General features: G+C 58.7%; 54 protein-coding genes and 4 tRNA genes (2 of these 58 only partly in view). 41 read left to right on the forward strand and 17 right to left on the reverse strand.

Annotation, left to right across the window (positions count from 1 at the left end; all coding sequences use genetic code 11):
* A protein-coding gene (locus JOE56_RS10085) for a DEAD/DEAH box helicase (protein WP_204516131.1) crosses the window boundary here: on the reverse strand, positions 1-1,156 show its 5' portion. It extends 611 nt beyond the left edge of the window; only the first 1,156 of its 1,767 coding nucleotides appear in the window; it begins with the start codon at positions 1,154-1,156; its stop codon lies beyond the left edge, outside the window.
* A 244-nt stretch (positions 1,157-1,400) separates the two neighbouring features.
* On the opposite strand from JOE56_RS10085, the gene JOE56_RS10090 reads away from it, so the two are divergent.
* From JOE56_RS10090 to JOE56_RS10115, 6 genes are all read left to right on the forward strand, one after another.
* Positions 1,401-2,777 (forward strand): glycine--tRNA ligase, encoded by a 1,377-nt coding sequence (locus JOE56_RS10090; RefSeq protein WP_204515856.1) that lies wholly within the window; start codon positions 1,401-1,403, stop codon positions 2,775-2,777.
* Positions 2,778-2,791: 14 nt separating this feature from the next.
* Positions 2,792-3,904: a YibE/F family protein gene (locus JOE56_RS10095; RefSeq protein ID WP_204515857.1), complete on the forward strand. Its 1,113-nt coding sequence runs from the start codon at positions 2,792-2,794 to the stop codon at positions 3,902-3,904.
* A gap of 89 nt (positions 3,905-3,993) precedes the next feature.
* Positions 3,994-4,746, forward strand: coding sequence for an amino acid ABC transporter ATP-binding protein (locus JOE56_RS10100; RefSeq protein ID WP_102238183.1), 753 nt, complete (start codon positions 3,994-3,996; stop codon positions 4,744-4,746).
* Between the two features lie 10 nt (positions 4,747-4,756).
* Entirely contained in the window at positions 4,757-5,644 is an 888-nt protein-coding gene (locus JOE56_RS10105; protein WP_204515858.1) for a glutamate ABC transporter substrate-binding protein, read from the forward strand.
* A 54-nt stretch (positions 5,645-5,698) separates the two neighbouring features.
* Positions 5,699-6,361, forward strand: a complete 663-nt coding sequence (locus tag JOE56_RS10110) for an ABC transporter permease subunit (protein WP_204515859.1) — start codon at positions 5,699-5,701, stop codon at positions 6,359-6,361.
* Entirely contained in the window at positions 6,358-7,188 is an 831-nt protein-coding gene (locus tag JOE56_RS10115; RefSeq protein WP_204515860.1) for an amino acid ABC transporter permease, read from the forward strand. Before JOE56_RS10110 ends, JOE56_RS10115 begins: the two co-directional genes overlap by 4 nt.
* Before the next feature lie 3 nt (positions 7,189-7,191).
* Here JOE56_RS10115 and JOE56_RS11680 read toward each other — a convergent pair whose 3' ends face one another.
* The gene (locus JOE56_RS11680) at positions 7,192-8,520 is read right to left on the reverse strand and encodes an L-lactate permease (protein WP_204515861.1); all 1,329 of its coding nucleotides are present in this window, start codon (positions 8,518-8,520) and stop codon (positions 7,192-7,194) included.
* A 110-nt stretch (positions 8,521-8,630) separates the two neighbouring features.
* Between JOE56_RS11680 and JOE56_RS10125 the strand changes: the two genes are divergently transcribed.
* From JOE56_RS10125 to dnaG, 7 genes are read left to right on the forward strand one after another with little or no spacing between them, the layout of a single operon-like run.
* Positions 8,631-9,563, forward strand: a complete 933-nt coding sequence (locus JOE56_RS10125; RefSeq protein ID WP_204515862.1) for an ABC transporter ATP-binding protein — start codon at positions 8,631-8,633, stop codon at positions 9,561-9,563.
* Positions 9,560-10,336 carry an ABC transporter permease gene (locus tag JOE56_RS10130; RefSeq protein ID WP_204515863.1) on the forward strand — a complete coding sequence of 259 codons (777 nt, stop codon included), beginning with the start codon at positions 9,560-9,562 and terminating at the stop codon, positions 10,334-10,336. The genes JOE56_RS10125 and JOE56_RS10130 overlap by 4 nt, the downstream gene beginning before the upstream one ends.
* Before the next feature lie 10 nt (positions 10,337-10,346).
* The gene (locus tag JOE56_RS10135) at positions 10,347-11,405 is read left to right on the forward strand and encodes a sensor histidine kinase (protein ID WP_204515864.1); all 1,059 of its coding nucleotides are present in this window, start codon (positions 10,347-10,349) and stop codon (positions 11,403-11,405) included.
* Positions 11,402-12,010 carry a response regulator transcription factor gene (locus JOE56_RS10140; RefSeq protein WP_204515865.1) on the forward strand — a complete coding sequence of 203 codons (609 nt, stop codon included), beginning with the start codon at positions 11,402-11,404 and terminating at the stop codon, positions 12,008-12,010. The genes JOE56_RS10135 and JOE56_RS10140 overlap by 4 nt, the downstream gene beginning before the upstream one ends.
* Before the next feature lie 42 nt (positions 12,011-12,052).
* Complete coding sequence (gene dusB / locus JOE56_RS10145) at positions 12,053-13,228, forward strand: tRNA dihydrouridine synthase DusB (protein ID WP_338028664.1); 1,176 nt, start codon at positions 12,053-12,055, stop codon at positions 13,226-13,228.
* Complete coding sequence (locus tag JOE56_RS10150; protein ID WP_204515866.1) at positions 13,229-14,509, forward strand: deoxyguanosinetriphosphate triphosphohydrolase; 1,281 nt, start codon at positions 13,229-13,231, stop codon at positions 14,507-14,509. It begins immediately after the preceding gene.
* A gap of 14 nt (positions 14,510-14,523) precedes the next feature.
* A complete protein-coding gene (dnaG, locus tag JOE56_RS10155) occupies positions 14,524-16,401 on the forward strand; it encodes a DNA primase (RefSeq protein ID WP_204515867.1) in 1,878 nt (625 codons plus the stop codon).
* Between the two features lies 1 nt (position 16,402).
* Here the strand turns inward: dnaG and JOE56_RS10160 are convergent, their stop codons facing one another.
* The 7 genes from JOE56_RS10160 to JOE56_RS10190 all read right to left on the reverse strand — a co-directional run bounded on the left by JOE56_RS10160 (position 16,403) and on the right by JOE56_RS10190 (position 25,165).
* Positions 16,403-17,017 carry a response regulator transcription factor gene (locus JOE56_RS10160; RefSeq protein WP_204515868.1) on the reverse strand — a complete coding sequence of 205 codons (615 nt, stop codon included), beginning with the start codon at positions 17,015-17,017 and terminating at the stop codon, positions 16,403-16,405.
* The gene (locus tag JOE56_RS10165) at positions 17,014-18,198 is read right to left on the reverse strand and encodes a sensor histidine kinase (RefSeq protein ID WP_204515869.1); all 1,185 of its coding nucleotides are present in this window, start codon (positions 18,196-18,198) and stop codon (positions 17,014-17,016) included. The genes JOE56_RS10160 and JOE56_RS10165 overlap by 4 nt, the downstream gene beginning before the upstream one ends.
* Before the next feature lies 1 nt (position 18,199).
* On the reverse strand, positions 18,200-19,675 hold the full coding sequence (gene glpK / locus JOE56_RS10170) for a glycerol kinase GlpK (RefSeq protein WP_204515870.1): 1,476 nt from the start codon (positions 19,673-19,675) through the stop codon (positions 18,200-18,202).
* A gap of 2 nt (positions 19,676-19,677) precedes the next feature.
* Complete coding sequence (locus JOE56_RS10175; RefSeq protein ID WP_204515871.1) at positions 19,678-21,111, reverse strand: glyceraldehyde-3-phosphate dehydrogenase; 1,434 nt, start codon at positions 21,109-21,111, stop codon at positions 19,678-19,680.
* Positions 21,112-21,198: 87 nt separating this feature from the next.
* Positions 21,199-22,239 carry a YhjD/YihY/BrkB family envelope integrity protein gene (locus JOE56_RS10180; RefSeq protein WP_204515872.1) on the reverse strand — a complete coding sequence of 347 codons (1,041 nt, stop codon included), beginning with the start codon at positions 22,237-22,239 and terminating at the stop codon, positions 21,199-21,201.
* Positions 22,240-22,249: 10 nt separating this feature from the next.
* Complete coding sequence (ppk2, locus tag JOE56_RS10185; protein WP_204515873.1) at positions 22,250-23,278, reverse strand: polyphosphate kinase 2; 1,029 nt, start codon at positions 23,276-23,278, stop codon at positions 22,250-22,252.
* A gap of 72 nt (positions 23,279-23,350) precedes the next feature.
* Complete coding sequence (locus JOE56_RS10190; protein ID WP_204516133.1) at positions 23,351-25,165, reverse strand: AMP-dependent synthetase/ligase; 1,815 nt, start codon at positions 25,163-25,165, stop codon at positions 23,351-23,353.
* Positions 25,166-25,351: 186 nt separating this feature from the next.
* On the opposite strand from JOE56_RS10190, the gene leuS reads away from it, so the two are divergent.
* On the forward strand, positions 25,352-28,180 hold the full coding sequence (leuS, locus tag JOE56_RS10195; RefSeq protein WP_204515874.1) for a leucine--tRNA ligase: 2,829 nt from the start codon (positions 25,352-25,354) through the stop codon (positions 28,178-28,180).
* 90 nt (positions 28,181-28,270) lie between these two features.
* Positions 28,271-29,098, forward strand: coding sequence for an ammonia-dependent NAD(+) synthetase (nadE, locus tag JOE56_RS10200; RefSeq protein ID WP_204515875.1), 828 nt, complete (start codon positions 28,271-28,273; stop codon positions 29,096-29,098).
* On the opposite strand, the gene JOE56_RS10205 is transcribed toward nadE, so the two are convergent.
* Genes JOE56_RS10205 through JOE56_RS10215 form a run of 3 tightly spaced genes read right to left on the reverse strand, consistent with a single transcriptional unit; the run spans position 29,095 to position 30,505 of the window.
* The gene (locus JOE56_RS10205) at positions 29,095-29,490 is read right to left on the reverse strand and encodes a CrcB family protein (protein WP_204515876.1); all 396 of its coding nucleotides are present in this window, start codon (positions 29,488-29,490) and stop codon (positions 29,095-29,097) included. The genes nadE and JOE56_RS10205 overlap by 4 nt on opposite strands.
* The gene (locus JOE56_RS10210) at positions 29,442-29,816 is read right to left on the reverse strand and encodes a CrcB family protein (RefSeq protein WP_204515877.1); all 375 of its coding nucleotides are present in this window, start codon (positions 29,814-29,816) and stop codon (positions 29,442-29,444) included. Before JOE56_RS10210 ends, JOE56_RS10205 begins: the two co-directional genes overlap by 49 nt.
* Positions 29,816-30,505, reverse strand: coding sequence for a hypothetical protein (locus tag JOE56_RS10215; RefSeq protein WP_204515878.1), 690 nt, complete (start codon positions 30,503-30,505; stop codon positions 29,816-29,818). The genes JOE56_RS10210 and JOE56_RS10215 overlap by 1 nt, the downstream gene beginning before the upstream one ends.
* Before the next feature lie 116 nt (positions 30,506-30,621).
* On the opposite strand from JOE56_RS10215, the gene JOE56_RS10220 reads away from it, so the two are divergent.
* The 7 genes from JOE56_RS10220 (at position 30,622) to JOE56_RS10250 (ending at position 37,737) form a co-directional block, all read left to right on the forward strand.
* Positions 30,622-31,932 (forward strand): UDP-glucose dehydrogenase family protein, encoded by a 1,311-nt coding sequence (locus JOE56_RS10220; RefSeq protein ID WP_102238165.1) that lies wholly within the window; start codon positions 30,622-30,624, stop codon positions 31,930-31,932.
* The gene (locus JOE56_RS10225; RefSeq protein ID WP_204515879.1) at positions 31,929-32,825 is read left to right on the forward strand and encodes a DegV family protein; all 897 of its coding nucleotides are present in this window, start codon (positions 31,929-31,931) and stop codon (positions 32,823-32,825) included. The genes JOE56_RS10220 and JOE56_RS10225 overlap by 4 nt, the downstream gene beginning before the upstream one ends.
* Before the next feature lie 102 nt (positions 32,826-32,927).
* A complete protein-coding gene (locus JOE56_RS10230) occupies positions 32,928-33,683 on the forward strand; it encodes a helix-hairpin-helix domain-containing protein (protein WP_204515880.1) in 756 nt (251 codons plus the stop codon).
* Between the two features lies 1 nt (position 33,684).
* Positions 33,685-35,874: a ComEC/Rec2 family competence protein gene (locus JOE56_RS10235; RefSeq protein WP_204515881.1), complete on the forward strand. Its 2,190-nt coding sequence runs from the start codon at positions 33,685-33,687 to the stop codon at positions 35,872-35,874.
* Positions 35,875-35,919: 45 nt separating this feature from the next.
* Positions 35,920-36,897, forward strand: coding sequence for a DNA polymerase III subunit delta (gene holA / locus JOE56_RS10240; RefSeq protein ID WP_204515882.1), 978 nt, complete (start codon positions 35,920-35,922; stop codon positions 36,895-36,897).
* A 94-nt stretch (positions 36,898-36,991) separates the two neighbouring features.
* Positions 36,992-37,423: a hypothetical protein gene (locus tag JOE56_RS10245; RefSeq protein WP_204515883.1), complete on the forward strand. Its 432-nt coding sequence runs from the start codon at positions 36,992-36,994 to the stop codon at positions 37,421-37,423.
* Entirely contained in the window at positions 37,423-37,737 is a 315-nt protein-coding gene (locus JOE56_RS10250; protein WP_204515884.1) for a winged helix-turn-helix domain-containing protein, read from the forward strand. The genes JOE56_RS10245 and JOE56_RS10250 overlap by 1 nt, the downstream gene beginning before the upstream one ends.
* Before the next feature lie 67 nt (positions 37,738-37,804).
* Here the strand turns inward: JOE56_RS10250 and rpsT are convergent, their stop codons facing one another.
* Positions 37,805-38,065, reverse strand: coding sequence for a 30S ribosomal protein S20 (gene rpsT / locus JOE56_RS10255; protein ID WP_102238159.1), 261 nt, complete (start codon positions 38,063-38,065; stop codon positions 37,805-37,807).
* A gap of 161 nt (positions 38,066-38,226) precedes the next feature.
* Entirely contained in the window at positions 38,227-38,898 is a 672-nt protein-coding gene (locus JOE56_RS10260) for a type II toxin-antitoxin system PemK/MazF family toxin (RefSeq protein ID WP_204515885.1), read from the reverse strand.
* A gap of 115 nt (positions 38,899-39,013) precedes the next feature.
* On the opposite strand from JOE56_RS10260, the gene lepA reads away from it, so the two are divergent.
* Together lepA and hemW are read left to right on the forward strand one after the other, a co-directional pair.
* Complete coding sequence (gene lepA, locus JOE56_RS10265) at positions 39,014-40,870, forward strand: translation elongation factor 4 (protein WP_204515886.1); 1,857 nt, start codon at positions 39,014-39,016, stop codon at positions 40,868-40,870.
* The gene (hemW, locus tag JOE56_RS10270) at positions 40,871-42,079 is read left to right on the forward strand and encodes a radical SAM family heme chaperone HemW (protein ID WP_204515887.1); all 1,209 of its coding nucleotides are present in this window, start codon (positions 40,871-40,873) and stop codon (positions 42,077-42,079) included.
* 54 nt (positions 42,080-42,133) lie between these two features.
* Here the strand turns inward: hemW and JOE56_RS10275 are convergent, their stop codons facing one another.
* Positions 42,134-42,820 carry a DUF4870 domain-containing protein gene (locus JOE56_RS10275; protein ID WP_204515888.1) on the reverse strand — a complete coding sequence of 229 codons (687 nt, stop codon included), beginning with the start codon at positions 42,818-42,820 and terminating at the stop codon, positions 42,134-42,136.
* Between the two features lie 111 nt (positions 42,821-42,931).
* A complete protein-coding gene (locus tag JOE56_RS10280) occupies positions 42,932-43,774 on the reverse strand; it encodes a DUF3097 domain-containing protein (protein WP_204515889.1) in 843 nt (280 codons plus the stop codon).
* A 91-nt stretch (positions 43,775-43,865) separates the two neighbouring features.
* On the opposite strand from JOE56_RS10280, the gene hrcA reads away from it, so the two are divergent.
* Genes hrcA through JOE56_RS10325 form a run of 9 tightly spaced genes read left to right on the forward strand, consistent with a single transcriptional unit; the run spans position 43,866 to position 52,425 of the window.
* Complete coding sequence (gene hrcA, locus JOE56_RS10285; protein ID WP_204515890.1) at positions 43,866-44,867, forward strand: heat-inducible transcriptional repressor HrcA; 1,002 nt, start codon at positions 43,866-43,868, stop codon at positions 44,865-44,867.
* Between the two features lie 32 nt (positions 44,868-44,899).
* Positions 44,900-46,006, forward strand: a complete 1,107-nt coding sequence (dnaJ, locus tag JOE56_RS10290) for a molecular chaperone DnaJ (protein WP_204515891.1) — start codon at positions 44,900-44,902, stop codon at positions 46,004-46,006.
* Entirely contained in the window at positions 46,003-46,767 is a 765-nt protein-coding gene (locus tag JOE56_RS10295; protein ID WP_204515892.1) for a 16S rRNA (uracil(1498)-N(3))-methyltransferase, read from the forward strand. The genes dnaJ and JOE56_RS10295 overlap by 4 nt, the downstream gene beginning before the upstream one ends.
* Before the next feature lie 58 nt (positions 46,768-46,825).
* Entirely contained in the window at positions 46,826-47,764 is a 939-nt protein-coding gene (locus JOE56_RS10300; RefSeq protein WP_102238150.1) for a PhoH family protein, read from the forward strand.
* Positions 47,761-48,240 carry an rRNA maturation RNase YbeY gene (ybeY, locus tag JOE56_RS10305; RefSeq protein WP_204515893.1) on the forward strand — a complete coding sequence of 160 codons (480 nt, stop codon included), beginning with the start codon at positions 47,761-47,763 and terminating at the stop codon, positions 48,238-48,240. The genes JOE56_RS10300 and ybeY overlap by 4 nt, the downstream gene beginning before the upstream one ends.
* 3 nt (positions 48,241-48,243) lie before the next feature.
* On the forward strand, positions 48,244-49,521 hold the full coding sequence (locus tag JOE56_RS10310) for a CNNM domain-containing protein (RefSeq protein ID WP_204515894.1): 1,278 nt from the start codon (positions 48,244-48,246) through the stop codon (positions 49,519-49,521).
* Positions 49,505-50,440, forward strand: a complete 936-nt coding sequence (gene era, locus JOE56_RS10315) for a GTPase Era (RefSeq protein ID WP_102238147.1) — start codon at positions 49,505-49,507, stop codon at positions 50,438-50,440. The genes JOE56_RS10310 and era overlap by 17 nt, the downstream gene beginning before the upstream one ends.
* 21 nt (positions 50,441-50,461) lie before the next feature.
* Positions 50,462-51,469 (forward strand): cell division protein ZapE, encoded by a 1,008-nt coding sequence (gene zapE / locus JOE56_RS10320; RefSeq protein WP_204515895.1) that lies wholly within the window; start codon positions 50,462-50,464, stop codon positions 51,467-51,469.
* Complete coding sequence (locus JOE56_RS10325) at positions 51,466-52,425, forward strand: PPK2 family polyphosphate kinase (RefSeq protein ID WP_204515896.1); 960 nt, start codon at positions 51,466-51,468, stop codon at positions 52,423-52,425. Before zapE ends, JOE56_RS10325 begins: the two co-directional genes overlap by 4 nt.
* Here JOE56_RS10325 and JOE56_RS10330 read toward each other — a convergent pair.
* A complete protein-coding gene (locus JOE56_RS10330; RefSeq protein ID WP_204515897.1) occupies positions 52,378-52,824 on the reverse strand; it encodes a PGPGW domain-containing protein in 447 nt (148 codons plus the stop codon). The genes JOE56_RS10325 and JOE56_RS10330 overlap by 48 nt on opposite strands.
* A 141-nt stretch (positions 52,825-52,965) precedes the next feature.
* Here JOE56_RS10330 and JOE56_RS10335 point away from each other — a divergent pair.
* The 8 genes from JOE56_RS10335 to pgsA all read left to right on the forward strand — a co-directional run.
* Positions 52,966-53,038, forward strand: a tRNA-Gly gene (locus tag JOE56_RS10335).
* 43 nt (positions 53,039-53,081) lie between these two features.
* Positions 53,082-53,152, forward strand: a tRNA-Cys gene (locus tag JOE56_RS10340).
* Positions 53,153-53,158: 6 nt separating this feature from the next.
* A tRNA-Val gene (locus JOE56_RS10345) sits at positions 53,159-53,230 on the forward strand.
* Positions 53,231-53,277: 47 nt separating this feature from the next.
* A tRNA-Val gene (locus JOE56_RS10350) sits at positions 53,278-53,349 on the forward strand.
* A 151-nt stretch (positions 53,350-53,500) separates the two neighbouring features.
* Positions 53,501-54,577, forward strand: a complete 1,077-nt coding sequence (locus JOE56_RS10355; RefSeq protein ID WP_204515898.1) for a DUF4190 domain-containing protein — start codon at positions 53,501-53,503, stop codon at positions 54,575-54,577.
* A gap of 166 nt (positions 54,578-54,743) precedes the next feature.
* Positions 54,744-56,696: a threonine--tRNA ligase gene (gene thrS / locus JOE56_RS10360; RefSeq protein WP_239530843.1), complete on the forward strand. Its 1,953-nt coding sequence runs from the start codon at positions 54,744-54,746 to the stop codon at positions 56,694-56,696.
* A 3-nt stretch (positions 56,697-56,699) separates the two neighbouring features.
* Entirely contained in the window at positions 56,700-57,254 is a 555-nt protein-coding gene (locus JOE56_RS10365; RefSeq protein ID WP_204515900.1) for an HIT family protein, read from the forward strand.
* Positions 57,255-57,305: 51 nt separating this feature from the next.
* A protein-coding gene (gene pgsA, locus JOE56_RS10370; protein ID WP_102238139.1) for a phosphatidylinositol phosphate synthase crosses the window boundary here: on the forward strand, positions 57,306-57,671 show its 5' portion. Its footprint extends 252 nt past the window's final position; the window shows 366 of its 618 coding nt (coding positions 1-366); it begins with the start codon at positions 57,306-57,308; the stop codon falls past the right edge of the window.

The raw sequence follows: 57,671 nt of genomic DNA on the forward strand, positions 1-57,671 counted from the left end.
CCGTGGGCATCACCAGGGGTTCGACCTTCTGGCGTGTCGCCTTTTCGATGGCCTTGAGAAGGCGGTTTTCCCGAGGTGTCACAAACAGGATCGCTTCACCCGTGCGCCCGGCGCGGCCCGTGCGGCCAATCCGGTGGACGTACGATTCGGTGTCGTGTGGAATGTCGAAGTTGACTACCAAGCTGATGCGTTCGACGTCGAGCCCGCGGGCTGCGACATCGGTGGCGACCAGAATGTCGATGGACCCGGATCGCAGTGCTTCAACCGTGCGTTCACGGACGACCTGCGGAATGTCACCGTTGATGGCGGCAGCGGAAAAACCGCGCGCTTTGAGTTTATCGGCGAGCTCTTCCGTTTCTTGTTTGGTGCGCACAAACATGATGATGCCGTCGTACTCTTCCACCTCGAGAATGCGGGTGAGGGCGTCGAGCTTGTGCGAGTGCATGACGGTGAGGTACCGCTGGCGAATGTTCGCGCTGGTCGTGGTTTTCGCCTGAATGCGAACTTCGGCCGGGTCGTTGAGGTATTGACCGGTGATCCGGTGGATCGAGGCTGGCATGGTGGCCGAAAACAGAGCCACCTGGCGGTCAGGGTTGGTCTTCGCGAAGATCTCTTCGATGTCTTCTTGGAAGCCCATCTTGAGCATTTCGTCGGCTTCGTCGAGAACCAAATGTTCAACATGGCTTAAATCAAGCGTGCCACGCTTCATGTGGTCGATAACGCGACCGGGCGTTCCCACGACCACGTGCGCGCCGCGTTTCAGACCGGAGATCTGTGGAGTGTAGGACTGTCCGCCATAGATGGGGAGAACGGAGAAGTCGCCGAGGTGGGTGGCATAGCTGGTGAGAGCCTCGGCTACCTGGATTGCGAGTTCGCGCGTGGGAGCAAGGATGAGCGCCAGCGGGGTCCGTGGGCGTTCCCGCCCGGCAATGCTACTCAAAAGAGGAAGCGCGAAAGCCGCGGTTTTACCCGTTCCCGTCTGAGCCAAACCAATGACGTCGCGACCGTCGAGGAGAAGCGGAATCGTTTGGGCCTGAATGGGGGAGGGGGACTCATATCCCAGATCTGCGACTGCGCGTGCGACACGTCCATCGAGATCGAAGTCGGAAAAACGAATGTCAGTGTTGTCGGAAGCCTGTTCGTTGGCGTTACCCATGGATATCTCTTTCTTGATTGAACACACTTGACCGCAGATGACTGTTTGGCGGTCTACCGAGGCTCGCGTGTGCAACCCGAAAGCACGAGGAGCCATGAGATGGTTTGGGTGCTGTTCAAGTGTACCCGTTGGTTGGCAGGGGGCGAATATGAGCCGGCATGTGATCTTGGGTACGCTTGTCACTGTGCGCACGTGCACATAGGCCCGGCAGCCAGCCGGTTGCAATTCACTAAAGGAGAGATTCGTGGCATCGACACTAGATTCCGTCATCACCCTGGCTAAACGACGTGGCTTCGTTTTTCAAGCCGGTGACATTTACGGCGGGTCTCGTTCGGCATGGGACTACGGCCCGTTGGGCGTGGAACTGAAGGAAAACATCAAGCGACTGTGGTGGCAGGAATTTGTCCGAGGTCGTGAAGACATGGTGGGGCTGGACTCGTCGATCATTCTTCCGCGTCAGGTGTGGGAAGCATCGGGCCACGTTGAAACCTTCGTAGACCCATTGGTCGAGTCCCTGCACACGCACAAGCGCTACCGCGCCGACCACCTCATTGAAGCGTATGTGGCAAAGCACGGAAAAGAACCGGAAAACGGTTTGGCCGACATCAACGACCCAGAAACCGGACAGCCTGGCAAGTGGACCGAGCCACAGCAGTTCTCGGGTCTGATGAAAACTTTCTTGGGCGCCGTTGACGACGGCCAGGGCCTGCACTACCTGCGCCCGGAAACCGCGCAGGGTATCTTCGTGAACTTCAACAACGTTGTTACGGCCGCCCGTCGTAAGCCACCGTTCGGTATCGGCCAGGTGGGTAAGGCATTCCGCAACGAAATTACTCCCGGAAACTTCATCTTCCGCACCCGCGAATTCGAGCAGATGGAGATCGAGTACTTCATCCACCCAGATGACGCGCAAAAGTACTTTGACGAATGGGTCGACGCGTGCTGGAACTGGTTCGTTGACCTGGGTGTCAACCCGGACAACATGCGCAAATACGATGTGCCAGCAGATGAACGCGCGCACTATTCGGACGCCACGATTGACCTGGAGTACAAGTTCGGATTCCAGGGCAACCCGTGGGGAGAGCTCATGGGTGTGGCAAACCGCACGGACTTCGACCTGTCCAACCACACCGACGCCTCGGGTGCCAAACTTCAGTACTTCGACCAGGCGACAGGAGACAGGTACACCCCATATGTCATCGAACCGTCGTTCGGTCTGACCCGTTCCATGATGGCATTCCTCGTCGACGCATACTGCGAAGACGAAGCGCCCAACACAAAGGGTGGAACCGACAAGCGCATTGTGCTCAAACTCGACCCTCGTCTGGCACCGGTGAAGGCTGCGGTACTTCCGTTGTCACGCAACGAAAAACTGTCACCACAGGCGCGCGCTTTGGCAGCGAACCTGCGCAAGCGTTGGAACATCGACTTCGACGACGCAGGTGCGATCGGTCGCCGTTACCGCCGCCAGGACGAAGTCGGTACCCCGTTCTGCATCACGTTCGACTTCGACTCGCTCGATGATAACGCGGTGACCGTGCGTAAGCGCGACGACATGAGCCAGGAACGCATCGCTATCGACGATGTCGAAAACTACCTGGCACAGGGCCTGGGCTGCTAGGAGAATAACGGCGCGTGCACGTCATTCCCCAGCGCCAGCCCAGCGCGTCAAAATACGTGTGGGCGCTCATGCTTGTAGCGCTCGCACCTTTCGCGCTACTCACGGTTGTAGGCGTGATCGCCTACTGGCCACACCATGTCAAAAACACTGACGACCGCGACATCTACACGGTCACGGTCACGGCTGTTGACGCGGGTGCGTGCCAGGAAGCGGTCACGCCTTCGTGCGTGACGGTGAAAGCCGGCGACAATGTGGTGAAGCTTCCCAAAGAAGCGTCCATTCCCGAGGTGTCAGACAGTGTGCGCGTCGTGGACGGCCACGCTGGGGGAGAAGTGGTCTTCATTGATTATGACCGGCGTGTTCCCCTGGGCGTGTTGAGCGCGATCTATGTGGTTGCGATTCTGGTGGTCGCAGGGTTGCGGGGCGCGCGTGCGCTCATAGGGCTCAGTATCGCGATGGTGGTCATTGTGGGCTTCATGCTCCCATCGATTCTGAGTGGTCATTCAGCGATCGGCGTGGGCTTGACATCATCGACTGCGATTCTCTTTTCGGTCCTGTATCTAGCCCACGGCTTTAACGCCAGAACGACCGCGGCGCTCATCGGGACGTTGGCAGGTGTCGCAATCTCCGGAGTTCTTGCGGTGATCTGGACGCGCTGGGCACATCTGGGCGGGCTGTATACGGACGCACTGTACATTCTGAACACGTACTACGGACTTTCAGCATCTGACATTGTGATTTGTGGTGTGTTGATCTCCGGTATTGGTGTTCTTAACGATGTCGCTATTACACAGGTAGCAACTGTGTGGGAGCTTGCACGAACCGCACCGGGTTCCTCTGTGCGATCTCTTTTCACCTCGGCCATGCGGATCGGTAGAGACCACATCGCCTCGACTGTCTATACCGTGGTTTTTGCATTCGCAGGTAGCTCACTTGCGGTTCTCTTGGTGACTCTGACAAGTGGAGCCAATCTGTTCACTCAACTCACCTTGGGTGAAATGGCGGGCCATGTTGTGCTCACTCTCGTGACGTCCATTGGGCTGGTATGCGCCATTCCACTTTCGACGCTCATCGCTGCTTTTGTCGTCACAAGCGATGATGAGGCGCGAGTGAAAGCGTCTGATTAGGTCAAGAAACGGTTACAAAATGCGGTTTTTGACCGCCTACTGGTGTTCCGAATTGTGACGTAGATCAATAAATCATTAGAGTTCACCATATGACCGAACAGACTTCGACTCCGCTGGTGGAGCTTGCAGGCGTGGAAAAGTACTATGGCGACTTCCACGCTCTGAAAAACGTCAACCTCACTGTCGACCGAGGCGAGGTTGTTGTCGTCATTGGGCCTTCCGGTTCCGGTAAGTCCACGTTGTGCCGCACCATTAACCGCTTGGAAACCATCAGTGAAGGTTCCATCAAGATCGATGGCAAGAACCTTCCGCAGGAAGGCGCGGAGCTGGCAGCTCTGCGTTCAGATGTGGGAATGGTGTTCCAGTCTTTCAACCTGTTTGCGCACAAGACCATTTTGGAAAACGTCACGCTTGGCCCCATCAAGGTTCGCAAAATGTCAAAGAAGGACGCTGACGAACTCGCAATGAAACTGCTTAAGCGTGTGGGCGTGGACCACCAGGCACACAAGTACCCGGCCCAACTGTCCGGTGGTCAGCAACAGCGTGTGGCGATTGCCCGGTCCTTGGCAATGAAACCCAAACTCATGCTGTTTGACGAGCCCACCTCGGCTCTGGACCCGGAAATGATCAACGAGGTGCTGGACACCATGGTCACCTTGGCCAAGGACGGCATGACCATGGTGGTGGTGACCCACGAAATGGGGTTCGCTCGAAAAGCAGCCAACCGCGTGGTGTTCATGGCCGACGGCGAAATTGTGGAAGTCGCCGAACCAGAAGAGTTCTTTACCAACCCCCAATCGGATCGTGCAAAAGACTTCTTGTCTAAGATCCTGACTCACTGAGGAGAAACCAATGAAGAAAGTAACGACACTCGTTGCGGGATTGGCTGTGGGCATTCTCGCGTTGACCGGTTGCGGTAAAGAAGGCGCACCTGGTGAACAGGGATCCGGTGGCGAAGCACCTGAGTACAAGGTTGCTGAAGACGTCGATCTGGCAGACAGCCCCACATGGAAAAAAGCCAAGGACGCTGGCAAGATCAAGGTGGGCGTGAAGTACGACCAGCCTGGTCTGGGTAACATCAGCGCCGGTGCCGACAAGCCTGAAGGCTTCGACATCGAAATCGCCAAGATGGTGTCTGCAAGCTTGGGATTCAAGGACGACGAAATCGAGTTCGTCGAAACGGTGTCGGCTAACCGCGAACCGTTCCTGCAGCAGGGCAACGTCGACATGATCGTGGCAACCTACACCATCAACGACAAGCGTAAAGAGGTCGTCGACTTCGCTGGTCCGTACTACGTGGCTGGTCAGGATCTTCTGGTGAAGGCCGACTCCGACATCACCGGCCCTGACAGCATCGCTGGGAAGAAAGTGTGTTCGGTAGACGGTTCGACTCCTGCACAGAACATCCAGGAGAAGTACAAAGACGCTGAACTGGTCACCTACGACGCATACTCCAAGTGTGTGACTGACCTTCAGAGCGGAAACGTTGACGCCGTCACCACTGACGACGCGATTCTGCGTGGATACGCCGCTCAGTACAAGGACGAATTCAAGGTGGTTGGCGAACCATTCACGGAAGAACCTTATGGAATTGGTCTGCCAAAGGACGACAAGGCTCTGCGTGACGCAGTGAACGACGCTCTCGAAGCATCCAAGGATAGCGGGGACTGGAAGAAGGCGTTCGAGTACACACTGGGTGACTCCAGCGGTGTTGAACAGCCTCAACCTGACCGTTACTAATGTTGATGTGGTCGCCGGGTCATCCCGGCGACCACCAGTCTGAGAAGGATCCTCGTGGATTTCGCTGATCTTCTGATGCTGTTCCTCAGCGGTGTATGGGGAACGGTCAAGCTTTTTGGTGTCACCTTGGTGGGGTGCCTGGTTTTGGGTTCGATCCTCGCCGCGATGCGCGTGTCACCAACCCCGGTGTTGCGTGCCGCCGCCTCGGTGTACATCACCACGGTTCGAAACACACCACTGACGCTCGTCATGTTCTTCTGCGTGTTCGGGCTGCCGTTCCTGGACATTCGCGCAAGCCACGATTCGGCAATCAACTCGTTCGTGCTCGCGTGCGTCGCCCTGATCGCTTACACCAGCTGTTTCGTTGCAGAGGTTCTGCGTTCGGGTATTTCAACGATCCCGGTAGGGCAGGCGGAAGCAGCCCGTGCGATCGGTCTGAACTTCGGCCAGACCCTGAGGTACATCATCATGCCTCAAGCGTTTCGCACGGTGATCCCGCCTCTGGGAAGCGTCATCATTGCGATGTTGAAGAACACGTCAATCGCATCAGCGTTTAACAACCGAGAGATCATTTCTGCGATGCGCAACGCGATCGAGGTGCGCGGTGACATCACGCTTCTGGTCATTGCCGGAGCGGCCGTGTCGTATCTTGTTCTGGCGCTGATTCTTGGCCGGGTATTCACGATTCTGGAAAACAAGTGGGTGATTCACCGATGAGCGCGTCTACTCAAGTGCTATTCGATGAGCCAGGCCCTAAAGGCAAGCGCAATAATGTGATCCTGTCGATCGCATCGGGTGTTCTGCTCGTAGGAGTTGTTGCGTTTGTCGTGTGGAAGTTCTCTTCTGCCGGCCAGCTCGATGCAGCTAAGTGGGAACCGTTCGCATACGCGACGATCCAGAAGGCACTGTTTAAGGGCCTCCTCGCCACTCTGAAGGTTGCGGTTGTTGCGTCTGTTCTGGCGCTCATCCTGGGGGTCGTGTTTGCGCTTCTGCGCTTGTCGTCCAAGAAGTGGATCTCTGTCCCTGCGACTTTGGTTCTGGAGTTCTTCCGTGGGCTCCCGGTTCTGTTGTTGATCTTCGCAACGTACCTGCTGTTTGGAAAGACCATTGGGTCGTTCTGGCCGGTGGTCATTGGTCTGACGCTGTATAACGGTATGGTGATCGCCGAGGTCGTTCGCGCCGGGATTTTGGCAGTGCCCCGGGGGCAGCGTGAAGCAGCACAGTCGATCGGGCTGTCCGATTCCCAGACGATGAGTCTGGTACTGATGCCACAGGCGTTCAGGGCCATGATGCCCACGCTGATCGCTCAGATCGTGGTTCTTCTTAAGGACTCGGCCCTGGGCTATATGGTGACGTACCAAGACCTTCTCCACCAGGTCAACGTCATTGGTCGCCAGTACGGTAACTTGCTCCCCACGTTCATCGTGGGCGCGGTGATCTACATTGCGATTAACTTGGTCGTCGCCGGAATTGCGCGGTGGCTCGAATCTCGCATGCAGCGCAAGACCTCGGCTACCACGGGAACGTCGAAGGGCGAAGACTAAAAACTACAGCCAGATCGCCAGCGCTACCGCACCTACGAGTGGGGGAGCGCTGGCGATTGCTATTGCGCGCAAGAGCGTGCGGCCGTAGGACTCGCGGTCGCCAGCCAACGTGACGGCCATGAGAACACGCGGTGGGGCCGCCAAGATCATAAACGAACCAGCCACATTCGCCGCGGCGACAACGCTTAAGCTTCCAGTTGCCGAGAGCGTGGCAATGGTAGGGGCGAACATCGCGTTTGACGCGGTATTTGAACCGGTCAGGATCGACCCCACGGCACCCAAGAGGGGACCTGGCCACGCGCCTGCCGGACTCAAGGCCTCCCCAATTGCGGTACTCATATCGGTAGCCGCCATGACCCATCCCAGGATCATAAACAGACCCGTACTCACGCCAATGGGAACCCATGAGCGTAAGGCGTCTGGCACCTCGGCGATCATCCCTGACTGCCCGGGCAACACCCGGTACGCAACAACACACGCGACAGCCAACCACACGGGCGGGAGTGCCAACCACTCCAGGGCAGGAACCAGCATGGCAACCACACTGGCGCACAACAGACCGCCTGCTAACACCGCATAAGGGACGAGTTCGCGAGCCGGAGGGGCCGGGATGCGGGCCCCACCCATGCGGTACACCACCAAGGACAGCCCCATGAGCAACGCGGAGCCGATCACGCCGGCAAGTGGTGTTCCAATGAGCATGTTTGTCACAAGGATTGAACCCCACAGGAAGCCGGCTGAGGCGAACGTGGGTAGGGCGGCTCGCGCAAACCCTGTTCCCCACGCAACTGTAAGCGCAACGACCACGAGCACCACCGAGTTGTACCACCCTGACATTACTCCCAGGGTGGTGAAATCGAAACCGGTCAGCGAGCTCGCAACGGCGGTGCCCGGAGCCAATGCGCCCCACGGAACTGCGCACAAACCCAGAAGGCCAAACAGCGCCGCTTTGGCCGGTTTATGGCCCAAAGTTATCAGGATCGGAACGCCCACGGTCACGCCGATTCCAAATCCGGTGACGCATTCGACGAACGGCACGACCCCAAACACCACGAACGCGGTTCCAGCGCCGATTCCGGGAGTGGCGTTAGAGACCCAGTTGCCGATGGAGCGCATCGCGCCACTGATCTGCATGAGTCTGGCCAGGATCATGCCGTTGAGAAGGATGAAGAGAACCTCGGCGGTGATGCCCAAATACTCCGGCAGGCTGGGCCAGTCGATGGGAACGCCGGTGAGCAGGACCACCAGCACGGCTGCTCCCACCGCGCTGACGCCGGCAACAGTTGGCGAAAGTCGGCACGCCAACAGCACGCACGGAAGCACGAGGGGCACAGACGCGAGTAACGGATTCACTTCTCTGTTCTATCAGCATGACATTTGTCATGGCTAGATCATGATGTCTGCCTCATGTGTTGAAACGCTTGGTCCTTAAAGATAAAAATATGAACGATAACAGCTCGCTCACAGGCAGTGGTGCGGATACCCCCGCACTGGAAATCAGACACGTCGTTAAATCCTTCCGGGGGCCAAAGGGTAAGCGAGTACGCGCGGTCAACGACCTTTCGCTCACAGTTGGCAAAGGCGAGATCGTGGCCCTTTTAGGCCCCAACGGGGCAGGGAAAACCGTGACCCTTGACATGGTGTTAGGGCTGTCGCAACCAGACAGCGGATCGCTGAGCGTACTAGGCGTGCGTCCCAAAGAAGCAGTGCGTTTAGGGCACGTGTCGGCAATCCTTCAAACGGGTGCCCTGTTAGGAGACCTCACGGTCAAGGAGACCGTACAGATGATCGCTTCCACGCATACCAATCACATTGGTGTCGATGAAGCTATTAGTCGGGCCGGCATTGAATCGCTTGTACACCGCAGGGTGTCCAAGTGTTCTGGCGGTGAGCAGCAGAGGCTCCGCTTTGCTTTGGCGTTGCTTCCGGACCCCCGTTTGCTGATTCTTGACGAACCCACCACGGGGATGGATGTCAACGCTCGTACCGCGTTCTGGGAAACGATGCGCGCAGAAGCTACCGAAGGACGCACCGTCATCTTCGCGTCGCACTACCTGAAGGAAGTCGAGGACTTCGCACAGCGGACGGTGCTCATGGCACACGGGCAGATTATTGCCGACGGCTCGACGAGTAAGGTGCGCGCTCGTCTAGGAGGCAAAACAATCACCGCGCATCTGGATGCTGATGTTGATATCAGCAAGCTACCGGGGGTGACGGACGTGCAGCGGTCCGGAGACCGCGTTGAGCTCACGTGTGACGATGCGGACTCCGTTGCACGCTATCTGCTCACCGAAACCACAGCGCGTGATCTAGAGATCCACACTGCCAGCCTTGACAGCGTTTTCGCTCACCTCACAACCAAGGAGAACTCATGAGCACGATTCTGAACACGGGATACATGTGGATTGACCTCAAGCGCAATCTACGACAGTACGTGGGGCTTTTCTTCGCAGTCTTCTTGCCGGTTTTTATGTTTGTCATTTTCGGAACTATGGCTGACGTCTCGAACAATGAACTTGGTAGCGGTCGGGGGAATGTCACTGCGAGCATTATGGTGAATATGGGCGCCTACGCCGCGATTACGGCAACGACAGGACTCGCCGGGGCCGCGGCGGTCGAACTTCAGCAGGGTTGGGGTCGGCAAATAGGTATTACTCCATTTCCCTCGGCTGGGTTCATTGCAAGCAAAGTTGTCGTTGCACTCGCATATTCGGTCCTCGCGGTGGGAGCGGTGTATGTTGCAGGGCTGTTTGTTGGTACGCGTATGGACGCGTGGGTGTGGCTTGCGACGTTCGGTTTGCTGATTGTAGGCGCAGTGACGTTTGCTCTCTATGGCCTAGCATTCGGACTGCTGTTCCGCAGTGAAGCAGCAGTGAGCGCTGCCAGCGGGCTCGTTGTTGTCATGATGTTTTTGGGTAACGGGTTTATGCCTTTGTCAGGAATCTTGCTCAAACTGTCGGTGTTTGTCCCTGTGTGGGGCATCACACGGTTGGCGGCGTACCCACTTGCTCAAGGAGAAGGCTTCGACGGAGAAACAGGTGTGGTTCAGTACGAACTGTGGCAGATCCTTCTCAATGTGGTGGCGTGGTCGATTGTTTTCGCGGTACTTTGTGTCTTAGGCGCTCGTCGCGGAACGGGGCGCAAATAGGAAGTAGGGCATGAACGCGCGGAGTATGTACGGGTTGATATGGCTCGTTTTTCTGGTCATCCCGTTGGTGCTCGTGTGGACGTTGCACCCGGTAGCACTCGGGTGGAAGATCCTGGGGAGCTGCGGAACGGTTCTCTTCGGTGTGGTCTACTGCTGGATTGCGGTGAGTGGGCAGAAGCCATTTAACAGGGACGAACCGCTGCAGGTAAGACACGTGGTTGCCGCGGCGGGTCTTCTGCTCATTCCGGTGTGTTTGACGATTCCCTCCTTGGGTGTGGCGGTGACGTCCTTTGCTCCGTATTTTGCGTCTCTGGGTGTCTTTGGACTGCCAGCGGTAGCGGATCTGTACTGGTCAGGATTCGTCCTCCTGCTTACGGTTTTGGTACCGCTGATTTTCAGCCCGCACAGTTTTTTCGTGTCCGTAACAGCGCCATTTCTCGGAACTTTGTGTTTGACGTTGGTGAGGTTTGTCGAAGCTCGCGAAGATGCTGAGCACAGGATGAAAAACGAGCTCGACCTTGTTAAGGAGCGTGAAGCTATTTCACGCGACGTCCACGACATGCTGGGGCACACGCTCACAGTCGTGTCCCTGAAAACTCAACTTGCGCTCACAACTGTGCACACCGACCCAGAACGGTGCGAATCTGAACTGACTGAACTCATGACTCTGAACAAGCGAGCGCTTGAGGATGTGCGAACAACCGTAGGACGCCTCCGGACACCGGATCTTGCAACCCAAGTGGATGAAGCAGAAAACGCCATGCGTGCCGCCGGTATTCACGTTACTCGCCACGGAGACTGGGCGGCGTGGGCTCCGGAACGCCGAGCGGTCGTGGCATGGGCCGTACGCGAAGCCAGTACCAACGTCATCCGTCACGCCGGCGCGACATCATGCACACTCGCATTTGATGACAACGGGGTCACCGTGACGGACAACGGAAACGGCCTAGAAGGAAGCCGTGAAGGCCACGGCCTTACCGGGCTACGTCGCCGAGTAGAAGAAGCAGGCGGCACCGTGACGTTGAGCGACACGGGAGACGGAACCGAGCTACGTGTGGAGTTTGCATGACCATCAACATTGCTATCGCAGACGATCAGGCACTTGTCCGGGGTGCCCTCTCAGCACTCCTCGGACTGGAACCCGATATTACTGTTGTGGGCGAAGCAGCATCGGGAACCGACGCTGTCGACATGTGCCTCAACAACAATGTCGACGTCGCACTTTTCGACATCGAAATGCCGGGACTCAACGGTATCGAGGCGACACGTGAACTACACGACAAGGGGTGCGATACCAAGGTCCTCATTGTCACCACATTTGGTCGTCCCGGATATCTGCAACGGGCACTTGTCGCTGGTGCCAAAGGTTTTGTCGTGAAAGACGCTCCCGCGGAGGAACTTGCGGAAGCCATCCGAAAAGTTCACCGCGGAGAACAAGCCGTCGACCCGGCGTTAGCAATCGAGTCGATTTCCTTGGGCCCGTCACCGCTGACAGAACGCGAACGCGAAGTGCTCGCGGTTGCCCACACCGGGGCGAGTGTCCGTACAATCGCAGACTCACTGTTCCTATCCGAGGGCACAGTCCGCAATCACTTGTCATCAGCCATCAGCAAGCTCGGGGTCGACAACCGCGCAACGGCAGCAATAGAAGCTGCCAAACGCGGATGGTTGTAACTCTAGCTTCACCCAATTTGACTACCACGAGACAATAGAAGGGTGACTGTTGTAATCGAACGACCCAATGTGCCTGCCACTCCGCCGGCGCTCTCAATCGGTCCCATTGAATTGGACTCCCCGGTTGTGTTGGCACCCATGGCTGGGATCACCAACACGGCCTTCCGCCGTCTGTGCCGCGAATACGGCGCTGGCCTCTACGTCACCGAAATGGTGACCACCCGCGCACTGGTCGAACGCAGCCCCAAAAGCATGCGGATCATCCACCACGAACCCTATGAAACACCTCGGTCGGTTCAACTCTACGGAGTGGACCCGGTGACCGTAGGGCAGGCGGTACAGATGCTGGTCGAAGAAGACCGGGCCGACCACATCGACCTCAACTTCGGTTGCCCAGTGCCCAAAGTGACTCGAAAAGGCGGGGGATCGGCACTTCCATGGAAGATCGATCTTTTCACGGCAATCGTTACCACCGCAGTCCGCGAAGCCGGCGACATTCCCGTGACCGTGAAAATGCGCAAGGGTATCGACGCGGACCACTTGACGTACCTCGACGCCGGACAGATCGCAGCCCGTGCCGGAGTCGCAGCCATGACGCTACACGGTCGCACGACCGCCGACCTCTATTCCGGAACCGCCGACTGGGACGCAATCGCCAGGCTCAAAGACACGATCGGTGACGCCGTGCCAGTGCTGGGCAACGGCGATATTTTCAGCGCCGAGGATGCCCAAGCCATGATGGCGAAAACTGGTTGCGACGGAGTCGTGATTGGCCGAGGTTGTCAGGGCCGACCGTGGCTGTTTGGTGATCTGCAGGCGGCTTTGAACGGATCCGATGAACGCATTCGCCCCAACCTAGGTGAAGTCGCCCAAACCGTGTACACCCACGGTGTGTACCTGGCCGAATACTATGACGACGAGTTCTATGGCGTGCGTGACCTGCGCAAACACATCGCATGGTACTTCAAGGGCTACCCCGTGGGCGGAGACCTCCGCAAGCGCCTGGCACATGTGTCCTCGCTGGAAGAACTGCGCGCACTGTTAGACGAACTCGACCACACCGCACCGTACCCCGGTGAGGCGGCAGAAGGGTCCCGAGGTCGCACCACCCGGGCGAAGCGTCCGCACCTTCCCGACGGGTGGCTGTCATCGCGTACCTTCAGCGAAGATCTGCGCGAAGAGTTGTCCCTTGCTGAACTCGACGTGTCAGGCGGATAAGTGTTGGTAAGTCAGACAGGCGAATACAGCGACACCGACCGCGAACGGTGGGTCGAAGAAGCCGCAAAGAACCCGCGCCGTTCAGCGTTTCAACGCGACCGAGGTCGTGTCCTGCACTCCTCGGGACTGCGCCGTCTCGCGGCAAAAACCCAGGTCGTCTCACCCGGAACGGACGACTTCGTTCGCAACCGCCTCACCCACTCACTCGAAGTGGCCCAGGTGGGGCGTGAACTCGGTCGGTACCTAGGCGCGGACCCAGACATTGTCGAAACAGCGTGCCTGAGCCACGACCTCGGGCACCCTCCCTTTGGGCACAACGGCGAAACCGTCCTCGACGAAGTGACTAAAGACATTGGCGGGTTTGAAGGGAACGCGCAGACACTGAGAGTCTTAAGCCGTTTGGAACCCAAAGTCTTGCTGGAAGACGGCCGGTCTGCTGGCCTCAACCTCACGCGCGCAACCCTGGACGCGTGCATCAAATACCCGTGGAGCCGAGACGAAGCTCCTGCGCCCAAGAACGCGTCGGGGTCGATCCGGAAGTTCGGCGTATATGACGACGACCGCGACGTCTACGACTTCGTGCGCGACGGCCGTGACAGCGGAACCAGGTGTATCGAAGCCCAGATCATGGACGTGTCCGACGACATCTCCTACTGCGTTCACGACGTCGAAGACGCAGTGAACTCCGGCCACTTGAACCTGTTCGCGTACACGCACGACGAAGCGCTCGCGGGTCTGATCGACGTGACCCGATCGTGGTACATGCCAGGGGCACGCGATGACGACATCGTGGCGGCGTTCGACCGTCTGCAAGCCGCCAAATACTGGCCCAAGGAACCCTACGACGGGTCCCGTCGGGCACAGGCCGCGCTTAAACACATGACGAGCCAACTCATCGGACGGTTCACCTCAGCCACCGAAGCTGCAACGCGCGAAGAATACGGGTGGGAACCCCTCACCCGGTACGCGGGTAACGTGGTTGTACCGGCGACCACGCGCCACGAAATCGCGGTTCTCAAGGGACTCGCCACGGTCACGGTCATGGTGGCCGAAGACCGCGTGCGCCTCCAACGCATCCAAGCCGGGGTGCTACGCGATCTGTGCGACTACTACATGACCCATCCGGAGTCCATGGACACCATGTTCTGGTGCGACTACCGAGACGCCGAAGACAACAGTGCACAAGTGCGCATCGTCGTCGACCAGGTGGCTTCGCTCACCGACCACTCAGCCTGGGCGGAATACCACAAGATGCAAGCGAACACCGCGACCCTGTTGTAGGCAGCGTAGGCACCATGGCGGGACTCATTGGCAGGGAGGACATCGACGAGGTTCGGTCGCGCTCGCGGATCGACGAAATCGTAGGCGAATACGTGTCGCTCAAGAGCGCGGGAGTCGACTCGATGAAGGGCCTGTGCCCCTTCCACGACGAACGCACCCCCAGTTTCCACGTTCGGCCGTCTATGGGGCGCTATCACTGTTTTGGGTGCGGGGAATCCGGCGACGTTTTCGAGTTCCTCATGAAAATGGACGGCGTCACCTTCGTCGAAGCCGTTCAACGCCTGGCCGAACGCGCCGGCGTCCAACTGTCCTATACCGGCGCACCCAGCGGCGACTCGGGCTCCGTACGTCAAAACATTCTGGAAATGCACCAGGTGGCAGCCGACTTCTACCGTGAACAGTTCGCGTCACCTGCCGCGTCGGTTGCGCGGGAATATATGGCGGGCCGAGGTTTCGAACAGCAGACGCTGGACACCTTTGGTGTGGGTTTCTCCCCACAGGGCTGGGATGGTTTGCTGTCGCACTTACGCGGGCGCGGTTTCCGAGTTGAGGACATCGAAAAAGGTGGCCTCGCCATTGCGGGCAGGCGCGGTCACTATGACCGTTTCCGAGGTCGTCTCATGTGGCCCATCAGGGATGTCACCGGGCGTGTGATTGGGTTCGGGGCTCGCAAACTGTTTGACGACGACCAGGGCCCCAAATACCTCAACACCCCAGAAACTCCCGTGTATCACAAGAATAAAGTGCTTTACGGGCTCGACCTTGCGAAACGTCCTATCGCTAAGACGAAGCGCGCGGTTGTTGTCGAAGGTTATACCGACGTCATGGCCGCCCACATCAGCGGTGTCACGCAAGCCGTAGCCACGTGTGGAACGGCTTTTGGGGCCGAACACGTGAGCATTCTTCGGCGCATGATGAACGACGACGCGACCGCCGAAGTGATCTTCACCTTCGACGGCGACGAAGCCGGACAGAAAGCCGCCCTGAAAGCGTTCGGTGACGATCAGCGGTTCTTGGCACAGACCTCGGTCGTGGTCGAACCGGGAGGATTGGACCCCGCCGACCTGTGGCGGGCAAAAGGCGAAGGCGCTGTGCGTGACCTCATCGAATCCAGGCGGCCGCTTTTCGAGTTCGTCATCGACACGACGGTCGCACAGTTCGACGCCTCAACTGTCGAAGGCCAAGTGGCAGCGATCAGAGCGGCCGCACCGGTGATCGCAGGAATCAAAGACGTGGCGCTGCGTCCCGGATATGAACGCTACGTGGCCGGCCTCGTAGGAGTCGACACCGACCAAGTGGTGCGCGCGGTCCGGGGGTACCAACGCCACCAGAGCCAACGCAACCAACCAAACCAGCCTCAGCCCAACCAACCTCAACCACAGTTTCACCAGCCGCGGCCGGCTCAGCCAAGTGGGCCAGACCCCAGCCAGTCGGCCGGGTACCGGGTGGAACGCGGGGCGCTCATGGTGGCGCTGCAATATCCGCAGTACGTCAACGCGAAACTTTTTGACGCGCTCAACGGCAAGGTGTTCGATGACCCTCGCCACCGTGCGATTCACGAAGCGATGAAACGCGCTGGGGGAGTGCGCCGCGGTGCTGAAGATACCGCAGGGTGGGCCGACGCTGTCCGCGAAGCTACCCCGGACGAACTCGTTCCCCTGGTGAGCGAGCTGACTATGTCCTCGCTTCCTGCCAGCAACGCCCAGGGTATCGAGCGCTATAGCCGAGGAATCGTCGCCCGCCTGTTCGACAAAGACATGGTGCGGATCAGCGGGCTTCTCCACGCCCGCCTGCGACGCACGGACCCCAGTGACACCGCAACGACCTCGGAACTCTTACAACAACTCACACTGCTGGAACAGCAACGCGTTCACCTACGGCAGTTTATGTAGGTCAGTCGATCAGTTGCTGTTCGCGTGCTTTCGCAACGGCGCTGGTGCGGTTATCGACGCCTAGCTTGTCGAAAATATGCACCAAGTGTGTCTTCACCGTGGCCTGGGAGATGAACAGCTCTTGGGCAATTTCCTTGTTCGTGTGCCCGGTGGCAACGGCCTCGAGAATTTCGAGCTCACGGGCAGATAAGGACGTGCGCGGCTGTGTGAGCCTGCGCGTCAGCGCCACCGTCACCTGATCCGACATGACGGGCCTGCCCTCGTTGACTGCTCGGACGGCACGCGCGAGTTCCTCGGGAGGAGCGTCTTTGAGAAGATACCCTTGCGCACCTGCGTTCATGGCAGCCACAATGAGGTTCTCCGTGTCGAACGTGGTGAGAATCAGCACCGGAGGGCCACCGATCTTTCCTAACTCAGCAGTGAGCTCCACCCCGTCCATCTGGGGCATTTGAATATCGCTCACAACGACATCGACCTGAGTGGACGCCAGAACCTCGAGCGCTTCGCGTCCCGTTCCGGCCTGTGCCACCACGTCAATGTCGTCGCCTGTGTTGAGAACTGCGCTCAGGCCCGCGCGCACAACCGGGTGGTCATCGACTAAGAGAACTCGGATCATGTTTTCTCCACGGGAATCACAATGTGAACCGAACAGCCTTCGCCCACGGCAGTTTCGACACTGAGCTGTCCACGTACGCCAGCCACGCGTTCCTTCAGGGCGCGCAAGCCGTAACCGTAGGCTCCTGCAAAACCAACTCCATTATCGACGACGTCCAAGCTCACATGCGTATCCCAATACGCCAATGTCACTTTTGCACGTGTACACAGTGAATGGAATGTCACATTGGACAGCAGGCTTTGCGTGGCCCGGACCAAGGTCTGTTCGACCTCTGGTGACAGTGGGTACGCGTCCCCGGTCACTTCGAACTGGCACTGGATTGTGGCACCCACCGCGGTACTGGCCCGCTCAACCGCCCGGCATTCGGCGCTCAAGGTGGGATGCAAGTCCGAGGTGCCAAGAGGGGACCCGTGTAAGAATTCGCGGGCCTGTTGCAGGTTGCTCTGGGCGGTATCTTCAATCAGATTGAGCGTCTCACGGCCAGCTGGGTCCACGTGCTGTTCAAGGGAACGGCTCAACAAGAGAATCGATGTGAAGCCTTGCGACAGAGTATCGTGTACGTCTGCTGCGAGTTTTTCACGTTCAGCGAGACGACCGGCCCGGTGTTGGCTCAGGGAAATCTGCGTCTGAGCGCGTTGCAGTTCTTGGTACGCGTTACCCATGGATTCGGCTTCCTTGCGCAACTCTTGGTACAGAACACTCACAACGGTTGCGACGCACGCCCCGATCGTGGGGCCCAGCAGGAATCCCGCGTTGAACTCTCCGTGGCGATACGAACTGGCAAGAATTGTGAACACCATGACTAGGATGACCGGTCCGGCAATATACGGGCGGTACGCGTGGAGAACAATAAAGAACAGCGGGAAGCTCACCCACGCGAAACTCATGGACGACAGCATGAGCCCAGCCCACAGAATTAAGATCGCTGCCAACCACCACGACTTCAGGGGTACCGGGTTGAAGCGCTCTGGGTGTTTGGAGTACTGCATTTCTGCGACCGTACCCACCAGGTACAGTCCCGCCAGCATGAAGGCTAAGATCAGGATCATCACGAGCACGGCCGGGTGCTGATCAAACGTGACGATAAAGCGCACGATTCCCACACCCAGCATGACGGCAAACGCGACATGCAAAGTCACCCGCATGGCACGCAAAATCTGTGGCAATTGACTGTGCGACATACTACTTTTCCCAGTTGAGGCTACGTTCTACCGCCTCGTTCCACCGCGCACGCAAGTTTTCGCGTGTGCGCGCATCCATCTGCGGGTTGAAATCCCGGTCTTTTCTCCACAACGACGCGACGTCGTCATGCGCATACAAACCAGCACCCACTCCGGCGGCAAAGCACGCGCCTACAGCCGTGGACTCGGTTTCTGTTGGACGCACAAGAGGAGTGTTGAGGATATCGGACTGGAACTGCAAGAACGCATCGTTGACACTCATCCCGCCGTCAACTCGGATCGTCCCCATATCCGTGCCCACATCCGAGACCAACGCATCAACGACCTCGGCGGCCTGAAAAGCCGTAGAATCCAAAGCCGCGCGGGCAATGTGCGCGGCCGTGGTAAAGCCCGTCATGCCAACAATGGTGCCACGCGCATCCGGGCGCCACCGCGGTGCAAACAGCCCAGCGAAAGCGGGCACAAAGAACACGCCACCGGAATCTTCCACGGAAGCGGCCAGCTTTTCGACCTCGTTCGACGACGAAATAATGCCCAGGTTGTCACGCAACCACTGAACCAAAGAACCGGCAACCGCAATCGAGCCTTCCAGCGCATACTGGAGGGGTTCATCCGCGATCTGATACGCCACAGTGGACACCAGGCCGTGATCCGACCGAACAATCTGGGTACCCGTGTTGGTCAGCAAGAAGCACCCAGTACCAAACGTGACCTTGGTATCGCCGTGGCCGAAACACACCTGGCCAAACGCCGCCGACTGCTGATCACCCAGAACCCCTGTTACTGCGGTGCCGCTCAAAAGCTGGTTGGAACGCACGGTACCCAACTCACCGACCGACGGGCAGATGCGGGGGAGAAGCTGCTCGGGGATCCCCGTGAGCTCCAACATGCGCTGCGACCACTGGCCGGTCCGAATGTCCATAAGCATGGTACGAGAGGCGTTCGTGACCTCGGTGACGTGCTCACCCGTGAGGTTAAACAAGAGCCACGCGTCGATCGTGCCGAACCGTAGCTCGCCTTTTTCGGCGCGTGCGCGGGCACCCTCCACGTGGTCCAGGATCCACATGAGTTTAATCGCCGAAAAGTACGTGTTGACGGGTAGGCCCGTGATGGTGGCGATGTCGTGGGCGTCCTCGCTCAACCGCTCCACATACTCAATTCCACGCGTGTCTTGCCACACGATCGCAGGGTAGATGGGCCGGCCAGTAGACGCTTCCCACACCACCGTGGTTTCGCGCTGATTTGTCACTCCCACACATGCGATATCGGCTCCCGTGAGCTGGGCCTTACCCAAAGCCGAGCCAATGACTTGACGGCTAGTGCGCCAAATTTCCAGAGGGTCGTGTTCGACCCAACCGCCACGCGGAAAGCGTTGTGTGAACTCTTGTGAGGACTGAGCAACAGTGCGGCCATCTTCGGTGAAGATGACCGCACGTGTTGACGTCGTTCCTTCGTCGAGTGAAAGAACGTAACCCATCTTTAGGCGCGCTTAGGCAGAGCTGGGAAGTCGACTCCAGCCATGTCGGCCAAGCAACGTACCACCTGGCACGAGTAGCCGTACTCGTTGTCGTACCACACGTACACAACTACGCGGTCGCCGTCGACGATGGTTGCCAGACCGTCGACAACACCGGCACGCTTCGAGCCCACAAAGTCGGTGGAAACGACCTCGGGGGAGTGGATGTAGTCGATCTGGTTGCGCAGGTTCGAGTGCAACGAGGTGTTACGCAGGAACGTGTTGAGTTCGTCAACCGTGGTTTCGCGTTCCAGGTTGAGGTTCAGAATCGCCATGGACACGTTAGGCGTGGGGACGCGAATCGCGTTACCCGACAGCTTGCCCTTGAGCTCAGGGAGAGCCTTAGCGACGGCCTTCGCCGCACCGGTTTCGGTGAGCACCATGTTGAGGCCGGCTGCACGTCCACGGCGGGCGCCCTTGTGGAAGTTGTCGATGAGGTTCTGGTCGTTGGTGAACGAGTGAACCGTTTCCACGTGACCGTTCTTAACACCGAATTCGTCGTTGATCACCTTGAGAACTGGGGTGATCGCGTTGGTGGTACACGACGCTGCCGACAGGATCGTGTCGCTGTCTTCAATAGCGGAGTTGTTGACACCGTACACAATGTTCTTGATGTCGCCCTTACCTGGAGCGGTGAGGATGACCTTGCCAACGCCCTTGGACTTCAGGTGCTGGCCCAAGCCTTCTTCGTCGCGCCAACGACCGGTGTTGTCAACAACAATGGCGTCGTTGATGCCGTATTCGGTGTAGTCCACGGTCGATGGGTCGGACGAGTAGATGACTTTGATGAGGACACCGTTTGCCAGGATGGTGTTGTTCTCCTGGTCGACCGTGATCGAGCCGTCGAACTTACCGTGTACCGAGTCGCGGCGCAGGAGCGATGCACGCTTGATGATGTCGTTTTCGCCATTCTTCCGGACCACGATTGCGCGCAGACGCATTCCGGTTCCACCGTTGCGGTCAATGAGAATGCGCGCAACCAGACGTCCAATGCGTCCAAAGCCGTAGAGCACAACGTCGCGTGGCTCTGGGGTTTCGGCTCCGTTGGTGACGTCGGAAAGTTCGTTCTTGAGGTATTCGCCGAGGTCGCCGCCGGCTTCGCGGTATCCGGCAGCCAGACGTCCAAGGTCAAGGCGGGCACCGGACAGGTTGAGTTTCTGGAGCTCGTTGACGATTGCGAGGGTTTCGTTGAGGTCCAGGTCTTGTCCGTCAAAGTGGCGTGCGTAGCGGTGTGCCTTGACGATGCCGATTGTGGACTTGTTCAGCAGTGAACGTCCGTAGATGGTGAGCAGAACGTCGTTGTTGCGGAACAGACGCCCAACTCCAGGCAGGATCTGTTCGGCAAGTTCGGACTTGGTGTTCCACTCTTGCAGTTTGGTGTTAGCCACTTCGCTCACAGCGACTCCTTCGTGTTTGTGTGCACGTATAGTGCCGGTTTATCTTGCTCGCAGGGTTGCTGCGTTGAAAATTGTTGTGGTGATTGGTTAATCACGTTCCTCGAACCGTTTGAGTCCAAACAGTGTCAAGAAGATGAGACCGATTGCTGTCAGCACTGCAAGCAAAGAACTGGTGAGGTCGATGTCGTCGTCCTTCTGCTGAGCTTGCAGTGGTTTGCCTTGGGGAACCGTGTTGAAAACTCGGTCGTCGTGGCTGGTACCCATCCACGCGGCCACCATGAGCAGAATCCTGATGAACAGGTTCATGGACAGCATGATCGCGATCACTGGCCCGAACAGCGCTGCTGTGGGTGAACCAGAAAACACGCTGATGAGCACGGTTGCCAAGTTCAACAGGACGGTCAGGGCCAAAGCACCTGTCAAGGATCCGATCGCACGAGTGCGCATAGGGATCTTCTTGTCCGGGATCGTGGTGAAGATGAACATGAACAGCAACCAGTTCATGGCAACCGCAAGCGCAATCGTGAGGATATTAAACACGATCGCAAACCAGCCGGGGAGGTTCAGCCAGTTCGCGATTGCGCTTTGCAAACCGGTACCCAACACGGTTGCTGTCAGCGTGAGGAAAATGAGAACCAGAATTCCAAGAAGCGTGTACACATTGTTGATAGTGCGCGCAACAAACGGCTCTTTAGGAATGTTGTCCATGTCGTCGGTGAGCTGCGCTCGAATCGCGTCCTTGAGGTTCCCGATGAACCCTTGAGCGGTGAACAGGGCAGACAAGATACCCACGATTCCTACAGCTTCCCAGTTGTCCAGGAAGTTTTGGAGCATGGAGACAAGTTCGTCCTGGCCAGGAGCCGTTTCGGTAATCCAGTCGTTGACAACCCCAACCCACTCGGGCTTCACCACGTCCAGCGTGAAGCCCAGGATTGCGAACGCAAACATGAGGATGGGGATGATCGCAAGAACGAGGAAGTACGTGATTGCCGCACCAAACTGGTTACCCAACCTGGCGCCAAACCGCGCAACCGTGTCCTTGAGGTGAACGACAAACGGCTTGTTGAGCAGTTTCTGCGAACGCGCCAGAGCCGACGAACGCTTAGTCAGAAGAGCTACGTGTGACATTCAATCCTCGTCAGATCTCTAGAGCGTTAAAGTCCGTGGGGCCCTCGCCCTGATCGTAGATATCTTTGGGGCTCCCCACCAACAGGTGATCGGGTCGGTGGGCCACACGGCGGTCCTTGTTGGGGTAGTCGAACTGTGCGAGCACGTAGCGCATCGCTTCGAGGCGGGCACGCTTCTTGTCATTGGACTTGACCACTGTCCACGGTGCTTGCGCTGTATCGGTGTAGAAGAACATCGCTTCTTTGGCTTCCGTGTATGCGTCCCACTTGTCCAAGCTGGCCAGGTCGGTGGGGGAGAGCTTCCATTGCTTGACAGGGTCGGTGGACCGAGAAGTGAAGCGGTGGAGTTGCTCTTCGCGTCCAACTGAGAACCAGAACTTGATGATCTTGATCCCTGAGTTCACCAACATGGTTTCGAACTGCGGGCATGAGCGGGTGAAGTCGAGGTATTCAGCCGGTGTGCAGTAGCCCATCACACGTTCGACACCGGCACGGTTGTACCATGAACGGTCGAACATGACGATTTCGCCGGCCGCGGGAAGGTGCTGAACGTAGCGCTGGAAATACCACTGGGTCTGTTCGCGTTCGGTGGGCTTTTCCAGGGCGACAACTCGAGCGCCACGCGGGTTGAGGTGTTCAGTGAAGCGCTTGATCGCACCACCCTTACCTGCTGCGTCGCGTCCTTCGAAGATAATGACGACGCGTTCGCCGGTCTCCTTGATCCACGTTTGAAGCTTCAGGAGCTCAATCTGAAGTTTGCGCTTTTCGCGCTCATACGCCGGCCGCGCCATCTTGGTGCGGTACGGGTATCCCTTCTTCCAGGCTTTGGACTTTGATTTGGTTCCGTCCACCTGCCTCTGCAGGGAGCGCAGAGAGTCAATTTCATTGGCGAAGTCTGGAATACCTTCAGGAGTCAGTTCAAACTTAGGCGCGTCCTTAGCTGGTTCGCTCTGGTTGGCGTCAGCGTCTGCAGTGACACCTTTTTCTGCGTCTTGTGGGACCGTTGGATCGGTGTCATTGGTGGGCGTGTCTTCACTCATACCGTTAAGTCTATATTTTGAACTATCTGGGTGCCACAACCAGTGTGATGAGAGTCGACGTGACGCTGGTCATTACGCGTTCTCTGGTCCGTAAATATCGTCGATGTAGGAACTGAAGTCCTTGTTGACGATGTGACGCTTCACTGACTGCTTGGCCGAAAGATACCCGTTTTCTTCCGTGAGCTGAGCCGGGACGATCCGGTATTCGCGAATCGATTCAGCGCGAGACACCCTGCGGTTGGCGACTTCAATGGCCTTTGCAACGGCTTCGTTGATCTTGTCGTTGCCAGGCACGTCCTCGAGCGACAGAGCAGGGAGATCTCGGTTTTCCAACCAGGTGGGCAACATCTCCATATCCGGGAACACCAGGACCGAGACGAACTTCTTGCCTTCACCAATGACTACTGCTTGACCGATAACTGGGTGGCGACGAAGCTCATCTTCAAACGGGGCAGGCGCCACGTTCTTGCCACCCGCAGTAATGATGAGTTCCTTCTTACGCCCTGTCACGCTGACGTACCCGTCTTCGTCGAGGGTCCCAAAGTCACCCGTGCAGAACCATCCGTCGACAAAGGCTTTTTGAGTTTCTTCTGGGTCATTGAGGTACTCCTTGAACACGCTGACGCCCTTGGCCAGGATCTCGCCGTCGGGAGCTACCGCTACCGTGTTGCCCGGAAGAGGCACACCAACGGTTCCGATCTTGGACTTCCCGGGAGTGTTCACCGCGATGGGTGCTGTGGTTTCGGTGAGCCCGTACCCTTCCAGAATGTCCACGCCAATACCTTTAAAGAAGTGGCCCAAACGGAATCCCAACGGGCCACCGCCGGACACGGCGTGGGTGGCTTGGCCACCCAAAATAGCGCGGAGTTTGGAGTACACCAGAACGTCGAAGAGCTTGTGCTTGGCTTTAAGCCATGCGGACACCTTGCCTTCGCTGAGCGCAATTGAGTACTGCACAGCGACGGCTTCGGCAGCACGGAAAATTGGTGCCTTCTTCTCTGCTTCAGCTTTTTGAAGAGCGGAGTTGAACACCTTCTCGAAAACGCGCGGAACTCCCAGAATGAACGTGGGTCGGAAAATCCCCAGCGCCTCGGTGAGGCGCTTGAGATCCGATTCGTGCGCCAGGGTGACTCCGTGCAACAGGCACATCACTTCGATAAAGCGGGCGAACACGTGCGCGGTTGGGATGAACAGAAGGCACCGCGCGCCAGGAACCACAACCTGGTTGATCTGCACGGCAGCGCTCGCCGAGGTGTCAACGAAGTTTGCGTGTGTGAGAACGCAACCGCGTGAACGGCCCGTTGTTCCCGAGGTGTAAATGATGGTCGCGTCGTCATACTTGCCGCGCGTTGAGCGGGCGGCCTCGACGACCTCGGCGGACACATTGCGGCCATCTGCCACGAGCGAGCGGTGGCCTGCCTCATCCCACACACTCATCTCGAGGGGTTCTTCGATGTCGCTTGTCTCAAGGGCCTGAGCCACACGGTCACTGTGTGCCTGGGACTCTGCGACGACGAATCGCAGACCAGTGTCCTTCAGAATCCATGCCAACTGTTCTTCGCTAGAAGTGTCGTAGAACGGGACCGAGACGCCACCTGCAAACCAAATCGCAAAGTCGTATGTGGTCCATTCGTAGCTGGTGGCTCCGAAGATCCCCACCCGGTCACCGGGCTTCACGCCGCGGGCGATCAGTCCCTTGGCAACCTCCACGACTTCGCGGTGGAATTGCTGCGCCGAAACAGCGACGTCGCGGTTGTCCTCCAAACGAGACAACATGTGCGCGTGCGGGTCAGCCTTGACCCGGGCTATAAATACATCGGTGATGCTATCGCGTTCCGGCAGGTCAAAAGTCAGAGGTGTGGAAGATGAACTCATCATTGCGGACATCGAGGCTCCCTGTATGTGTGCGACTCCACCTGCGTGGATACTCAAGTATTTATCCTACGGGCTGGAACCGTTCTTTCTACCCGGCAGTTTACTTATGGCTGACATGGCTACGCCGGTGCGTGTGAGATAGCCTAAAGTGGCTGTAAACACACAGCTGTAGACCGAGACAACCCCGAAAGGACGCCAATGAGTAACGCTCCTGAGCAGCCCACCTATCGCTACGATGCGCAGCTGGCGGGAGACATTGAACTCAAATGGCAAGATCGTTGGGAAGAAGAGGGGACTTTTTCGTCCCCCAACCCGGTGGGCGACTTGGCCGGGGACAACCGTGACCTGGGGGCGCCCATGTACCTCATGGACATGTTCCCGTACCCGTCGGGGCGCGGTCTGCACGTGGGTCACCCGTTGGGGTATTTGGCAACAGATGTGTATGCGCGCTATCAGCGGATGCGCGGACGCAACGTCATGCACGCATTGGGCTATGACGCGTTCGGTCTGCCGGCTGAACAGTACGCCGTGCAGACGGGACAACACCCCCGCATCACCACTAACCAGAATATTGACAACATGCGTAGGCAGCTACGTCGCTTGGGACTGGGGCATGACCCGCGTCGTACATTCGCTACGACCGATCCTGAGTTCGTGAAGTGGACGCAGTGGATCTTCGCCAAGATTTTCGACGCTTGGTATGACGTTGACGCAGCCAAGGCGCGCCCCATCAGTGAACTGATCGAACAGTTCGAAACTGGTGCGCGTGACACCGGTCGAGGTGCCTGGGCGGACTTGAGCCCACGTGAACGTGAAGAAGTTTTGCAGAACTACCGCTTGGCGTATGTGAGCGAATCGCCAGTGAACTGGTGCCCAGGCCTGGGTACCGTGCTCGCTAACGAAGAAGTGACCGCAGAGGGCCGCTCTGAGCGCGGGAACTTCCCGGTCTACACACGCAAACTCAAGCAGTGGAACATGCGGATCACTGCGTACGCCGACCGTTTGGACGCGGACCTGGACGCAGTGGACTGGCCCGAAGCGGTCAAGCACATGCAACGCAACTGGATTGGCAAATCGGTGGGTGCCTTGGTGCGTTTCACCGGCCCCAATGTCCCGCAGCTCGAGGTGTACACCACGCGTGCCGACACGCTGTTCGGTGCCACATTCGCCGTTCTTTCCCCAGAACACCCGCTCGTCGATGAGTTCGTGCAGGGTGCGTGGCCACAAGATGTGAACCCCACCTGGACGCAAGGGGCGGCAACCCCCGCCGAGGCGGTAGCCGAGTACCAGCGTGCCGCGGCTGCGAAGACCCCGGCCGAGCGTCAGGAAGACAAGAACAAAACGGGTGTGTTCACGGGTAGCTATGTGAAGAACCCTGCAACCGGACAAGATATGCCCGTCTTTGTGGCGGACTACGTGCTCATGGGGTACGGAACCGGTGCGGTCATGGGTGTGCCCGCAGAGGACAGCCGTGACTGGGATTTCGCTAAGGAATACGGCCTGCCTTATATCCGTACGGTTGAACCTCCGGCAGATCACGACGAAGATACGCCGTACTTGGGTGAAGGCCAGAAGATCAACTCGGCGAATGAACACATCGATGTCAACGCGGTCGACGTCGATGAAGCGAAAAACCGGGTGGTGACATGGCTTGCCGAACACGGGCTTGCCGAAGAGACCACGCAGTATCGCTTGCGTGACTGGCTGTTTAGCCGTCAGCGCTACTGGGGTGAACCATTCCCCATCGTGTACGACGAAGAAGGCACTCCACACCTGATTCCTGAAGACCAGCTCCCGGTTGATCTTCCAGAGCTGGAAAACTTCAGCCCCAAGACCTTCGAACCCGATGACGTGGACTCCGAACCGGAACCACCTCTGGGGCGTAACCGCGACTGGGTCACCGTCGAACTCGACCTGGGAGATGGGCTCAAAACCTACACCCGCGAGACCAACACGATGCCCAACTGGGCAGGTTCGTCGTGGTACCAACTGCGGTATGCGGACCCACACAACGACCGTGCACTCGTCGACCCCGAGAACGAAAAGTACTGGCTGGGGCCACGGGAAGACAAGAAGTCCGGGGGAGCTGACCTTTACATCGGCGGTGTTGAGCACGCGGTCCTTCACTTGCTGTACGCCCGCTTCTGGCACAAAGTCCTCCACGACCTCGGGCACATTTCCAGCTTTGAACCGTTCTACAAGCTCATCAACCAGGGGTACATCCAGGCGTATGCGTTCACCGACGCGCGGGGCGTGTACGTGCCAGCCAATGAGGTTGAAGAAAAAGAAGATGGCACGTTCTGGTATCAGGGCGAACAAGTGTCGCGCGAGTACGGGAAAATGGGTAAGTCGCTCAAGAACATGGTGACACCCGACGACATGTACGACGAGTACGGCGCCGACACGTTCCGCGTATATGAAATGTCGATGGGACCGCTCGAAGTGTCACGCGCATGGGAAACCCGTGCAGTCGTGGGTGCTCAGCGCTTCTTGCAGCGCGTGTGGCGTCTGGTTGTTGACGAAGACTCCGGCGAACTCAAGGTGACGGATCAGCCAGCCGACGAGGAAACCTTGCGCGTTTTGCATTCCACGATTGCAGGTGTGCGCGACGACATGGACAACTTCCGTTTCAACACGGTGGTCGCCAAGCTGATCGTGCTCACCAACCACCTCACCAAGGTGGGAGTCTCGCCGCGTGAGGTCATTGAGCCACTTGTCGTCATGCTCGCTCCACTTGCCCCGCACATTGCGGAGGAACTGTGGAGCAAGTTGGGCCACGAACACACCATCACATATGCAACCTTCCCCGAGGTCGACGAGCGTTACCTGGTTGAAGAGACCGTCACGTGCGTGGTTCAGGTAAAGGGTAAGGTGCGCGACCGCTTGGAGGTCTCGCCGGACATCTCCGATGAGGAACTCGAAAAGTTGGCGCTTGCCTCTAAGGGCGCCCAGCGTAGCCTGGACGGCGCCGAGGTGCGCAAAGTGATCGTGCGTGCGCCCAAACTCGTGAACATCGTGCCCATGTAACCAAAGTGTGGCGAAAGTCACGCGTAATCTTGGTTACGATCTGCCTTATTTGCGACGTTTACGATCGGGTAAACGTTTACTGTGTAATGCATGAATGTTTCACCCGAAGAGATCCGATTGGCTTTGGGCGTCAGCCCCAGCATCGATCCACGTGGAGCGATTCAGCGTCGCGTCCAGTTCCTGGTCGATTACTGTTTGACGACCGGCACGAAAGGTTTCGTGCTGGGCATTTCAGGAGGGCAGGATTCAACCCTCGCCGGTCGACTGTGCCAACTGGCCGTTGAGGAACTGCGCAGGCGCGACTACGACGCGACGTTTGTTGCGGTGCGACTGCCATACCGGGTGCAACAGGACGAGCAAGACGCGCAAGACGCGCTCGAGTTCATCGAACCGGACCGTGTGGTGACGTTCAACATCGGTGAAGCCACCGACGAAGTCTCGAAAGAGTTCACCACAGCGATGGGGCACGAGACCTCGGACTTCAACAAAGGCAATGTGAAGGCCCGTATGCGCATGATCGCCCAGTACGCGATCGCCGGTGACATGGGGCTGTTGGTCGTGGGAACCGATCACGCTGCCGAGGCGGTCACCGGCTTCTACACCAAGTTCGGTGACGGGGGTGCTGACGTGGCACCTCTTGCGGGACTGACCAAACGCCAGGGCCGAGAAATGCTCCAAGAACTGGGTTGCCCTGAGCACTTGTACTTGAAGGTGCCCACAGCTGATCTCCTGGATGACCAGCCGGCGCAGACCGATGAAAGCGCGTTGGGACTGTCGTACGAAGAGATCGACGACTACCTCGAAGGAAAACCAGTCGCAGACGACGCCGCGTTTTCCATCGAGGATCGCTACCGTCGCAGCCATCACAAACGTGTCATGCCGGTGACACCTGCCGACACGTGGTGGATCCGCTGCTAGAGGTGTGAACCGGTCACCAGACCCAGCCACACACTGAGCACGCACGCGAGAACTGTTCCCACTGCGTACAACACGCCGTGAACCGGGCGTTTGCGGAGCGTGAGCTCCAACCACCCCACCATGAGTGTTGAAAACGTGGTGAAGGCTCCACAGAAGCCGGTCACGCACACGTTGAACACCGCAAGTTCGACCGTGGCTCCTGTGAGGAACCCAGTGAGGAAGCTTCCCACCACGTTGATGATGAAAACAGCCGCTGGCCACGACGATTCCAACCACCGGCTCAAGGTGGTATCGCATGCCCACCGGCATACCGCTCCCACTCCGCCAGCCACGATGACCGCGATCAGCACGACGACCTCGGCGACGGACGCAACGCCGACCCAATCAACCACCCACTGACGGCGGCGCAGGCGCCAGTCACCAGGGACACCACAGTGAGCGTGAGCCCGCCAAGCCCAGCTTGCACGGTCACGAGGGCCAACGTGGACTGCGTGGTGAGGGCGCCGCACACACCGGCTCCCAGGAAAAGTTTCACGGGTGTTGCCCACGGTGCGTGGGCATGGAACAAGAGCCCGGACAGGGTTGCGAGTATCAGGGTTCCTACGGCGTTGACCGTGATGAGGCCGGCGGTTTCACCGAACTGAAAGATCGCGACGCGAGCCCACGTGCCCAGCGCGCCACCGGTGAAGACCAGAAGGGGCGATAGCAAGCGCGACACTACGAGTCGAGCGAATTTTCGAACACGACACGTTCAAATGTCGAGCGCGCCTGCACAAAGTTATGAGCCACGTTTTCGCCGTCGTTCTGGGCGCGGCTGAATTCATGCCATCCACCTTCGCGCGTGTCACCGGGTTTGACGACCAGTTCAGCGCTGTTGTGCTCATCGGGTGCCATTTCTTGCTTCACCCAGTCGCGCAGTGCTGAGCCTGTGCGGAAAAGGTCCATAAAAGCGTAGTGAGCGTCGCGGTTAATGAATGACGCGTGCTCATTCTGGGTCAGGAACGTTTCCAGCGTTCGTAGCGATTCCGTGCTGAGTGAGGCGACCTGCGACACGCGCAACTCCTGCACAAGCCCGGTGTCTTGCGGGAACAGTGAACGGATCCGGGCAGCGCTTTCTGCGTCAGGGTTCTGTGGCTCGTGTTCAACCTGGCTCAACTGCACGCGGTTGGACTGTTCATACGCCTGCGTCAGCTCATCACCCAACCGGTCAATCCGCGCCTGGGTTGCCGACCATTCATGGGCCAAGCCCACAACGCCCAACGCGGTAATCACGACCAGAATGAGCCCAATAATCCACGCTACTGAGTGCAACGGGGGAATCAGGAACAGGATAAGAGCAACGACCGCGACCGCAAGGATGAGAGTCGCCGCCCACGAATTCACTAAAAAGTCTCCAAAACGCCTCACGGCTGAAAGTCTAGCTAAAAGCGTGTACGTGTTTGTGGACTTCTATACTGATTTGAGGAAAGAGCCCCTGTCAGTCATTGAGCCTGACATGAACCCTACGGAACGGAAAAATTTTCATGAGCACAATATCGGTAATCGGGTGCGGGTACTTGGGTGCTGTTCACGCGGCAGCCATGGCGTCTGTCGGACACACGGTGATCGGTGTTGATGTAGACGAAAACAAAGTGCGCGCCTTGTCGAACTTCGACGCGCCATTCTTTGAACCGGGACTCCCAGAGCTTTTGAAAAAGGGCCAGGAGTCCGGAAACCTCACGTTTACCACTGACATTGAACAAGCCAAAGAAGCGACGGTCCACTTTGTGTGCGTGGGAACCCCGCAACGGAAAGGCGAGTTCGCCGCCGACATGACATACGTGGAAGCGGCCTTTGAGTCGGTGGCCACGATTCTGAGCCCCGGCGATGTGGTCGTAGGGAAATCAACCGTTCCCGTGGGAACAGCCGCGCGTATGGAACCTGCCGTGACTGAACACGGCGCCGTTTTGGCGTGGAATCCAGAGTTCTTGCGTGAAGGACACGCCGTTGACGACACGCTCACCCCCAACCGCATCATCTACGGTGTTCCGGAAGGCGAAGCCGGTGAGAAGGCTATCGCCGCTCTTGACGAGGTGTACGCACACAACCTAGAGACTGACACTCCGCGCCTCATCATGGACTATGCGACTGCGGAGCTGGTGAAAACCGCGGCCAACTCGTTCCTGGCCACCAAGATTTCCTTCATCAACGCCATGGCCGAACTGTGTGAAGCCGCCGGTGCAGACGTCACGGTGCTCGCCGACGCGATCGGGATGGACGACCGGATCGGACGCAAGTTCCTCAACGCCGGACTGGGCTTTGGCGGTGGGTGCTTGCCTAAGGACATTCGCGCGTTCATGGCGCGCGCCGGTGAGTTGGGCGCCGACCAGGCTGTTGCGTTCTTGCGCGAGATCGACTCGATCAACATGCGTCGTCGCGTCCGCATGGTCGACTTGGCGCGTGAACAGGTCCACGGGTCGTTCATTGGTAAGAAGATCGCCGTACTGGGTGCTGCGTTCAAACCGTACAGCGACGATGTGCGTGACTCGCCTGCCTTGGCCGTGGCAGGTCTCATTTCGCTCCAGGGTGGTTCGGTCGTGGTGACCGACCCGCAAGCGATCGAGAACGCCCGGAAACTGTTTGGCCAGCTCACGTACGCGGAAACCGCTGAAGAAGCTCTGCAAGACGCCGATGTGGTGCTCCTGTTAACCGAATGGCGTGAGTACCGTGACCTCGACCCCGTTGAGGTGGGCAAGCTGGTGAAGAACCGCGCAATCGTCGACGGTCGCAACGTGCTGGACCCCGTGCAGTGGCGTGAAGCCGGCTGGTCCTACCGTGCGCTGGGTCGCCCGTGACACGCGGGATCATAGTTGATTCCACCGCCCGTTTAACATCAGAGGACTTTGAAGAGCTTTCGGCTCACTGTGTCCTACGGACGGTGGACCTCACGGTTCGCGTGGGGGAAGAAGACCGGCGCGACTCAGCCTGGACTCCCACCGAGGTGTGTTCTGCGCTTCGACGCGGTCAGCGTGTCGCCACGTCGATGCCAGAACCCGAAGCGTTCGCGCACGCACTCCGCGAGCTTGAAGAGGCCGGTGTTGACGACGTTCTGATCCTCACGATGTCCGGTGAGATGTCGGGAACCTTCAAGTCCGCCCGTGCCGCTGCCGCGTCGAGTACCGTTCCCGCCGAGGTGGTCGACTCTCTCACTCTTTCGGCAGGTCTGGTGGGTGCCGCTCGGGTGGCGGCGCACACCTCGGGCATGGAACTTACAACAGCCGCCCAGGAAGTCGCCCACTGGTGCCGGACCAGCACCCGGGTCGCGTTTATCCCCGAATCCTTGGACTGGTTGCAGGCTGGCGGGCGGATTGGTGCCGCGGCCGCGCTGATTGGCAAGACCTTGTCGATCGTGCCGGTATTGGGCTTGTCCGATGGCCGTGTGGTGACGCGCGGTAAGGTGCGAACCCGCGGCAAGGCCGTGGCAAAGTTGGTGGACTTTGTGCGGGAGTCGTGTGACGTTCTGGGTGGCGAAGCGCCTGTGGATATTGTGGTGGTTCACTCGGAACAGGATGTCGATGGCGCCAACGCGGCGGCGCGTGAGCTGGTGGATGCCGTCGCCGAGGTGGTCGCTGGTCCGGATGCGGATGCGCGGGTGAACGTGGAAACCCGGGTGGTTTCGACGGTGGTAACCGGGCATGTGGGGCCGGGAACCGTGGGTGTTTTTGTGCAGTCGCGTCCCAGTGGATAGTTCACCCGTGTAGACGGCACCCGTTGTGTGGACGGTAAGGCGTTTTCCACAGGGCGTGTGTGCCCGGCGCGGGAGGGTGCGTGGCGTTCGTAGGGTGAGGCCATGTCAGCTTCACCAGATGATCGTTTTGCCGGCCTCGTAGGTGCGTCGAGTCGCGGGTGGAAACCCGAAGACAACCTCGACGACTTGGTGCCGGGGAACAGGCCCGTGCCCACGCGAGTAGTCATTGTGGCAGTCGTGGCGGTGGTCGTTGTCGCGGTTGTTGGGCTCATTATCTTCACCGCGCTCAAGCAGTCGCCCGGCTCTGGCGAAGCCGCTGCAGGTGATGGAGGAGCTGCGGGAGGTACAGATGGCGGGCCACCGGTTGCCACGGGAGTGGGGTCACCGGAGACTTCACCGGCTGGTGATGTCACGGTTCACGTCGCTGGTGAAGTGAAGAAACCGGGAGTGCTGACACTGCCTGCGGGATCAAGGATCACCGACGCCGTCCAAGCCGCCGGAGGACTGACGAAAGACGCCGACCCATCGGCGCTGAATCTGGCCCAGCCGCTCAACGACGGTGAGCAGATCAAAGTGCCCAAGGTGGGTGAGCCCGAGGGGTCGGAGGAGGCGCCGGGCTCAACGAGCGGCGCGTCAGGTGAGACTTCAGGCGGGTCGACAGGTGGTGGCAAGATCAACGTGAATACCGCCTCGGAAAAAGAACTCCAGGAGCTGCCCGGTGTGGGGCCTGCCACCTCGGAAGCCATTGTCAAACACCGCGAAGAGAACGGCAGGTTTGAAAGCGTCGAACAGTTAGAGGATGTGCCGGGAATCGGGCCGGCGATCCTTGAGCGCTTAACGCCACTCGTCACGGTGTGAGATGCGCGTCATTCTGAAATTCCCGGCCACGGTCAGGCTCGCCGTGGCAGCGGCTGCCGCATGGACGTGCGCTGTTCTTGCGCCACCTCTGTGGGTATCCGGAGTGTGTGCTGCAGGGGCATGCGTGGCGGCAGTCGTCACCATGAGGCTGACGGAACGGGAATCCAGTGCCACGCCCCGCACCCCCGTGCGCGCGTTGGCGTTCATGATGCTTTTCGCATGCGGGGCAAGCGGAATCACCGTGGCCAGCGTTCACGCCCGCAACCCGCCCGGGGACATACATGGCGAGTTCACCGTCATCACCGACCCCACACGGCTCGAATCCGGAATACACGTCGCACAACTCGCAGGACGCACCGGGGTACTCACAGCCTTGAGCCGAAAGGAACTCCCCGCAGCCGGAACTCGCATCCACATCGACGCCAACGGCACCCGCGACGGGCCCCGAACCAAAGCCTTCGTCGACGCGTGGCACATCACCGGAACCCCCAACGCAGCCTGGCGCGTCCGCGCGTCCTTGCGCACTCACTTGCGGGACACCTCGGGTCACAAACATGCAGGAGCCAGGCTCCTCCCGGGCCTCGTGGTGGGGGACACTTCGGGACTGGATGCCGCCTCGGACGCAAACATGAAAGCCATGTCGCTCACCCACATCACGGCGGTCTCTGGGTCCAACATCTCGCTGGTGGCACTCACGGTGTTAAGCCTCATGCGCCTGGTCACCAACCGGCGCCTGGTCACGGTGGGAGCCGCCGTGGCAGTGACGGCAGGGTACGTGTTCGTCGTAGGGCCCGACCCGTCCGTCATCCGCGCCGCCGGCATGGGGCTCTTAGGTGCAATCGTGCTCATCCGCGGAACCGGACGCGCTGGCATCTCGGTCATCGCGAGCACTGTGGTCATCCTGCTGGTCATGCGCCCAGAACTGTCGGTATCGGCCGGGTTCATCCTCTCGGTCGCAGCAACCACGGCGCTCATGGTGTTAGGCGACCCCATGACGCGGATCGGAACACGCATGGGACTGCCCAGATTCGTGGCACAAGCGCTCGCGATTCCCCTCACCGCGCAAATCGGTGTGTTCCCCGTGTCAGTCGCGTTAGGGAACCCGCCCAGTGCATGGGCCGTGCTGGCGAATGCGGCGTGCGCTCCCGTGATTGCGCCGGCGACGCTTGCCGGCATGCTCGTGCTGTGTACCCAGATGGTTCCGCTTGTCAGTGGGGTGATTGCGTGGTTCGGTGCGGTGTGTTCGTGGTGGATACCCGCAGTCGCGCAGTTCGCGGTCACGCTCCCGGGCGCACACAGTGCGTGGATCACTGGAGTTACCGGAATCGCTCTGGCCGCGTGCGTCAGTGCCTTGAGTGCTGCGGCCGTGATCCGGCGTTCGCGCGGGTGGGCCGGATTAGCCGTTGTTGCCCTGGTCGTGGGCAGTTGTGTTCCCCTCATCGCGGCCCCTCGCTACACGCACTGGGTCGCTGCCGTGTGCGATGTGGGGCAGGGCAGCGCTACCGTACTGAAAACCGGACAGTCGTCGGCCCTCGTTATCGACACGGGTGCCTACGACGACAAAATCGACGCGTGCCTCCGCAGCCTGAACGTCACCCACGTAGACCTGGCGTTGTCCCACCTGGATAAAGACCACGTAGGTGCCATTGAAGGAGTTTCCCGAGGTCGCACCCTAGGAACCGTGTACGTGTCACCTCCCGACGCTAAAGGGCAGGAGGTGAAAACCCTACATTTACCTGGAACATTCACTCCGGTCGAAAAAGGTCATGCGTACCAGCACGGGCAGATCACGTGGTCGGTTCTGTGGCCAGGGCCCACACGCAAACCCGGCTCCAATGCCACCTCGCTGGTCATTCGAGCGGAAGTGACAACCACCTCGGGGACGGTGTCCATACTTATCCCCGGTGACGTGGGCAAGGACGAACAGCGGGTGCTGGCCCGCGACATTGAACCCGCCGACATCCTACTGGCACCCCACCACGGGTCACGCGATCTAGACGAAAGGTTTTTCCGGTCGGTTGCGCCACGAGTGGGGGCGGTGTCCGTGGGACCCAACACGTACGGACACCCAACAGGGCATGCGCTCAGAGCTTTTGGCCCCATTCCCGTGTTGCGCACGGATCAGTGCGGAACCCTGGTCCTTGACGAAGACGGCAACTTTGCCGGTCATGAATGCCGTGCGCAGTTGTGAAGCATATGGACGTTGTGAGGCACACAGACTCGGTAGGGTAGGAGCGTGGCGAAAAAGAATCTGGTGAGCTGGCTCAAGGCGAAACCCACACCGCTTGCCGTGGTGTCGGGGTCTGAAGCTGTTTTAGTGCGGAAAACGCTGGAACGCATCAGCGCCAAGGTGGATCCCGATGTCGAGCGAGTGCGCTTGGACGCGTCGCACTATGAGCCCGGGTCACTTCTGCAAGCGTGTATGGCCAGCCTGTTTTCTGCCCAGAAGTACGTTGTTGTGGACTCGCTTGAGTCGATGAGTGACGACTTCCTGGCCGACGCTTTGTCATATGCAGGCGACGCCAACCCCGACGCCGTGGTGGTTTTTCTTCACGGGGGCGGCAACCGTGGGGCGAAGCTTCTGAAAGCGCTCGCCGCGCAAGGTGCGCCCACGTATGACGCGTCGCCACTGAAAACCGATGCTCAGAAAAGCGACTTCGCCAACGGCGAGTTTAAGCGCGCAGGACGGTCGATCGAGCCAGACGCGTTTGCGTCGCTCATGTCGGCGCTGTCGGCAGATGTCAGCGAGCTGGCGGCAGGAATTGAACAGCTCCTCACGGACACCGAAGGTACGATTGACCGCGCAACCGTGGAACGCTACTACGCGGGGCGAATCGAGGCGTCTGGTTTCAAGGTTGCCGATGCGGCGGTTGCCGGGAAACGCGCTGAAGCCCTGGGCCTGTTGCGACATGCGTTGGAAACCGGAACGGACCCTGTTCCTTTGGTGGCCACGGTTGCCATGAAACTGCGTCAGCTGGCCAAAGTCAGTGGAATGCGGGGGAGTGCAGGTCAACTGGCCGGGGAGCTCAAGATGGCACCGTGGCAGATCGACAAGGCCAGGCGCGAACTCCGTTACTGGAGTCCAGAAGCACTAGGTGATGCGCTCATGCTCACTGCATGGGCCGACCACGCGGTCAAAGGCGGGGGACGCGACCCCGAATACGCAGTCGAGCGACTCATCCTGGGTGTAGCCGAATACGCAAACCAAAAGTAGTTTCCGGAAAGTACTTGCCAAAGTGGAAAGTAGTGGATAGTGTGAAAGCACATTCCACAACAGCCTGATGGTTGGATCACACAAGGAGAACCCCATGGCACATGTAAACCCGGAAAACGTTAACGCAGAACAAGCGATTGAAGCCCTCAATGTTGCGGGCAAGGCGCGCAAATCATTCGACTCCGCCAACAACCTGCCACTTGCTGGGCTGTTGATTTCTACTGGAGCAACAGCGGCCATGATTCCACTCTTGGTGGCTGTGAGCGAAGGATTCCCAGTCATCGGGTTCATCTTCGCAATGGCGTTTATGATCCCCGGGTTCACCGTGTACACGCGCGCCCGGTCGTGGTCAAAGACTGATTCGCCTATCTTCTTCTCGGTCTTTGGTGGTCAGCTGCTGGGATTCCTGGCAGGAATCATCGGTTGGGGTGCGGGTGCACCTCCGGTCGTCTTGTATATCGGAGCTGCAGTTTCGCTGGTCGCCACAACAGTAGGAATGCTGGCGCTGATGAAACGAGGTAAGTAATGACGACGCACGCACTTGAACAGTTGTCGCCGCTGCTGTCCAACCCCACGCGCCTCGCTTTGGTCGCAGGCTTGGAAGGATGCGTGAGGTCGGACTTTCAAACGGTCAAAGAGCAACTGTCCGTCACCGACTCGACCCTGTCAAAGCACATCACTGCACTCGAGAAAGAGGGTCTGGTGAACGTCAAGAAGGGCTTCGTGGGAAAGAAGCCAAAGACCAGTCTGTCGCTGAGCAAAAAGGGTCGCGAGGTGTTCGAAGCGCACATGCAAGGGCTTAAGGAAATCGCCGGCATGTCATTCGATCAGGGTGAATAGGGTGAAACAAAATGTGGCCCGGACTCAAGGCCGGGCCACATTTTCGTCTGTGCTGAGAAGGGAGCTCTTAGAGAGCGTTGACCTTCTGAGCCAGCTTCGACTTGCGGTTAGCAGCGTTCCGCTTGTGCAGGACACCCTTGGAAACTGCCTTGTCCAGCTTGCGGGTAGCAGCAGCGAAAGCAGCCTGTGCTTCTTCAGCGTTTCCGGCTTCGATCTGTTCGCGGACCTTGCGGATCGCGGACTTCACTTCCGAACGCACTGCTACGTTGCGCAAACGAGCCTTTTCGTTGGTGCGGTTGCGCTTGATCTGAGACTTAATGTTTGCCAATTCAACACTCTTCTGTCGAAACGTTCATGGTCGTGAGGGCTCTTGAACCGGCTTGAAAACTGCGGGGAAACACAGAGTTCACTAACGGCTCAAGCGTGTGAACACCCGACCTGGGCGAGACACACGCCCTGGTGAACACACAGCGTGAAACTTTACACTATTTACTCCACGGCATCAACGACACGCGAAAACATGCTCATGGGCATGATGGCACCTTCGCGTCGGACATCGCGGGCGTCAATGCGAATGACGCGATCTAACCGTATTTCAGAGGGTCGCTTCTGCTTGTCCCAATCGCCAGTGCCCACGTTGATGTAGCGACTGCCGTGTTCGGATTCGCGCACTTCACCAACGCCGCCGGGTATGTTGTCTTTGCTGGTGAGCATGAGCCCCAGGAGCCATTTGTTGTCGCGCCCAATAATGAGCACGGGGCGGTCTTTACCCTTCTTGTGGTCCTCTTCGTACGGCACCCAGCCCCACACGATTTCCCCTGGGTCGGCGTCGCCGTCGAGGTCGGGCGAGTAGAGGGGTTTGATGGAGCCCGTGTAGTCGCCGGGGTATCCGCCGTCGGGCTGTTTTGGGAAGCGTTGTTTGGGGCGGTCACGCTTTGCCTTGCGGCTGGCAGTGTAGTCTCCGCTCTTGCGGCCCGAGGTGGTTGCCGGCTTACGCTCGGGAGCCGGTGGCTGTTCCTGTTTGGGTGGATCGGACTTTTGCCCTAGCAGATCGCTGAGGAGATCGGAGTTCTTAGGGTCGCTCAGTTGCCGAGCTGCAAACCTAATACCTGTTCGAATGCTTGACTGCACGTGTCGCCGGGCGAATGACTTGAAGTCCATGGCTTCAAGCCTACTAGGCCACCGGTTTCTTCGCAGTTGATGGACATGAGACAATGAGTAATTGGTCCACTTTCGTCAGGTGGATGTTTTCGCTGTAAAGAAAAGGACGTTTTGCATGCCCAAGGTGAGCGATTCACGATCAATTACGGTTGCCTCGACCGCGCCGGAGCAGTTGCGCAACTTTTGCATCATCGCCCACATCGACCACGGCAAATCAACACTTGCTGACCGGATGCTACAGATCACGGGTGCTGTTGAACCGCGTGACATGCGCGCCCAGTACCTGGACCGCATGGACATTGAGCGGGAACGCGGTATCACGATTAAGAGCCAGGCCGTGCGTATGCAGTGGGAAGTCGACGGAACCCCGTATGCGCTCAACATGATCGACACACCCGGCCACGTGGACTTCACATACGAAGTGTCGCGTTCACTGGCCGCATGTGAAGGCGCGCTCCTGTTGGTGGACTCGGCGCAGGGTATCGAAGCGCAAACACTGGCCAACCTGTACTTGGCAATTGAGAACGACCTCACCATTATCCCGGTACTGAACAAAATTGACCTGCCTGCCGCAAACCCCGACAAGTACGCGCAAGAACTCGCGAACCTCATCGGCTGCGAACCAGAGGACTGTCTGCGTGTCTCCGGTAAGACCGGCGAAGGTGTTGAAGCGGTCCTCGACCGGATTGTGCAGGACATACCCGAGCCTGTTGGCGAAAAGGACGCTCCTGCGCGCGCCATGATTTTCGACTCGGTCTACGACACCTACCGAGGTGTCGTGACCTATGTGCGTGTGGTGGACGGAAAGCTCGAACCACGCGAAAAGATCGAAATGATCTCCACGCACGCAACCCACGAAGTCCTCGAGATTGGGGTGTCGAGCCCTGAACCCGTGGCCTCTAACGGGCTCGGTGTGGGTGAAGTGGGGTACATCATCACGGGTGTGAAGGATGTGCGTCAGTCCAAGGTGGGTGACACCGTGACGTCTGCGCGCAAACCTGCTGACGAGCCGCTCGCTGGTTACCGTGACCCTAAACCCATGGTGTTTTCCGGTCTGTTCCCCATTGACGGATCGGATTACCCCAATCTGCGTGAAGCACTCGACAAGCTTAAACTCAACGACGCCGCGTTGACCTACGAGCCGGAAACCTCGGCAGCTTTGGGCTTTGGTTTCCGTTGCGGATTCTTGGGCCTTCTGCACCTGGAAATCGTTCGCGAACGTCTAGAACGCGAATTCGACCTCGACCTCATCTCGACTGCCCCTTCGGTGGTGTACGGCGTGACCATGGAGGACGGTTCACAGCACACCGTGACCAACCCCAGCGAGTACCCGGAAGGGAAGATTAAAGAGGTCCTTGAGCCCATGGTGCGAGCCACGATCCTCACCCCCTCGGAGTTTGTGGGTGCGGTCATGGAGCTGTGCCAGACCAAGCGTGGGCAGATGCAGGGAATGGATTACCTGTCTGAGGACCGCGTAGAGATTCGCTACCGCATGCCACTCGCGGAAATCGTGTTCGACTTCTTTGACTCGTTGAAGTCCCGCACCAAGGGGTACGCGTCCCTCGACTATGACAACGACGGCGAACAGGCATCGGCACTGGTGAAGGTGGACATTCTGCTTCACGGTGACAAAGTGGACGCATTCTCGGCGATCGTCCACAAGGACAAGGCGTACAACTACGGTGTGCTCATGGCTTCCAAGCTTAAGGACTTGATCCCGCGCCAGCAGTTCGAAGTGCCCATCCAGGCGGCAGTCGGATCGCGCATTATTGCGCGTGAGACGATCCGTGCGATTCGCAAGGACGTTCTATCCAAGTGTTACGGCGGTGACATCAGCCGTAAACGCAAGCTTCTGGAGAAGCAAAAAGAGGGTAAGAAGCGCATGAAGATGGTGGGCTCGGTTGAGGTGCCACAGGAAGCGTTCATCGCGGCTTTGAGCTCTGACGACTCCAAAGCTGAAAAGAAGAACTAAGTGCCTGCACAACCCCAGGGCGACGTTCCACCGCTCGACGGTTCGTTGCCTGACTCGGCGCTCGACTCATCTGGAACGTTAGCGGCGTACGTTCACGTCCCGTATTGCCGAGTGCGGTGCGGGTACTGCGATTTCAACACGTACACGGCAACCGAGCTTGGAGAAGGGGCCAACCGCGAGGACTACCCGGACCAGATTGCTTCCGAGATCGACCTGGCGACCCGAGTATTGGGTGAACCGCGCGCGTTGAATACGGTGTTCTTTGGCGGAGGTACCCCCACGTTGTTGCCCGCGTCCGTTCTAGGGAGCGTGCTGTCGCGCCTGAAATCGGTGTTCGGGGTGGTAACCGGCGCCGAGGTGACGACCGAGGCGAACCCCGATACCTTGAGTCCGGAGTATGTGGGTGAGTTGGCTCGTTCTGGGTTCACGCGTGTGTCGGTGGGTATGCAGTCGGCAGTAGGGCACGTGTTACAGACCTTGGATCGGACGCATGACCCGGACCGCATTCCCGAGGTCGTCGCTTGGGTCAAGGACGCCGGCCTGCAAGTGAGCCTGGACCTCATTTATGGCACACCGGGGGAGTCGTTAGACGATTGGAAACGTAGCGTCGACGTCGCACTCGGGTGCGAGCCCGACCATATTTCGGCGTACTCCCTGATCGTTGAGCCGGGAACCAAAATGGGTGCTCAGGTCAGGCGAGGCGAGCTACCGATGCCCGATGAGGACGACTTGGCTGATAAATACGAATGGGCCAATTCCGCGTTTACCTCGGCCGGGCTGAACTGGTACGAGGTCTCCAACTGGTCGCGAACCGTCGACACTCGTTGCGAACACAACATGAGTTATTGGACAGGCGACGACTGGTGGGGTTTTGGGCCAGGCGCCCACTCACACATCGGCGGCGTTCGCTTTTGGAACGCAAAACACCCCCGTGCATGGGCAGGCCGGCTGGCACACGGGCATTCCCCAGCAGTTGGCCGAGAAGTGTTAGACGCTCCTACCCGGGAAGTCGAAAGGATTCTGCTGTTAGCGCGTGTGCGCGACGGTCTGACGCTCGACTCCTTACCGCACGATGCTCACAGCCTCATTGAACGGTTCGTGCGCATGGGGTACTTGCACGATGACAGCACCTATTTTTCGCCCACGCTTTCCGGTCGCCTCATGGTTGATTACATGGTGCGTGAACTCGTAGAGACGTTAGATACGTAAAGCGCCTGTACACCCTAAACGGTGTACAGGCGCTGAATCTGCAATACCTATTGCTTACTTGAAGATCGGGATGGCTACAGGAATCTTGTAGCCCTGGCCGTCCTTGGCTTTCAGAAGTGCCAGCAGTTCAAAGACCAGTGAGCCAATGAAGATCAGCGGTGTGAGGAACCCTCCAATTGCGATGAACGACAAAATTCCAGCGACGAAGTGCGCGAGCAACACCGTGATTTGGAAGTTGAGGGACTGCGCTGCGTGGTGACGCACAAACGGTGATTCGTCCTTCTTGATCACGTACAGGATTGCAGGTCCGACTACGCAGGTGAGGATTCCCAAGATGTGTACTAGGAGTCCCATGGTGCGGTCGTCATTGCTGGAGTTCCAGTAGGATTCGGATCCTGGTCCGTATGCGTTTTCGGGTAGCTCGGCATCCGCAGGCTGAGCCTGTGGGTATGGCTGACCCTGCTCGGTGTTCCCGTATGGCTGGCTCTGCCCAGTGTTTCCGTACTGCGGCGCACTCTGGTTCGCGCTCTCGTATTTGGGCTGTTCGTACTTTGGCTGCTGTTTTGGCTCGCCGTACGCGTCGCCATTCGCAGGAGCGTCTGCCGACTTGGGAGCTTCAGGAGCCTTAGGGGCTTCCGGAGCCTCGGCGTTGGGGTTGTTGGAGGCAGGCGATGACCCGAAACCTCCTGTTGGGTTCGAACCGAAGCTCGGTGGGCCGTCAGATCCGTGGGGATTCGTCATTTTTCTCCTAGAGGATGAAAACGTTCTCTGTCTCAGTATCTACTTTATGTGCACGAATGTGAAGAAAGCCGTAAGGGAATCCTGCTATGTGTGTAATGAATCCCCTACTGCTCAAGGGTCAACGGTGACAAAGTCGATGAGTTCTTCAACTCGACCCGACAGTGAGTGGTCCAGGTCGGCGATCGTGTTGACGCGCGACAGGATATGCGCCCACGCGCGCCCAGTGTCGCCTGGTTCGGTGTGGGGCCACCCCAGCCTGCGGCACACGCCTGTTTTCCAGTCCTCCCCGCGTGGCACGGTAGGCCATTCCTGAATGCCCACGCACTGTGGTTTCACGGCTTGCCAAATGTCGATGAATGAGTGCCCAATCACGTGAACGACCGGACCAAACCGTTCCTGCACGCGTTGAGCGATGCGGGTTTCCTTTGACCCAGACACGATGTGGTCGGCCAGAACGCCCACGCGATGCGAAGAGTCGGGTTGGAACTGTGCCAGTTTCTCTTCGAGGTCGTCCAGCCCGCCCAGTTCTTCGACGACCACGCCTTCGATACGCAGGTCGTCGCCCCAGATTTTCTCGACGAGTTGTGCGTCGTGTTTTCCTTCGACCCAGATACGGGAGCCGCGTGCCACGCGGGCGCGGGCGCCGGGAACGGCTACGGACCCCGAGGCGGTTCGCTGCGGGCGGGTAGGTGCAGTGGCCGTGGGGCGGGTGAGTTCGACTGGTTTGCCGTCGATCCAGAATCCTGGGCCCAGCGGGAAGCTTTGCACGTGACCGTTGCGGTCTTCGAGCCGTACTGCGAATCCGCCGGGGGCTTTTTCGATTCCCAGAATTGCGCCAACGAACCCGGTGCTCACTTCTTCAACGACCAGGCCACGTTGAGCCGGGACTTTCCGAGAGGTAGGGCGCCGGTGGGATCGTGGCCCGCCGGATAACACGTCTGATCCGTAGTTCATCACCCCATTACCCTAGAGGGCGTTTGGTTCCGCTGTCACCCCGGCGTAGAATTGGCACTCGACGACCTAGAGTGCCAGTGGAGGGGGATTCGTGAACGACGATCGGCGAAGTCGTGTCTTGCGCGCAATCGTCGAAGACTACGTTGCGACCAAGGAACCCGTGGGCTCCAAAGCGCTGGTGGAGCGCCACAGCTTGGGTGTTTCACCCGCCACGATTCGCAACGACATGGCCGCGTTAGAGGCACAGGGTCTCATCGCTCAACCGCACACGTCTGCCGGCCGCATTCCCACAGACAAGGGCTACCGCAAGTTCGTTGACACGATTGACGAAATCAAGCCACTTTCGGTTGCTGAGCGTCGTGCGATCTCGCGGATTCTGTCCCACCCCGTCGACATTGAAGACATGCTGGAGCGCACCGTGCGCTTGTTGGCCGACCTTACTTCGCAGGTCGCTGTCATCCAGTATCCGGTGCGTTCGCGCGAAAAGTTTCGACACCTCGAGCTCGTGGACTTAGGTGCCAACCGCCTGCTGGTCGTTTTCATCACCGACTCCGGTCAGGTGGATCAGCGCATCGTGGAGATGCGCACGGGCATCGACGAGTTTGAACTGGGCACCTTGCGCACCCTGTTTAACAGCGTGTTGGACGGGCGGGCGCTCGACGATGTGGCACCAGCCCTGCGGGTTCTGGACGTCCCCGCAACGCTGGCTGCCCCTGCGGCAACCGTCGCCGAGGTCGTTGCCGAGTTGGCCTCGGGACGCAGGCAAGAGCGGTTGGTGATGGCGGGAACGGCCAACCTGGCACGCTCCTCGGGCGGGATCTACGAACACGTAGCCCCGCTCCTTGAGGCGTTCGAAGAACAGGTGGTTCTGCTCAAGCTCCTCGCCCACATGAGTGCCGATGGAGTCAGTGTGAGCATTGGGCACGAAAACCCGGAGTCCCTGGCAACCACCTCGGTCATTGCAAGCAACTACGGAACTGAGGATTCCCGCGCCTCCCTGGCCGTGCTGGGACCCACCCGCATGGACTATCCCACCACGATTGCGGCCGTGCGCGCGGTTTCGCGCTACATTACGGTCATTTTGGACAAGTAGATTTTTCAACCCACAACTAGATGAGGACACACGTGAGCGATCACTACGAAACCCTGGGTGTTGCCCGCGACGCGAGTGCTGAGGAAATTAAGAAGGCCTACCGCAAGCTCGCACGTAAGTACCACCCGGACGTCAACCCCGGCCACGACGACGAGTTCAAAGCGGTATCGGTTGCCTATGAAGTCCTGTCTGACCCGCAGAAGCGACGCAACTACGACGCCGGTGGTGGCGAATACGGCCAGCCGGGAGCGTCGGGGTTCGGTGGCTTCTCGGACCTGTTCGACGCATTCTTTGGCGGTGGGGCCGGTGCCCAGCCAGGGCCGGCGTCGCGCAAACGCCCAGGTCGCGATGCGCTGGTGGGCGTGTCGATCGACTTGAAGACCGCAGTGTTCGGTGGAACGGAAGACGTTTCGGTAGTGACCGCCAAACTGTGCGACACGTGCCACGGAGACGGAACCCGCCCCGGGACTTCGCCACAGACCTGTTCGCTGTGTAACGGACAAGGTTCCGTGCAGCGGATGACCCGCACGCTCATGGGGCAGATGGTCACCAACCAGCCATGTAACAACTGTGGTGGTTACGGAACCATCATCGCCGACCCATGCCAGTCATGTAACGGCGACGGTCGCGTGCGTGCCGAAGAGACCTTGTCGGTCAAGATCCCAGCCGGTGTGAAGGACGGAACCCGCATTCTGCTGTCCGGTCGCGGTGAAGTAGGACCCGGTGGGGGTCCCGCTGGCGACCTGCACCTCGAAGTGGCCATCCGCGAACACCCCGTCTTTACCCGCGACGGCGACGACCTGCGTGCCACGGTCACGATTCCGATGACCGCAGCAGCCCTGGGAACCACCATTAGTCTTGAGACGTTTGACGGTGAACGCGAACTTGAAATCGCGCCGGGAACGCAGGTGGGAACCACCGAGACCCTGGCTGGTTTGGGCGTGGGGCGGCTGCGTCGCTCGTCCCGCGGTGACCTGCTGGTGACCATCAACGTTGAAGTGCCGTCCAAGCTCGATGCGAAACAGCGCGAACTTCTGGAACAGCTCGCCACCATGCGCGGTGAAACCAACCCGGACGTCAAACTGGGCAACACCCACCGCGGACCGTTCAGTCGTCTACGCGACCGGTTTAACCTGTGACACTTCCGGTTTTTCTCACGGAGACACCCTTGGCGGGTGCCAGCGGGACCATCACGGTGGGTCCCGAGGTCGCCGGCCACGCAGTGCGTGTGCGCCGCATGGGTGCGGGAGAAGAACTCGAACTCATCGACGGCACTGGGGTGCGCCTCCGGGGGACAATTCAGGAGGGCACCTCGGAGTCCCTGACGCTTAGCGTCACGGACGTGACGGAGGAACCCCAGCAACGACCTCGGCTGGTTCTTGTGCAAGCCCTAGCCAAGAACGACCGGGACATTCAAGCGATCGAAGCCGCCACCGAAGTAGGCGTGGATACGGTGATCCCGTGGGCCGCGCAACGGAGCATTGCAGACTGGCCGGCCAAAAAGGCTCACAAGATGGCTGCTAAGTGGGCCAACGTCCTCACCGCCGCCACGCTGCAGGCCCGGCGGGCCCGCGTGCCCGAACTGGGTGAGCTCATTCGGGGAACCGCTGTTACGCAACTCGTGACCCCCACATCACGTGTGATCGTCCTGGACGAAACCGAATCCAGCGGGCTGACGGAAGCGGTGAACGACCTCGGGGAGGGGAGCACTACCCGGGGGGACATCGATGAGATCGTGGTGATCGTGGGGCCCGAAGGCGGTATCACGCCTGCCGAGGTTGACGCGCTCGTGTCGGCGGGCGCCCGGACGGCTGTTTTGGGGCCTACCATTTTGCGGGCTTCTACGGCGGGTCCTGTCGCGCTGGCGATTGTGCAGACGTTGTTGGGGCGTTGGAAGTAGCCCGGGCTAGACTGGTGATAGCTCAACGAAAGGAAACACTCTGGAAACCGCACCCACTGTGCAGCTGACCATTCCCGATTCGATTGACCCCGTTGCACTTCTTGGCCCGGCCGATTCCAATCTCAAAACGCTCGAACGTCTAGAGCCTTCAGTCGACATTCTGGCGCGTGACCGGGGGCTGAGAATTCGCGGGCCGCAGGAAAACGTCGATGCGGTTGTCAAAACCGTGGGGCAGCTCAAGCGGTTAGTGGCTGCAGGGCAGCAGGTGACGTCCGGCACGGTTGAGCAAGTCCACGGCATGGAGCACGCCGAACCTGCGCAAGTACTTACGGACAACGTGGTGTCACACCGCGGGCGCACGGTCCGACCAAAGACGTTTGGCCAGCACGAATACGTCAACGCGATCCGTAAGCACACCATCACGTTTGGAATTGGTCCCGCGGGTACCGGAAAGACGTATTTGGCCATGGCCATGGCGGTGAATGCCCTGAGCCGAGGTGACGTCAAGCGCATCATTTTGACGCGCCCGGCCGTGGAAGCAGGGGAGAAGCTAGGGTTCTTGCCGGGGACGCTGGACGAAAAGATCGACCCGTATGTGCGCCCGTTGTACGACGCGCTTCACGACATGGTCGAACCCGAACGCATCAAAGGGTTATTAGAGTCGGGGATTATCGAAGTGGCACCGCTTGCGTACATGCGTGGGCGCACCCTTAACGACGCGTTCATTATTCTGGACGAAGCCCAGAACACCACACCTGAACAGATGAAGATGTTCCTCACACGTTTGGGCTTCCAATCACGCATGGTGGTGACCGGTGACATCAGCCAGATCGATTTGCCGGGATCGACCCCCAGCGGTCTGCGCATTGTGGCCAACATCCTCAAGGACGTCGACGACATCTGTTTCTTCAACCTCACGAGTAAAGACGTTGTCAGGCACCCGCTGGTAAGCAAGATCGTTGACGCGTATGACTCGCAGTCTGGTGGTGGGGCATGAGTATCGAACTGGGTAACGAAACCGAACATCAGGTTGATCTGGAACGGGTTCACGAGTGCGCCCGGTTCGCTCTGGACACGTTGAACGTTCACCCGGCCGTAGAGTTGTCCATCCGGTTTATCAGCGACGACGTCATGAGCGAACTCCACGACACGTGGATGGGGCTTCCCGGAACAACAGATGTCATGTCCTTTCCCATGGACGAACTCAAACCCGGACACGACGAACCGGGGGTGCTGGGTGACATTGTGATCAGCCCTTCGGTGGCAACAGAACAAGCCACCGCAGCGGGTCATTCCATGAGCGATGAAATTTACCTGCTCACGGTGCACGGAATCTTGCACCTGCTGGGGTACGACCACCATGAACCAGATGAGAAAGAAGAGATGTTCGCTCTTCAACGCAAGCTTCTGCTCATGTGGTTCGCCCAGATAGAACCCGGTCGCACACACGTTCCCGAACCCACAGAAGAGTAAACAGTGGACGTCTTTATCTATTTCGCGGTAGCGGTGGTGTGCGTTCTGCTCGCATCGGTTCTTGCCGCTGCCGACTCTGCTTTCAGCGTGGTATCGCACCACGAAATCCACGACGCCGCTGAAGACGGTGCGCGCGGTGGCGAACGCGCATTGAAGATCGTGCGTGAACTGCCCACACACATCAACGTGATCACGTTTGTGCGCCAACTCTTCGAAGCCAACGCAGTGGTGTTCATCGTGTGGGGGTATGTCGAAGTCTTAGGCGCCAACTGGAAAAGCCTACTGGCAGCCGCAGTGACCGGAAGTGTTGCCATCTTCGTCATCGCAGGGGTATCTCCACGCACCATTGGTCGACGCCGGTCACTGCCCGTGGCCCTGGCGCTCGCAGGCCCAGTGGCCGGTCTGCGCACCATGCTTGGCCCGCTTGCCCGCGTCCTGGTTTGGCTGGGCAACATGCTCACCCCGGACAGGGTGTACCGCGACGGTCCCTTTGTGACACAAGAACAGCTCCGCGACCTGGTCGAACGGGCCAGCGCTGGAAACATCATCGAAGATGACGAACGCGACATGATCGAACGCATCTTCACCTTGAGCGACACACGCACGTACAAGGTCATGGTGCCGCGCACGGACGTGGTCACCATCGACACGACCGACACTTTAGGTGAGTCGTTGTCCTTGTTCTTCCGCTCTGGGTTTAGTCGCATTCCGGTGGTGAACGGCGACATCGACGAAATGATTGGGGTCCTGTACCTCAAAGACGTGTCGCGCAAGCTGTACCAGGCGCCCGAAGAAGCGAACACTCATGCGGGGGAGCTCGCCCGTACTGTTCCATACGTCCCTGAAACCAAACCTGTCGCCGACCTGTTGCGCGAAATGCAACACGAAGCTACGCACGTCGCCGTTGTCATCGACGAATACGGTGGAACCGCGGGCATCATCACGATTGAAGACATCGTGGAAGAAATCGTGGGCGAGATCGCCGACGAATACGACTCCGAAGACGACGAGATCGTCGAAATCGAGCCGGGCGTGTACCGTGTGGATACACGCATGCTCATTGACGACCTCGCCGAATTCTTCGACGTCCGAATTGACGAAGACGACGTGAGCTCGGTAGGTGGGCTCTTGACCACCTTGATTGGCAAAGTGCCCATTGAAGGGTCGCGCGCAGAATGTGCGGGCTTAAGTATCGAAGCCGAACCTGGGCAGGGTCGACGCCACCGCGTCCACCATGTGATTGTGAAAAGAATTGAGGAGCCAGATGAGCCTGTTTCGTGAAGTGCCCAGTGGGTTTCGTGCCGGGTTCGCATGCTTTGTGGGCCGTCCCAATACGGGAAAGTCCACGCTGACGAATGCGCTTGTGGGAACCAAAGTGGCCATTACGTCCAACAAGCCACAGACTACCCGCCACACGATCCGCGGGGTTGTCCACCGGGACGATCACCAGCTGATCGTCGTGGACACGCCTGGGCTCCACCGACCTCGGACGCTTTTGGGGTCCCGCCTCAACGACTTGGTGGCGTCTACGCTCGCTGAAGTTGATGTGATTGGTTTTTGCCTGCCGGCTAACGAAAAAATTGGGCCGGGGGACCGGTACATCGCCGAACAGCTGGAGATGATCGCGCGCAAGACCCCCGTGGTTGCGATCGTGACGAAAACCGACACCGTGCCCAAGGGGCAGGTGGTAGAGGCACTGACCGCTGTGAATGAGTTGGGGGACTTCGCCGAGGTCGTTCCAGTGTCCGCGGTCGACGGCTTCCAAGTGGATACGGTGGATCAGGTTTTGGCACAGTACTTGCCGGAAAGCCCGCCTCTGTACCCGGACGGCGATATCACTGACGAGCCTGAGTCTGTGCTGATTGCTGAGCTCGTGCGTGAGGCTGCGTTAGAGGGAATCCGCGAAGAATTGCCCCACTCTTTGGCCGTTCAAGTTGAGGAGATGATTCAACGAGAAGACCGGCCAGAGGACAAGCCTCTTGTGGATGTACACGTCAACCTGTACGTGGAACGTGACAGTCAGAAGGCCATCATTATTGGGCGGAAAGGTGCTCGGCTCAAACAGATCGGTTCACAGGCCCGGCAGGGAATTGAAGCGCTCTTGGGAACTCCCGTGTTCTTAAGCCTCCACGTCAAGGTCGCTAAAGACTGGCAACGCGATCCCAAGGCGCTGGGGCGCTTAGGCTTTGACTTTTCGTAGGCACGGATAGACTTAGCCATTGTGACTTCAGTACACCTCGTAGATCGTTCTCCAAGTATCAGCCCCGACGAACTGATCGCCCAGTTGGTTCCACCACCACACTTTCAAGACGTGTCGTTTGAGTCCTATAAACCGGACCCCACGCAACCGTCACAGGGCAAAGCGCGTGATGCGTTGCGGGAATTCACTGACAAGAGCACCAAGAAGAGCTTCTTCAAGAAAATGCTGGGGAAGTCGGAAAGCTCGGCCCGTGGTCTGTACCTGGACGGTGGCTACGGTGTGGGTAAAACGCACCTTTTGGCTTCAGCGTGGCACCGGTCAGAAAAACCGGCCGCGTTTGGAACCTTTGTCGAGTACACCAACCTCATTGGAGCTTTAGGGTTCAAACAGGCGGCGGCCGATCTCTCGCAATCCAAACTTGTGTGTGTCGACGAGTTTGAACTCGATGACCCGGGCGACACGGTCATGATGAGCCGACTCATGCGGGAACTGACCGACGCGGGTGTGAAAATTGTTGCCACCTCCAACACCTTGCCGGGAGCTCTGGGGCAAGGGCGCTTCGCCGCACAAGATTTCTTGCGTGAAATCCAAGCCCTGGCCGATCAGTTTGAGGTGCTGAGCATCGACGGGGACGACTACCGTCACCGCGGGATTCCTAACCCTCCCGAGCCTGTGTCGAACGACGAGCTGCAAGCCGTAGCCGAGCGCTTCGAAGGCACGATCGCGTGTGACGAGTTCGATCAGCTTATGGAGCACCTGCCACGCGTTCACCCGTCGCGGTACCGCCTGCTCCTAGACGACATTGACGCCGTTGCGTGGCAAGACGTACACACGATTGAAAACGAAAATGTTGCGTTGCGCTTTGTTGCTCTTGTCGACCGCATGTACGACCGCGGTGTGGCGATCCACAATTCGGGAGTGCGCCTCGACAAAATTTTTACCGAAGACATGCTGGGTGGGGGATACCGCAAGAAGTACATGCGGTGTTTGTCACGGTTGACCGCTCTGGCAACAGGTGAGGAACGATGAAGCTCAACGACGGACCCATTGTCGAACCAGCCCACAGTGTTGAACCAGCGCTTTCACCCAAGCTCGCAGACGAAGTCGACCAGGCCTCGCCCGCTGAACTCGTCCAAATGTTGCGGTGGAAACGCGGCGCGTCTTTCGACTCTGTTGACCCCACGGCTAAACCCGGGTTCAGCGGAAACAAAGACCAAGGGAAAACGGCCCGAGGCGCCGACAGCGAGGTCTTGAACGATCTGCAGGAACGGTTGTACGCGAATGCGAAAACCGGGAATGAGCGCAGTTTGCTCATTGTCATTCAAGGACGCGACACTGCCGGCAAAGGCGGAATCGTCAACCACGTTGCTGGAGTCTTGAGCCCGCACGGCGTGTCAATTGCATCATTTGGTGTTCCAACCGAAGAAGAAAAGCAACATCACTTCCTGTGGAGGATCAAGAAGAAGCTCCCGGCGCACGGCCAAATTGGAGTTTTTGATCGCTCCCACTACGAAGACATTCTGGCGGTGCGCATGCATAACCTGGCTCCTGAGTCCGTGTGGCGCGGTCGCTACGAAGAGATCCGCCAGTTTGAACAGGACTTAGTGAAATCGGGAACAGCCGTGGTCAAAATCATGCTGACGGTATCCCAAGAAGAGCAGTACGAGCGTCTCTCGAAACGCTTGAGTCGCGAAGACAAACTGTGGAAGTACTCTCCTGGCGACGTCGATGACAGGTTGCGCTGGTATGACTACTCGCAAGCGTTCTCCGATGTCATGGACGAAACGGACTCGAACGACACCCCGTGGTATGTGGTTCCCGCCGACCGCAAGTGGTACGCGCGCTGGGCAGTGACGCGGATAATGATTCACCACTTGCTGGGCATGAACGTGGCGTGGCCACCGCCGGAATTTGATGTGGAGACCGAACGTGCGCGCTTAGAAGAAGCGCGCGAAATCAATCCCGCTGAACCACAGGACGCATAGCACTGCAAACGTCACGCACAGAAACGTGACGAGCCCGATTGCGGCTCCAACTGACCAGTGAGAGCGTCTGATGAAAAGCGTCCACGCGTGCAACTTTTTTCGCGCCCACATGAGCAACCGGTGTGCCCAATGAAACTCCGACGCGACGACGGCAACTCCGAACAGGACGATTAACCATCCCGGCCCGGGGAGCGGCACTAGAACGAGCCCCACAGCAATCACAATTGCGCCGATCAATCCAACTGTCCACTTGTAGAACGCTTCCGTGGTGGGGTGGGCAGCAATTGACCGTCTCCAACGCAAGTAGCTCAAATGGCTCGTACGAATCCAGCGAGGGCGGTGCGCACGCGGCCGAGACTCATACGGTGATTCGTGTGTGTCGTCGCGTGTGCCGGGCATGGAATTAAGCGTACCGGTGCTGTCCGAGTGACCGATGTGAGGGGTCAAAGATCGAAGCGTGACACGCGTCATAGTGATTCGATTTGGCATATGCGAAAAGACGTTATAGAGTTTCTATTCGTTGCCAGGGAAACCTGACACGCGGATGTGGCTCAGTTGGTAGAGCATCACCTTGCCAAGGTGAGGGTCGCGGGTTCGAGTCCCGTCATCCGCTCTGGCGCCGGTCAGTTTGATCTGGACTCGGCGATCGCCTCCGCGGTGGCGTGGCCGAGAGGCGAGGCAGCGGCCTGCAAAGCCGTATACACGGGTTCGAATCCCGTCGCCACCTCGACCGGCGCGATTGGCGCAGCGGTAGCGCGCTTCCTTCACACGGAAGAGGTCACTGGTTCGATCCCAGTATCGCGCACGCGTGTTCAGCACATGTGCACAACAACTAAATACGCATGTTTACATGCGCGATTGGCGCAGCGGTAGCGCGCTTCCCTGACACGGAAGAGGTCACTGGTTCGATCCCAGTATCGCGCACACATCACCCCGGTTCAGGCCGGGGTTTTTCGTTCCCAGCTCTTGAAATTGCCGTTTGAAACAGAATCGCAACAGGTTAGCAACATCTCAGCTCACCATTGTTTGTGTGAAGTCATTAGGCTAGGAATGTATTTTCAACAAAGGAGATCAGATGTCTAACCCATACGGTGGCTCTAGCTACCCAGGTGGAGGAAGCAACACCCCACCGTCAGCTCCTGGATCACAGCCCCCCTCACCCAGTTCCCCTCAAGCTCCTCAGTACGGGGGCGGCAACTACGGAAGCGGAAGCTACGGCGGCAGCTCTGCCGGGCAATCAACTCCAAGCGCTCCAGGATCGCCGAGTGCACCAAGTGCCCCAAGCAGCCCGGGAGGTCCTTCGTACCCTGGCGGTTCAAGTACCCCCGGTGGCCCTGGTAGCCCAGGTGGCCCCTCGTACCCTGGTGGTCCACTCGGTGGATCTGGTAACACCAGCGAAAAGAACGGTATCGGCCTCTGGGCGATGATCCTGGGTCTGGCCGGAATTGTGTTTGGTCTCCTCACCGGTCTCCCCGGTGCCATCATGGGTATGATCGGGCTGAAGAACGTCAAGAACGGCGAAGCCGACAACAAGGGGCAGGCACTCACCGGTTTGATCGCCGGTATCCTCACCTCGCTTGGAAGCCTGATCGGTGGCGTTATTGTCATCATTTTGATCGCAGCCGGTGCTATCGGCGCCGGCTCGGGTAAAACCGAACCCACATCGCCAGAGCGCCCCGGATCTCAAGGCCAAGAACCCGGCGGCCAAGAACCTGGTGGTTCTGGTGGCCAGGAACCTGGTGGCTCCGGCGGTAGTAGCGATGGCGGCGATGGCGGCGGCAAGGCCCCTGAAATCGACAACGGGATCAACCTGGCGGTTCGCTCCAAACAGGTTACGGCTGGTTCGTATGCTGTCCCGTCTGAAGCTCAGAACAGCGAATACATGTTCATCGAGGTCAGCCTCAAGAACAACTCCTCATCCGACTACCAGGTGCCGTATCCACTCATTACGGCAGATCTCGATGGTAAGAACCTCGACAGAGTCACCGACATCGACAACCAGAAGAAAGGTGCAGGCGATTGGCCTAGTTCCATTGCCCCTGGTGAAGAAGCAATCTACCAAACTGGATTCCTTGTGACGGGTGCAGACGCAAAGCGTGCGAAGGTCACGGTGCGACTCGGCGGCAAGAAGTACGACTTCAAGAACAGCTGATCCTCTCCTTCGCATATGGCCCAGGTAAATACCTGGGCCTTTTGCGTATCATCGGAAGGGATAGAATCGGTGCTGTGCTCAGTGCACAACGCAATCAATTGGACAGGAGACAAACGTGGCAGACATCGTGACCCTCGACGGTGAGAAAATCGACTTCGAGGACGGCATGACAGCCACGGAGTTCTTCGCTGGGCGCAAAGACGTTATTGCGATCCGGCTGAACGGGGCGCCTGCCGATCTGGACCGAGAGCTTCAGCCGGGTGACACGGTTGAACCGATCGTTATCTCTGAACCAGACGGGCTCGACATTTTGCGCCACTCGTGCGCGCACGTCGTCGCACAGGCGGTTCAGGAACTGTACCCAGGTTCCAAACTCGGTATCGGCCCGTACATCACCGACGGTTTCTACTATGACTTCCAGGTCGAAGAACCGTTTACGCCTGAAGACCTCAAAGCGATCGAGAAAAAGGCCCAGCGGATTGTGAAGGAAGGGCAGACCTTCCACCGCGTGGTCGTTGACGAGGAAGACGCGATCCGCCGCGAAGCCAACGAGCCGTTTAAGCTCGAACTCATTCAAGACAAGGGCAAAGGCGCTGAAGGAGCCAGCGTCGAAGTGGGCGGATCGGAACTGACGGTGTATGAAAACCGCAACCGCAAGGGCGAAGTCGTGTGGCAAGACTTGTGCCGTGGACCGCACCTGCCCAGCACCAAACTCATCGGTAACGGTTTCGCCGTCACCCGCGCCTCGGCCGCATACTGGCGAGGCGACCAAGACAACGCCAGCCTGCAGCGCGTGTACGGAACCGCGTGGGCAAGCAAAGACGACCTCAAGGCGTATCAAGAACGCATCGCAGAGGCCGAACGTCGCGACCACCGTCGCCTGGGTGCCGAACTCGACCTGTTCAGCTTCCCCGACGAACTGGGATCGGGCCTTCCCGTTTTCCACCCCAAAGGTGGGGTCATCAAACGCGAAATGGAAGACTACGTGCGCGCCCGCCACATTGAAGAGGGCTTTGAGTACGTGGGCACCCCACACATCTCGAAAGAGGCCCTGTACTACACCTCGGGACACTTGCCGTACTACGGCGAAAACATGTTCCCTGCCATGCAGGTGGACGAACAGCGCGACGAAAACGATGAAATCGTGAAGCAGGGACAGCCGTATCGCTTGAAAGCGATGAATTGCCCCATGCACAACCTCATTTACCGCTCCCGAGGTCGTTCCTACCGGGATCTGCCACTGCGGCTTTTTGAGTTTGGGACGGTGTACCGTAACGAGGCATCGGGTGTGGTCCACGGTCTGACTCGCGTGCGTGCGCTCACCCAGGACGACTCGCACTCGTACGTAGCGGTCGAGGACGCGGCCAGTGAAATTAAACACCTGCTTAACTTCATGCTGTCGCTTCTGCGCGACTTTGGACTAGACGACTTCTACCTTGAGCTGTCCACGCGTGACGCGGAAGGCAAAAAAGCCAACAAGTTTATTGGTTCTGATGAACAGTGGGAGGAAGCCACTCGGACGCTTGAAGAAGTGGCCCGCGCAACTGGTCTGGAACTGGTTCCGGACCCGGGTGGTGCGGCATTCTACGGACCCAAGATCTCGGTGCAGGCGCGCGACGCTATTGGACGCACGTGGCAGATGTCCACAGTTCAGCTGGACTTCAACCAGCCGGAACGTTTTGACCTCGAATACCAGGCCGCCGACGGCAGCCGTAAGCGCCCAGTGATGATTCACTCGGCCAAGTTCGGTTCGATCGAACGGTTCTTGGGCGTTTTGACTGAGCACTACGCGGGCGCTTTCCCGGTGTGGCTCTCGCCCGTGCAGGCTGTTTTGGTGCCGGTCGCCGACGAATTCGTTCCGTATGTCGAAGAGATCGCGCAGAAGCTCAAGGCACACGGCATTCGCGTTGAGATCGACGACTCCACGGACCGTTTCCCCAAGAAGATCCGCAACGCCTCGAAGTCAAAGGTGCCGTACACGCTGATCGCCGGGGGAGAGGACCGCGACGCTGAGGCCGTGTCGTTTAGGTTCCGCGACGGTTCGCAAGAAAACGGTGTTCCAGTGGAACGGGCCGTGGAACGTATCGTGGAAGCGATCAGAACTAAAGCGCAGGTGTAATCCATGATTCCTGAACCGGAGGCAGCTGCCGGGTTTCCCGGCGAACCGGACGGTCTGCAGCGGCTGTGGACTCCCCACCGCATGGTGTATGTGGGTGGCGAGAACAAACCCAAGGACGGTAGCGAGAATGAGTGCCCGTTCTGTGTGGCACCCACCAAGTCCGACGAAGACGGCCTGATCATTGCCCGCGGTAAAACCGTGTTCGCAGTGCTCAACTTGTACCCGTACAACCCGGGTCACTTGCTCATCTGCCCGTACCGCCACGTGCCGGACTACACGGACCTGACCCAGGAAGAGACGCTAGAGTTCGCACAGTTTTCGCAAGAGGCCATGCGGATGATCCGCCGGGTCTCTAAGCCTCACGGTTTCAACTTGGGTATGAATCAGGGTGCGGTCGCGGGTGCTGGTATTGCCGCGCACCTGCACCAGCACGTGGTTCCTAGGTGGGGTGGGGACGCGAATTTCTTCCCCATCATTGCGCAAACCAAAGCGTTGCCACTCGTTCACGGCCAGGTTCGTGAAATGTATTCTGAATCCTGGAATACGCCCGATGCGTAAAGGCTCGCGCACACACTACTGCCCTCAACCGTAGTCCCGTTAGGTTCGAACGTGCTCAACGCAATTGCTCGCGCGGCGTTTACAAAATTGTTCACGCCGCTCGCAAAACTCCTCATCAAGCTCGGACTTGGCCCCGATGCTGTCACCGTGGTGGGGACGTTAGGCGTATGCCTTGGCGCTTTGGTGCTCTACCCTATGGGGCAGTTGTTTTGGGGAACCGTCGTCATTACGTTCTTCGTCTTTGGTGACATGCTTGACGGGATTATGGCGCGCCTTTTGGAACGTAATTCCACGTGGGGAGCGTTCCTGGATTCGACGATGGATCGTCTGGCAGACTCCGCCGTATTCGTGGGTCTGGCGCTGTGGTATTTTCTTGGTGCCAACGATCCTCTGACGGCCCTTTTGGCTCTCGCTTGT

The sequence above is a fragment of the Brevibacterium paucivorans genome (genome assembly GCF_016907735.1).
Lineage (GTDB): Bacteria > Actinomycetota > Actinomycetes > Actinomycetales > Brevibacteriaceae > Brevibacterium > Brevibacterium paucivorans.

What these genes read in the sequence shown, in the direction of transcription:
- JOE56_RS10100 (WP_102238183.1), top strand. Translation starts at nt 3,994, where the DNA reads ATGACCGAACAGACTTCGACTCCGCTGGTGGAGCTTGCAGGCGTGGAA.
- JOE56_RS10105 (WP_204515858.1), top strand. Translation starts at nt 4,757, where the DNA reads ATGAAGAAAGTAACGACACTCGTTGCGGGATTGGCTGTGGGCATTCTC.
- JOE56_RS10115 (WP_204515860.1), top strand. Translation starts at nt 6,358, where the DNA reads ATGAGCGCGTCTACTCAAGTGCTATTCGATGAGCCAGGCCCTAAAGGC.
- JOE56_RS10125 (WP_204515862.1), top strand. Translation starts at nt 8,631, where the DNA reads ATGAACGATAACAGCTCGCTCACAGGCAGTGGTGCGGATACCCCCGCA.
- JOE56_RS10130 (WP_204515863.1), top strand. Translation starts at nt 9,560, where the DNA reads ATGAGCACGATTCTGAACACGGGATACATGTGGATTGACCTCAAGCGC.
- JOE56_RS10135 (WP_204515864.1), top strand. Translation starts at nt 10,347, where the DNA reads ATGAACGCGCGGAGTATGTACGGGTTGATATGGCTCGTTTTTCTGGTC.
- JOE56_RS10140 (WP_204515865.1), top strand. Translation starts at nt 11,402, where the DNA reads ATGACCATCAACATTGCTATCGCAGACGATCAGGCACTTGTCCGGGGT.
- dnaG (WP_204515867.1), top strand. Translation starts at nt 14,524, where the DNA reads ATGGCGGGACTCATTGGCAGGGAGGACATCGACGAGGTTCGGTCGCGC.
- JOE56_RS10160 (WP_204515868.1), bottom strand. Translation starts at nt 17,017, where the DNA reads ATGATCCGAGTTCTCTTAGTCGATGACCACCCGGTTGTGCGCGCGGGC.
- JOE56_RS10165 (WP_204515869.1), bottom strand. Translation starts at nt 18,198, where the DNA reads ATGTCGCACAGTCAATTGCCACAGATTTTGCGTGCCATGCGGGTGACT.
- glpK (WP_204515870.1), bottom strand. Translation starts at nt 19,675, where the DNA reads ATGGGTTACGTTCTTTCACTCGACGAAGGAACGACGTCAACACGTGCG.
- JOE56_RS10180 (WP_204515872.1), bottom strand. Translation starts at nt 22,239, where the DNA reads ATGTCACACGTAGCTCTTCTGACTAAGCGTTCGTCGGCTCTGGCGCGT.
- ppk2 (WP_204515873.1), bottom strand. Translation starts at nt 23,278, where the DNA reads ATGAGTGAAGACACGCCCACCAATGACACCGATCCAACGGTCCCACAA.
- JOE56_RS10190 (WP_204516133.1), bottom strand. Translation starts at nt 25,165, where the DNA reads ATGTCCGCAATGATGAGTTCATCTTCCACACCTCTGACTTTTGACCTG.
- leuS (WP_204515874.1), top strand. Translation starts at nt 25,352, where the DNA reads ATGAGTAACGCTCCTGAGCAGCCCACCTATCGCTACGATGCGCAGCTG.
- nadE (WP_204515875.1), top strand. Translation starts at nt 28,271, where the DNA reads ATGAATGTTTCACCCGAAGAGATCCGATTGGCTTTGGGCGTCAGCCCC.
- JOE56_RS10220 (WP_102238165.1), top strand. Translation starts at nt 30,622, where the DNA reads ATGAGCACAATATCGGTAATCGGGTGCGGGTACTTGGGTGCTGTTCAC.
- JOE56_RS10230 (WP_204515880.1), top strand. Translation starts at nt 32,928, where the DNA reads ATGTCAGCTTCACCAGATGATCGTTTTGCCGGCCTCGTAGGTGCGTCG.
- JOE56_RS10235 (WP_204515881.1), top strand. Translation starts at nt 33,685, where the DNA reads ATGCGCGTCATTCTGAAATTCCCGGCCACGGTCAGGCTCGCCGTGGCA.
- JOE56_RS10245 (WP_204515883.1), top strand. Translation starts at nt 36,992, where the DNA reads ATGGCACATGTAAACCCGGAAAACGTTAACGCAGAACAAGCGATTGAA.
- JOE56_RS10250 (WP_204515884.1), top strand. Translation starts at nt 37,423, where the DNA reads ATGACGACGCACGCACTTGAACAGTTGTCGCCGCTGCTGTCCAACCCC.
- JOE56_RS10260 (WP_204515885.1), bottom strand. Translation starts at nt 38,898, where the DNA reads ATGGACTTCAAGTCATTCGCCCGGCGACACGTGCAGTCAAGCATTCGA.
- lepA (WP_204515886.1), top strand. Translation starts at nt 39,014, where the DNA reads ATGCCCAAGGTGAGCGATTCACGATCAATTACGGTTGCCTCGACCGCG.
- JOE56_RS10275 (WP_204515888.1), bottom strand. Translation starts at nt 42,820, where the DNA reads ATGACGAATCCCCACGGATCTGACGGCCCACCGAGCTTCGGTTCGAAC.
- JOE56_RS10280 (WP_204515889.1), bottom strand. Translation starts at nt 43,774, where the DNA reads ATGAACTACGGATCAGACGTGTTATCCGGCGGGCCACGATCCCACCGG.
- ybeY (WP_204515893.1), top strand. Translation starts at nt 47,761, where the DNA reads ATGAGTATCGAACTGGGTAACGAAACCGAACATCAGGTTGATCTGGAA.
- era (WP_102238147.1), top strand. Translation starts at nt 49,505, where the DNA reads ATGAGCCTGTTTCGTGAAGTGCCCAGTGGGTTTCGTGCCGGGTTCGCA.
- JOE56_RS10325 (WP_204515896.1), top strand. Translation starts at nt 51,466, where the DNA reads ATGAAGCTCAACGACGGACCCATTGTCGAACCAGCCCACAGTGTTGAA.
- JOE56_RS10330 (WP_204515897.1), bottom strand. Translation starts at nt 52,824, where the DNA reads ATGCCCGGCACACGCGACGACACACACGAATCACCGTATGAGTCTCGG.
- JOE56_RS10355 (WP_204515898.1), top strand. Translation starts at nt 53,501, where the DNA reads ATGTCTAACCCATACGGTGGCTCTAGCTACCCAGGTGGAGGAAGCAAC.
- thrS (WP_239530843.1), top strand. Translation starts at nt 54,744, where the DNA reads ATGACAGCCACGGAGTTCTTCGCTGGGCGCAAAGACGTTATTGCGATC.
- JOE56_RS10365 (WP_204515900.1), top strand. Translation starts at nt 56,700, where the DNA reads ATGATTCCTGAACCGGAGGCAGCTGCCGGGTTTCCCGGCGAACCGGAC.